This window comes from Adlercreutzia aquisgranensis (genome assembly GCF_943193145.1).
Lineage (GTDB): Bacteria > Actinomycetota > Coriobacteriia > Coriobacteriales > Eggerthellaceae > Xiamenia > Xiamenia aquisgranensis.
Genome location: NZ_CALPDA010000004.1, coordinates 115,343 through 173,013, shown reverse-complemented (window position 1 = coordinate 173,013; position 57,671 = coordinate 115,343). Strand labels below are relative to the sequence as shown.

At 64.2% G+C, this 57,671-nt stretch carries 54 protein-coding genes and 1 tRNA gene (1 of these 55 cut by a window edge); 40 read left to right on the top strand and 15 right to left on the bottom strand.

Annotated features, from left to right (window positions below; genetic code table 11):
* Positions 1-310 precede the first annotated feature (310 nt).
* The 4 genes from NFR41_RS03775 to tgt all read left to right on the top strand — a co-directional run bounded on the left by NFR41_RS03775 (position 311) and on the right by tgt (position 5,441).
* Positions 311-1,828, top strand: coding sequence for a transcription antitermination factor NusB (locus NFR41_RS03775; RefSeq protein WP_251230788.1), 1,518 nt, complete (start codon positions 311-313; stop codon positions 1,826-1,828).
* Between the two features lie 116 nt (positions 1,829-1,944).
* Positions 1,945-3,186 carry a UDP-galactopyranose mutase gene (gene glf, locus NFR41_RS03770; RefSeq protein WP_251230766.1) on the top strand — a complete coding sequence of 414 codons (1,242 nt, stop codon included), beginning with the start codon at positions 1,945-1,947 and terminating at the stop codon, positions 3,184-3,186.
* 3 nt (positions 3,187-3,189) lie between these two features.
* Complete coding sequence (locus NFR41_RS03765) at positions 3,190-4,287, top strand: glycosyltransferase family 2 protein (RefSeq protein ID WP_285833849.1); 1,098 nt, start codon at positions 3,190-3,192, stop codon at positions 4,285-4,287.
* An 8-nt stretch (positions 4,288-4,295) separates the two neighbouring features.
* Positions 4,296-5,441 carry a tRNA guanosine(34) transglycosylase Tgt gene (gene tgt / locus NFR41_RS03760; protein ID WP_251230765.1) on the top strand — a complete coding sequence of 382 codons (1,146 nt, stop codon included), beginning with the start codon at positions 4,296-4,298 and terminating at the stop codon, positions 5,439-5,441.
* Between the two features lie 68 nt (positions 5,442-5,509).
* Here tgt and NFR41_RS03755 read toward each other — a convergent pair.
* Positions 5,510-5,586, bottom strand: a tRNA-Pro gene (locus NFR41_RS03755).
* 138 nt (positions 5,587-5,724) lie between these two features.
* On the opposite strand from NFR41_RS03755, the gene NFR41_RS03750 reads away from it, so the two are divergent.
* The 12 genes from NFR41_RS03750 to dinB all read left to right on the top strand — a co-directional run bounded on the left by NFR41_RS03750 (position 5,725) and on the right by dinB (position 16,070).
* Complete coding sequence (locus tag NFR41_RS03750; protein WP_251230764.1) at positions 5,725-6,534, top strand: dihydroorotate dehydrogenase electron transfer subunit; 810 nt, start codon at positions 5,725-5,727, stop codon at positions 6,532-6,534.
* On the top strand, positions 6,489-7,445 hold the full coding sequence (locus tag NFR41_RS03745; protein WP_432762684.1) for a dihydroorotate dehydrogenase: 957 nt from the start codon (positions 6,489-6,491) through the stop codon (positions 7,443-7,445). The genes NFR41_RS03750 and NFR41_RS03745 overlap by 46 nt, the downstream gene beginning before the upstream one ends.
* Entirely contained in the window at positions 7,442-8,179 is a 738-nt protein-coding gene (gene pyrF, locus NFR41_RS03740) for an orotidine-5'-phosphate decarboxylase (protein ID WP_251230763.1), read from the top strand. Before NFR41_RS03745 ends, pyrF begins: the two co-directional genes overlap by 4 nt.
* A gap of 155 nt (positions 8,180-8,334) precedes the next feature.
* Positions 8,335-8,655, top strand: a complete 321-nt coding sequence (gene mihF / locus NFR41_RS03735) for an integration host factor, actinobacterial type (RefSeq protein ID WP_160212509.1) — start codon at positions 8,335-8,337, stop codon at positions 8,653-8,655.
* Positions 8,656-9,228: a guanylate kinase gene (gene gmk / locus NFR41_RS03730; protein WP_251230762.1), complete on the top strand. Its 573-nt coding sequence runs from the start codon at positions 8,656-8,658 to the stop codon at positions 9,226-9,228.
* A 6-nt stretch (positions 9,229-9,234) separates the two neighbouring features.
* On the top strand, positions 9,235-9,495 hold the full coding sequence (locus NFR41_RS03725) for a DNA-directed RNA polymerase subunit omega (protein WP_160212507.1): 261 nt from the start codon (positions 9,235-9,237) through the stop codon (positions 9,493-9,495).
* 12 nt (positions 9,496-9,507) lie between these two features.
* Positions 9,508-10,689, top strand: a complete 1,182-nt coding sequence (gene thiI, locus NFR41_RS03720; RefSeq protein WP_251230761.1) for a tRNA uracil 4-sulfurtransferase ThiI — start codon at positions 9,508-9,510, stop codon at positions 10,687-10,689.
* Positions 10,690-10,705: 16 nt separating this feature from the next.
* Positions 10,706-11,749, top strand: coding sequence for a 4Fe-4S dicluster domain-containing protein (locus tag NFR41_RS03715; RefSeq protein WP_160212505.1), 1,044 nt, complete (start codon positions 10,706-10,708; stop codon positions 11,747-11,749).
* Positions 11,733-12,650, top strand: coding sequence for an FAD/NAD(P)-binding protein (locus NFR41_RS03710; RefSeq protein ID WP_251230760.1), 918 nt, complete (start codon positions 11,733-11,735; stop codon positions 12,648-12,650). The genes NFR41_RS03715 and NFR41_RS03710 overlap by 17 nt, the downstream gene beginning before the upstream one ends.
* Before the next feature lies 1 nt (position 12,651).
* Complete coding sequence (locus tag NFR41_RS03705) at positions 12,652-13,449, top strand: NADH-quinone oxidoreductase subunit B family protein (protein WP_160212504.1); 798 nt, start codon at positions 12,652-12,654, stop codon at positions 13,447-13,449.
* A gap of 9 nt (positions 13,450-13,458) precedes the next feature.
* A complete protein-coding gene (locus NFR41_RS03700) occupies positions 13,459-14,751 on the top strand; it encodes a Ni/Fe hydrogenase subunit alpha (RefSeq protein WP_251230759.1) in 1,293 nt (430 codons plus the stop codon).
* A 77-nt stretch (positions 14,752-14,828) separates the two neighbouring features.
* Positions 14,829-16,070 carry a DNA polymerase IV gene (gene dinB / locus NFR41_RS03695; RefSeq protein ID WP_251230758.1) on the top strand — a complete coding sequence of 414 codons (1,242 nt, stop codon included), beginning with the start codon at positions 14,829-14,831 and terminating at the stop codon, positions 16,068-16,070.
* On the opposite strand, the gene NFR41_RS03690 is transcribed toward dinB, so the two are convergent.
* Complete coding sequence (locus NFR41_RS03690; RefSeq protein WP_251230757.1) at positions 16,067-17,878, bottom strand: elongator complex protein 3; 1,812 nt, start codon at positions 17,876-17,878, stop codon at positions 16,067-16,069. The two genes, dinB and NFR41_RS03690, sit on opposite strands and share 4 nt — an antisense overlap.
* 65 nt (positions 17,879-17,943) lie before the next feature.
* Between NFR41_RS03690 and NFR41_RS03685 the strand changes: the two genes are divergently transcribed.
* The 5 genes from NFR41_RS03685 to NFR41_RS03665 all read left to right on the top strand — a co-directional run bounded on the left by NFR41_RS03685 (position 17,944) and on the right by NFR41_RS03665 (position 27,109).
* The gene (locus NFR41_RS03685; RefSeq protein WP_251230756.1) at positions 17,944-18,732 is read left to right on the top strand and encodes a class I SAM-dependent methyltransferase; all 789 of its coding nucleotides are present in this window, start codon (positions 17,944-17,946) and stop codon (positions 18,730-18,732) included.
* A 95-nt stretch (positions 18,733-18,827) separates the two neighbouring features.
* Complete coding sequence (locus NFR41_RS03680; RefSeq protein WP_251230755.1) at positions 18,828-19,715, top strand: DegV family protein; 888 nt, start codon at positions 18,828-18,830, stop codon at positions 19,713-19,715.
* Between the two features lie 244 nt (positions 19,716-19,959).
* A complete protein-coding gene (locus NFR41_RS03675) occupies positions 19,960-22,077 on the top strand; it encodes a sodium-translocating pyrophosphatase (RefSeq protein ID WP_160212499.1) in 2,118 nt (705 codons plus the stop codon).
* Positions 22,078-22,260: 183 nt separating this feature from the next.
* Positions 22,261-24,873: a YhgE/Pip domain-containing protein gene (locus tag NFR41_RS03670; RefSeq protein WP_251230754.1), complete on the top strand. Its 2,613-nt coding sequence runs from the start codon at positions 22,261-22,263 to the stop codon at positions 24,871-24,873.
* Complete coding sequence (locus tag NFR41_RS03665; protein WP_251230753.1) at positions 24,866-27,109, top strand: YhgE/Pip domain-containing protein; 2,244 nt, start codon at positions 24,866-24,868, stop codon at positions 27,107-27,109. The genes NFR41_RS03670 and NFR41_RS03665 overlap by 8 nt, the downstream gene beginning before the upstream one ends.
* A 139-nt stretch (positions 27,110-27,248) precedes the next feature.
* On the opposite strand, the gene NFR41_RS03660 is transcribed toward NFR41_RS03665, so the two are convergent.
* Positions 27,249-28,727 carry an aminotransferase class I/II-fold pyridoxal phosphate-dependent enzyme gene (locus NFR41_RS03660; RefSeq protein WP_251230752.1) on the bottom strand — a complete coding sequence of 493 codons (1,479 nt, stop codon included), beginning with the start codon at positions 28,725-28,727 and terminating at the stop codon, positions 27,249-27,251.
* 255 nt (positions 28,728-28,982) lie between these two features.
* Between NFR41_RS03660 and gdhA the strand changes: the two genes are divergently transcribed.
* The 15 genes from gdhA to hflX all read left to right on the top strand — a co-directional run bounded on the left by gdhA (position 28,983) and on the right by hflX (position 47,870).
* Positions 28,983-30,314 (top strand): NADP-specific glutamate dehydrogenase, encoded by a 1,332-nt coding sequence (gene gdhA, locus NFR41_RS03655; protein ID WP_251230751.1) that lies wholly within the window; start codon positions 28,983-28,985, stop codon positions 30,312-30,314.
* Positions 30,315-30,495: 181 nt separating this feature from the next.
* Entirely contained in the window at positions 30,496-32,076 is a 1,581-nt protein-coding gene (gene serA / locus NFR41_RS03650) for a phosphoglycerate dehydrogenase (RefSeq protein ID WP_251230750.1), read from the top strand.
* A 51-nt stretch (positions 32,077-32,127) separates the two neighbouring features.
* On the top strand, positions 32,128-33,660 hold the full coding sequence (locus NFR41_RS03645; protein WP_251230749.1) for a 2-isopropylmalate synthase: 1,533 nt from the start codon (positions 32,128-32,130) through the stop codon (positions 33,658-33,660).
* Positions 33,661-33,793: 133 nt separating this feature from the next.
* Positions 33,794-36,610, top strand: coding sequence for a preprotein translocase subunit SecA (gene secA, locus NFR41_RS03640; protein ID WP_251230748.1), 2,817 nt, complete (start codon positions 33,794-33,796; stop codon positions 36,608-36,610).
* Between the two features lie 35 nt (positions 36,611-36,645).
* Positions 36,646-37,743, top strand: coding sequence for a peptide chain release factor 2 (gene prfB / locus NFR41_RS03635; protein WP_251230747.1), 1,098 nt, complete (start codon positions 36,646-36,648; stop codon positions 37,741-37,743).
* A 145-nt stretch (positions 37,744-37,888) separates the two neighbouring features.
* Positions 37,889-38,746 (top strand): transketolase, encoded by an 858-nt coding sequence (locus NFR41_RS03630; RefSeq protein ID WP_251230746.1) that lies wholly within the window; start codon positions 37,889-37,891, stop codon positions 38,744-38,746.
* On the top strand, positions 38,739-39,704 hold the full coding sequence (locus NFR41_RS03625; RefSeq protein WP_251230745.1) for a transketolase family protein: 966 nt from the start codon (positions 38,739-38,741) through the stop codon (positions 39,702-39,704). Before NFR41_RS03630 ends, NFR41_RS03625 begins: the two co-directional genes overlap by 8 nt.
* A gap of 85 nt (positions 39,705-39,789) precedes the next feature.
* Positions 39,790-40,605 (top strand): cell division ATP-binding protein FtsE, encoded by an 816-nt coding sequence (gene ftsE, locus NFR41_RS03620; protein WP_432762683.1) that lies wholly within the window; start codon positions 39,790-39,792, stop codon positions 40,603-40,605.
* Positions 40,598-41,506 carry a permease-like cell division protein FtsX gene (ftsX, locus tag NFR41_RS03615; protein ID WP_251230744.1) on the top strand — a complete coding sequence of 303 codons (909 nt, stop codon included), beginning with the start codon at positions 40,598-40,600 and terminating at the stop codon, positions 41,504-41,506. The genes ftsE and ftsX overlap by 8 nt, the downstream gene beginning before the upstream one ends.
* Before the next feature lie 102 nt (positions 41,507-41,608).
* Positions 41,609-42,820 (top strand): S41 family peptidase, encoded by a 1,212-nt coding sequence (locus NFR41_RS03610; RefSeq protein ID WP_251230743.1) that lies wholly within the window; start codon positions 41,609-41,611, stop codon positions 42,818-42,820.
* Between the two features lie 74 nt (positions 42,821-42,894).
* The gene (locus tag NFR41_RS03605; RefSeq protein ID WP_160212485.1) at positions 42,895-43,218 is read left to right on the top strand and encodes a stage V sporulation protein S; all 324 of its coding nucleotides are present in this window, start codon (positions 42,895-42,897) and stop codon (positions 43,216-43,218) included.
* Between the two features lie 9 nt (positions 43,219-43,227).
* Positions 43,228-44,580: a tRNA (N6-isopentenyl adenosine(37)-C2)-methylthiotransferase MiaB gene (gene miaB, locus NFR41_RS03600; RefSeq protein ID WP_160212484.1), complete on the top strand. Its 1,353-nt coding sequence runs from the start codon at positions 43,228-43,230 to the stop codon at positions 44,578-44,580.
* The gene (gene miaA, locus NFR41_RS03595) at positions 44,577-45,530 is read left to right on the top strand and encodes a tRNA (adenosine(37)-N6)-dimethylallyltransferase MiaA (RefSeq protein WP_251230742.1); all 954 of its coding nucleotides are present in this window, start codon (positions 44,577-44,579) and stop codon (positions 45,528-45,530) included. The genes miaB and miaA overlap by 4 nt, the downstream gene beginning before the upstream one ends.
* A gap of 42 nt (positions 45,531-45,572) precedes the next feature.
* The gene (gene dapF / locus NFR41_RS03590; RefSeq protein ID WP_251230741.1) at positions 45,573-46,514 is read left to right on the top strand and encodes a diaminopimelate epimerase; all 942 of its coding nucleotides are present in this window, start codon (positions 45,573-45,575) and stop codon (positions 46,512-46,514) included.
* A gap of 45 nt (positions 46,515-46,559) precedes the next feature.
* Positions 46,560-47,870, top strand: a complete 1,311-nt coding sequence (gene hflX, locus NFR41_RS03585) for a GTPase HflX (RefSeq protein WP_251230740.1) — start codon at positions 46,560-46,562, stop codon at positions 47,868-47,870.
* 68 nt (positions 47,871-47,938) lie between these two features.
* Here hflX and lexA read toward each other — a convergent pair whose 3' ends face one another.
* On the bottom strand, positions 47,939-48,589 hold the full coding sequence (gene lexA / locus NFR41_RS03580) for a transcriptional repressor LexA (protein WP_160212481.1): 651 nt from the start codon (positions 48,587-48,589) through the stop codon (positions 47,939-47,941).
* Between the two features lie 206 nt (positions 48,590-48,795).
* On the opposite strand from lexA, the gene nrdR reads away from it, so the two are divergent.
* From nrdR to NFR41_RS03565, 3 genes are all read left to right on the top strand, one after another.
* Positions 48,796-49,245, top strand: coding sequence for a transcriptional regulator NrdR (nrdR, locus tag NFR41_RS03575; RefSeq protein WP_160212480.1), 450 nt, complete (start codon positions 48,796-48,798; stop codon positions 49,243-49,245).
* Positions 49,246-49,262: 17 nt separating this feature from the next.
* Positions 49,263-49,733 (top strand): dUTP diphosphatase, encoded by a 471-nt coding sequence (gene dut / locus NFR41_RS03570; protein WP_251230739.1) that lies wholly within the window; start codon positions 49,263-49,265, stop codon positions 49,731-49,733.
* A gap of 125 nt (positions 49,734-49,858) precedes the next feature.
* Entirely contained in the window at positions 49,859-50,464 is a 606-nt protein-coding gene (locus tag NFR41_RS03565) for a hypothetical protein (protein WP_251230738.1), read from the top strand.
* Positions 50,465-50,633: 169 nt separating this feature from the next.
* Here NFR41_RS03565 and NFR41_RS03560 read toward each other — a convergent pair whose 3' ends face one another.
* The 11 genes from NFR41_RS03560 to NFR41_RS03510 all read right to left on the bottom strand — a co-directional run bounded on the left by NFR41_RS03560 (position 50,634) and on the right by NFR41_RS03510 (position 56,879).
* Positions 50,634-50,927, bottom strand: a complete 294-nt coding sequence (locus NFR41_RS03560; RefSeq protein ID WP_490393092.1) for a hypothetical protein — start codon at positions 50,925-50,927, stop codon at positions 50,634-50,636.
* Between the two features lie 52 nt (positions 50,928-50,979).
* Positions 50,980-51,192, bottom strand: a complete 213-nt coding sequence (locus NFR41_RS03555) for a Rep family protein (RefSeq protein WP_251230736.1) — start codon at positions 51,190-51,192, stop codon at positions 50,980-50,982.
* Positions 51,193-51,384: 192 nt separating this feature from the next.
* A complete protein-coding gene (locus NFR41_RS03550; RefSeq protein ID WP_251230735.1) occupies positions 51,385-51,996 on the bottom strand; it encodes a zonular occludens toxin domain-containing protein in 612 nt (203 codons plus the stop codon).
* Between the two features lie 130 nt (positions 51,997-52,126).
* Positions 52,127-52,387: a hypothetical protein gene (locus NFR41_RS03545; RefSeq protein WP_251230734.1), complete on the bottom strand. Its 261-nt coding sequence runs from the start codon at positions 52,385-52,387 to the stop codon at positions 52,127-52,129.
* Entirely contained in the window at positions 52,387-54,531 is a 2,145-nt protein-coding gene (locus NFR41_RS03540; RefSeq protein WP_251230733.1) for a hypothetical protein, read from the bottom strand. The genes NFR41_RS03545 and NFR41_RS03540 overlap by 1 nt, the downstream gene beginning before the upstream one ends.
* Positions 54,532-54,614: 83 nt before the next feature.
* Positions 54,615-54,791 carry a hypothetical protein gene (locus NFR41_RS03535; RefSeq protein WP_251230732.1) on the bottom strand — a complete coding sequence of 59 codons (177 nt, stop codon included), beginning with the start codon at positions 54,789-54,791 and terminating at the stop codon, positions 54,615-54,617.
* 170 nt (positions 54,792-54,961) lie between these two features.
* The gene (locus NFR41_RS03530; protein WP_251230731.1) at positions 54,962-55,168 is read right to left on the bottom strand and encodes a hypothetical protein; all 207 of its coding nucleotides are present in this window, start codon (positions 55,166-55,168) and stop codon (positions 54,962-54,964) included.
* A gap of 88 nt (positions 55,169-55,256) precedes the next feature.
* Entirely contained in the window at positions 55,257-55,559 is a 303-nt protein-coding gene (locus tag NFR41_RS03525) for a hypothetical protein (RefSeq protein ID WP_251230730.1), read from the bottom strand.
* On the bottom strand, positions 55,552-55,806 hold the full coding sequence (locus NFR41_RS03520; protein WP_251230729.1) for a hypothetical protein: 255 nt from the start codon (positions 55,804-55,806) through the stop codon (positions 55,552-55,554). Before NFR41_RS03520 ends, NFR41_RS03525 begins: the two co-directional genes overlap by 8 nt.
* Before the next feature lie 16 nt (positions 55,807-55,822).
* Positions 55,823-56,062, bottom strand: a complete 240-nt coding sequence (locus NFR41_RS03515; RefSeq protein ID WP_251230728.1) for a hypothetical protein — start codon at positions 56,060-56,062, stop codon at positions 55,823-55,825.
* A gap of 247 nt (positions 56,063-56,309) precedes the next feature.
* On the bottom strand, positions 56,310-56,879 hold the full coding sequence (locus tag NFR41_RS03510) for a hypothetical protein (RefSeq protein WP_160212477.1): 570 nt from the start codon (positions 56,877-56,879) through the stop codon (positions 56,310-56,312).
* 175 nt (positions 56,880-57,054) lie between these two features.
* Here NFR41_RS03510 and NFR41_RS03505 point away from each other — a divergent pair, with 175 nt between their 5' ends.
* Positions 57,055-57,671, top strand: partial view of a prenyltransferase gene (locus tag NFR41_RS03505; protein ID WP_251230727.1) — the 5' portion only. The gene runs 334 nt beyond the window's last position; the window shows 617 of its 951 coding nt (coding positions 1-617); its start codon is at positions 57,055-57,057; its stop codon lies off the right edge, out of view.

Here is a 57,671-nt window from a genome sequence, read left to right as displayed (position 1 = left end):
CGGCGAGCGGCCGCAGGGGAAAGGCGGAGCGCACGCAGGTCGGCCCGGCGCCGAGGACGCGAACCGCGGCAACCGCAAGCCCCGGCCGTTCAAAGGAGGCTCGGAAGGCAACCGCGGCTTCCGCACCCCCGACCACGATTCCGCCCGCAAACCGCGACCGGGGCAGGACCGGGGCAGGCCGCGCCTCTCGTCGGATGAAGGACGGCCCGCCGACCGGCCTTCCAAGCCGGCGGGCCGTCGCGGCGCTTCCGGCCCCGATCGGGCCCGGCGCGGCGAAACCGCGCGCACGCCGAAAGGCTACGCCGGCGAGCTGGCAGGCCGCAAGCCGCCTCGCAAGACCAAGGCGAGCCCCGCGCGCACGGCGGCCCTCGACGCGCTCAGCCAGGTCCGCGAGCGCAGGGCCTTCGCGCAGGATGTGATCTCCCACACCATCGACACCTCCCACATGAAGCCCGAAGACCGAGCCTTCGCCACAAGGCTCGTACTCGGCGTCACCAGCTCCTGGGGCATCCTCGACGAGGTCATCAACAAGTTTCTGGACGACCCTCGCGACATCAGCCCCTCGGTACGCGACGCCCTGCGCCTGTCCGCCTACGAGATCATCTTCCTGGGCAAGCACCCCCACGCCGCCGTCGACCAAGGCGTGGAGCTGGTGAAGTCCGTGGCGCCTCCTGCGGCGGGACTCTCCAACGCGGTGCTGCGCAAGATCGTGGCGGAGCGCTCCGAGTTCCCCTACGGAGACCCTTCCACCGACATAGACGCCTTGGCCCGGGCATGCGCCTTCCCCGGATGGCTTGCGCGGGTGCTCGTCAACGACCTGGGGCCCGAGGCAGCCGTCAACCTGATGAGGGCATCTAACGAGCAGGCGCCCCTGTTCGTCGCCATCAACGGCGCGAAGGGCGGCGAGGACATCGTGCGCCGCGGCTTCGAGAAGGCCGGAGAGCCGGTGGAGCCGGTCTGCATCGACGGCGTCGAGGTTCCCGGCTGCCTGCGCGTGCTCGACCCGCGCGCGCTGCTGCTCCCCGAGATGAAGCGTTTGCTGGGGACCGGGCGCATTCTGGTGTCGGATGCGGCGTCGCAGCTCGTGGCCGCCTCCATATTGCCCGACGAGAAGCCCGAATCCCTCCTCGAGATAGGGGCTGGCCGGGCCACCAAGACCATCCTCATCCAGGGGGATGCCGTCCGCAAGTACGGAAGCCAGATAGAGCAGTACGTGACCTTGGACAACAAGGAGTTCAAGACGAAGCTTCTGACCAAGCGCGTCAAGGAGTTCGGCGTCTGCGTGTCCGAAGCCTTGACAGGCGACGCCCTCGACCTGGCAGGCGCGCTGGGGGAGCGCGCCTTCGACATGGTGTTCCTCGACGCTCCCTGCTCGGGGCTGGGCACCTTGCGCCGCCATCCCGAGATTCGCTGGCGAATCGGGCCGGCTGACATCATCTCCTTCGCCCAGAACCAGCTGGCCATGCTCAAGCAGGCGAGCGCCCACGTGGCCCCGGGGGGCACGCTGGCCTACGCCACCTGCACGGTGACCAGGGCCGAGGACAACGCCGTGGTGAAGGCGTTTCTGGAATCCCCGGAAGGATCCGATTTCTCGCTGGTCCCCATAGCCGGCGCCGCCTGCATCTCCACGCAGCTCGTGCCGGAGCCGCCGAAGGAGCGCGCCGAGCGCGCGGGCAAGCGGGTCCTCACCGCGACCGGTCCTTCGCAGGATTTCGACCCGGAGATAGGCAACGCCAACCGCTTCGACGACGCCATGGCGCTCATGGGCTCCCCGGACGCCCATTTCGCGGTGCGCTTCGTCCGCGCCGAACCCGCAGGACAATCCTAGACGCCAAGGCGACGGCGGAGTCGGCGGCCTGCGCGCAAGAGCCGCCGCCCCGCCGTCCGGACGGCCCGAAACGCTTCGACGACCGGGCTTCGCGCCCAACGAGAAAGGCAACAACCATGACCGTGAACTACCGGCAGTACAGCGACGTCGACCCGGCCGACTACGACGCCCTCGTGGTCGGCGCCGGATTCGCCGGCTCCGTCGTCGCCCGGGAACTCGCCGAGCGCGGCGACAAGCGCGTGCTCGTCATCGAGAAGCGCCCCCAGATAGGCGGCAACATGTACGACGAGCTGGACGATGCGGGCGTCCTGGTGCACCGCTTCGGTCCGCACATCTTCCACTCCAACGACAAGCGCGCCTTCGACTACCTGCAGCGCTTCACGCCGTGGCGCGACTACGAGCACCGCGTGCTCGCCGACTGGTACGGCACCTACATGCCGGTGCCCTTCAACAAGACCTCGCTGCGCATCGCCTTCGGAGACGAGCGGGCCGAGGCGCTGGAGCGCAAGCTCATCGACGCCTTCGGCGACGAGCGCAAGGTCACCATCACCGAGCTGCGCGAGCAGAACGACCCCGACCTGGCCGAGGTCGCAGACTTCGTCTACCGAAACGTGTTCCTCTACTACACGCAGAAGCAGTGGGGGCTCACGCCCGAGGAGGTGGACCCCTCGGTGGTCGCCCGGGTCCCCGTGTTCCTGTCCCGCGACGACCGCTACTTCCAAGACGCCTACCAGGGCATGCCCCTGCACGGCTACACGCCGCTGTTCGAGGAGATGCTCTCCCATGGAAACATCGACGTATGCCTGGGCGTGGAAGCGGAAAGCGTCTTCGACCTGAGGTTCTCCTCCGGAGAAGAGGACGCGCCGCTTTCGGGAATCGCCCTGAAGGACGAGCTCTTCACGGGGCCCATCGTGTACACGGGACCCCTGGACGAGCTGTTCCTCGACCGCTTCGGGCGCCTTCCGTACCGCACGCTGGACTTCGTCTACGAGACCCACGACACCGAGCAGCTGCTTCCCAGCGGCACCGTCAACTTCACCGTCACCGAGGACTACACCCGCATCACGGAGTTCAAGCACCTGACCGGGCAGCAGCATCCCAAGACCACCATCATGAAGGAGTACAGCCGCGCCTACGAGGACCCCTCCACCCAGATTCCCTACTACGCCATCATCGGTCCGAAGAACGAGGAGCACTACCGCCGCTACCTCAAGCTGACCGAGCAGCTGCCCAACTTCCACCCTCTGGGAAGGCTTGCCGAGTACCGTTACTACAACATGGACGTCATCGTGGGGCGGGCCCTGGCCCTGGCCGACGAGCTGCTTCGCGCAGAGGACGCCCCAAGCGACAAGGAGTAGCCCATGGAGACCGCCGAAACCGACCGCGCGCTGATCGACGACGCCCAGGCCCCCGACCAGCGCGCGAGCCAGCCCACCATCACCTACGCCATCCCGTGCTTCAACTCGGCCGCCTACATGGACAAGTGCATCGAGTCGCTGCTGGCCACCGCTGGCGGCAAGGACGACATCGAGATCCTCATCGTCGACGACGGGTCTGCCAAGGACGATACCGCCGAGAAGGCCGACGCCTGGGAAGCGAGCCATCCCGGCATCGTGCGCGCGCTTCACAAGCCCAACGGCGGCCACGGGTCGGCGGTCAACATGGGCATGCGCAACGCCCGGGGCGTCTACTTCAAGGTGGTCGACTCCGACGACTGGCTGGACAAGGCAGCCATGGAGCCCATCATGGCCTACCTGCGCTCCCAGCGCGAGCTGCAGGACGAAACCGACATGGTCATCGGCAACTACGTCTACGAGAAGGTGCACGAGAACCAGCGCACCGTCATGCACTACCGAAACGTCTTTCCCGAGGGAAGGCGCTTCACCTGGGAGGAATGCGGCCATTTCAGCCAGAGCCAGTACCTGCTCATGCACTCGGTCATCTACCGCACGGAGATGTTGCGCGGCATCGGGCTCACGCTGCCCGAGCACTGCTTCTACGTGGACAACATCTTCGTCTACGTGCCGCTGCCCCATGTGCGCTCCCTGTACTACCTGGACGTCGACATGTACCGCTACTTCATCGGCCGCGAGGACCAGTCGGTCAACGAGAGCGTCATGATGGGTCGCATCGACCAGCAGCTGCGCGTCACCCGCACCATGATCGACGCCGTGCAGCTGCCCTCCGACGTGCCCGTGCACAAACTAGAGCGCTACATGGAGAACTACCTGTCAATGATGATGTGCATATGCTCCATCTTCCTGCGCATGATCGACACCGACGAGGCCGAGGACAAGCGCGAGGACATCTGGCTGTACCTGAAGGAGCACAATCCCGACGTGTACCGTCGCGTGCGCCGCAGCGTTCTGAACGCCAGCACGAACCTGCCCACCGAGCTGGGGCGGCGCCTGGGCATCACCGGGTACCGCCTGGCCCAGCGCATCTTCAAGTTCAACTAAGGGGCCCCATGGCACTGTTCGATTGCACGGTGGACGCCCGCAGCGGCAACGCGCGGGCGCTCACCTTCACCACGGCCCACGGCGACTTTCGCACCCCCATGTTCATGCCGGTGGGAACCTCTGCCACCGTGAAGGGCGTCACCACCGAGACGCTGCACCAGCTGGGAGCCCAGGTGGTGCTGGCCAACACCTACCACCTGTCGCTGCGGCCCGGAGCCGATCTTGTGGCCGAGGCGGGCGGCATCCACCGCTTCATGAACTACGACGGGCCCATGCTCACCGATTCCGGCGGCTTCCAGGTGTTCTCGCTGGCGGACACCGTGAAGCTCGACCAGGACGGGCTCACCTTCCGCTCTATCTACGACGGCGCCAAGATCCGATGGACCCCCGAGGAGAACATGGCCATCCAGGAGCTTATCGGCGCCGACGTCGCCATGCAGCTGGACCAGTGCACCCCGTACCCGGCCGAGCGAGCATTCGTTGCGCGCGCCGTGGACCTGTCGGCTTCCTGGGCCAAGCGCTGCCTGGCCGCCCACAAGCGGCCCGACCAGACGCTGTTCGGCATCTGCCAGGGCGGCATGGAACTGGACCTGCGCCTGCTTTCCATCGAGAAGCTGCTGTCCATCGAGCAGGAGAGCCTGGACGCCGGCGGCCGGCGCTTCGGCGGCTTCGGCATCGGCGGCTACTCGGTGGGGGAGAGCCACGAGGTCATGTTCGAGACCTTGGGCACCGTGGCACGCGCCCTTCCGGAAGATCGGCCACGCTACCTCATGGGGGTGGGCAACCCCACCACGCTCGTGCGCGCCGTCGGCGAGGGCGTGGACATGTTCGACTGCGTGCTGCCCACCCGGACCGCCCGCATGGGAACGGCGTTCTCCAGCACCGGGCGCATGAACCTGAGAAACGCCAAGTACGCCCGGGACTTCGGCCCGCTGGATGCGCAGTGCACCTGCTCCACCTGCCAAAACCACTCCCGCGCCTACCTGCGCCACCTGGTCAAGCAAAACGAGATGCTGGGGGCCATCCTGCTGTCGGTCCACAACCTGCACTTCCTTATCGACCTCATGGCCCGGGCCAGGGAAGCGGTGCTGGCCGACACCTACGACGAATTCTTGCAATCATGGATGGAAAGTCCCGCGGCCAAGGACTACTGAGGCAGCGTCGAATCCGCCGCCGGGCAATGAAAAAGGCACGTCCCTTGCGGCGTGCCTTCGTTTTCCGATGGTCGGGACGACAGGATTCGAACCTGCGACATCCTGCTCCCAAAGCAGGCGCGCTACCAGGCTGCGCCACGTCCCGACGGGCAAAGCGCCGATAAGTATAGCAGACTTCCCGCCGTTGTCTAAGTGTCCATGTCCTACCGGGCGCCATGGTACAATAATGCGCCATGGGCGGGATGCGCCGCCCGATGCGGCACACCCCGACGAAAGGACAGGAGTGACACTCTTCGACGAACGGGCGCGCCTGGTCGCCAACGCGGGCGCCGGCCCGAACCTCTTCGTGGCCACCTTCGAGGCGCCTCGGCTCGCACAATCCGTGCAGCCCGGGCAGTTCGCGCACATGCAGATCCCCGGAATGGAGTCGCATATCCTGCGTCGGCCCTTCTCGGTCTACGGGCGCAGCCTCGCGTCGCAGACCGTCGACATCCTCTACCAGGTTGTCGGTGCGGGAACGCGGCACCTGTCCGGCATCAGCCCCCGGTCCGACCTGGCAGAGGGCTTCGGCCTCATCGGCCCCGTGGGACGCGGATGGAGCCCGCCCGCTGCAACTTCCCGGGCGCTGCTCGTAGGCGGCGGCGTGGGGGCGGCGCCCTTGTTCATGCTGGCCGAGTCGCTGAAGGGGCAGGGGGTTCCCGCCACGGTGGTGCTGGGCGCCCAGACCCATGCGGCCCTGGCCTGCGAGGCAGCCTACCTGGACCTTCTGGGCGAGGACGACGTGCGCTGCGCCACCGACGACGGCTCCTACGGGCGGCCCGGCTTCTGCACCTCGCTTGCGACCGAGGCGCTCGACCAGGCGGCCGCCGAGGGACGGCCTTTCGACTACGTGGCGGTGTGCGGCCCCGAGCCGCTCATGCGCATCGTCGCCCAGGAGGCCCGCGAGCGAGGGGTGGCTTGCGAGGTGTCCATGGAGCGTCGCATGGCCTGCGGCGTGGGCGCCTGCCTGTCCTGCGTGGTGGAGACCGCGCTGGGCAAGAAGCGCTCATGCGTGGACGGACCCGTCTTCGACGGAAGCGAGGTGCTCTGGTGAGCAACGTGAACATGGCCGTCAACCTGGGCGGCCTTCCCATGAAGAATCCGGTCACCACGGCTTCGGGCACCTTCGCAGCGGGCATGGAGTACGCCGACTTCGTGAACGTTTCTGCCTTGGGCGCCGTGACCACCAAGGGCGTGTCGCTGCACGGCTGGGCCGGAAACGCAAGCCCCCGCATCGCCGAGACGCCCTCGGGCATGCTCAACTCCATCGGGCTTCAGAACCCCGGCGTCGAGCACCTGAAGACCGTGGAGCTCCCCTGGCTTCGCGACCAGGGCGCCACCGTTATCGTCAACGTCTCAGGCCACAGCGCGCAGGAGTACGCTTCCGTGATCGAGGCCCTCGAGGACGGCCCTGTGGACGCCTACGAGATAAACGTGTCGTGCCCCAACGTGGATGCCGGCGGCATGACCATCGGCACCGACCCGTCAAGCGTGGAGGCGGTGGTGTCACGCTGCCGCCAGGCGACCAAGCGGCCGCTCATCGTGAAGCTCACACCCAACGTCACCAGCGTCGTCGACATCGCCCGGGCCGCCGAGGCCGCAGGCGCCGACGCCATCTCGCTCATCAACACCCTGCTCGGCATGGCGGTGGATGCGAAAACGCGCCGCCCGAAGCTCGCCCGCGTGGTGGGGGGTCTTTCGGGACCGGCCGTCAAACCGGTGGCCCTGCGCATGGTATGGGAGTGCTACCGCGGCGTGTCGCTGCCCATCTTGGGGATGGGCGGCATCGCCACCGGCGAGGACGCCGTCGAGTTCATGCTGTGCGGCGCGACGGCCGTGGCCGTGGGGACCGCCAACTTCTTTGACCCGGCGAGCACCGCGCGCGTGATCGAGGGCATAGAGCGCTACTGCCGCGAGCAGGGCGTTGACGACGTAAACGAGCTGAGAGGAGCCCTGAAGGCATGAGCGACTTTTCCCATGAACCGGCCCGCGACCGCATCATCGTCGCCCTGGACTGCGACCGCGCCGAGGCGCTGCGGCTCGCCGAGCTTCTAAGCGGCCGCGCCAAATGGCTGAAAGTGGGCATGACCCTCTTCTACGCCGAAGGGCCCGCGATCGTCTCTCAGCTCAAAGCCCTTGGCTTCAAGGTGTTCCTCGACCTGAAGTTCAACGACATCCCGCACCAGGTGAAAGGGGCCGCCGCATCGGCCACCCGAAGCGGCGCCGACATGCTCACGATGCACGCCTCGGGCGGCGTGCCCATGATGGCGGCGGGGCAGGAAGGGGCCCGGGACGCGGCGCTGTCTGCAGAGCTTGCAGAGCCGATCACCCTTGCTATCACCGTTCTCACCTCCATGGACCAGGCCGACTTGGACGACATAGGCGTGGCGCGCCCGCTGCGCGAGCAGGTATGCGCCTTGGCCGAGCTCGCGCGCAAGGCGAAGCTCTCCGGCGTGGTCGCCTCGCCCCAGGAGGCATCGCAGCTGCGCGCCGTCCTGGGACCGGACGCCTGTATCGTGACGCCCGGCGTTCGCCCGGCCGGCGCCAGCCTGGGCGACCAGAGTCGCGTGGCCACGCCCGCCCAGGCGTTCCTGAACGGTGCCTCGCACATCGTCGTAGGCCGCCCCATTACCCAGGCCGACGACCCTGCGGCCGCCTTCGAGGCCATCGCCGAAGAGCTCGCCGGCGCCGGCCTGTGAGCCGGCTTGCCCCCTTCGGACTACCGCTGGGGAGGGAATTTGTAGAGTTTCATACATAATGCTAGGTCACATACCGATTTCAATGCTAGTATCACGGAAGCGTAAAGAAGCGCCTAAGGTGCATACCACAGTAAGAACCAGAAGGAGACACTCGAATGGCTATTCCTCAACTTAGCGCCGCCGAGCGCCAGGCCGCCCTCGAGAAGGCGAAGGCCGCCCGCATCAAGCGCGCCCAGGTGCGCGATGAGCTGAAGTCCGGCAAGCTCACCCTGGCCCAGGTCATCGAGATGAAGGACGACCCGGTTGTCGGACGCATGAAGGTGTCCACCCTGATCGAGACACTGCCCAGCTACGGCAAGGCCAAGGCCGAGAAGGTCATGAAGGAGCTTCAGATCGCCGAGAGCCGTCGTCTTCGCGGCCTGGGCGAGCGTCAGCAGGCTGCGCTTCTGGAGCGTCTGGGCAAAACGGGCAAGTAAGTGCGACGCGGCAACCTCTTCGTCATTTCGGGGCCATCGGGAGCCGGCAAGGGCACCCTGGTGGCCCTCCTTATGAAAGCCATCCCCGATGGATGGCTTTCCGTTTCCGCAACCACCCGCGCACCGCGGGCGGGGGAGACGGAAGGCGCGAGCTACCTCTTCAAGACGCGCGAGCAGTTCGACCGCATGGTCGAAGAGGGCGATCTGCTGGAATGGGCCGAGTACGGCGGAAACTGCTACGGCACGCCGAAGAGCAGCGTGCTAGCCGCCGTTCGGGCCGGCAAGCAGGTTGTCCTGGAGATCGACGTCCAGGGCGCTTTCCAGGTGAAGGAGCTGTTTCCAGACGCCCACCTGGTATTCATCGAGCCGCCCTCGGCAGAGGTGCTCAGGAGCCGTCTGGAAGGACGCGGCACCGATGCGCCCGAAGCCGTGGAGCGCCGCCTCGAGACGGCGAAGCGCGAGCTCGCCCAAGCGGACAGATACGAGTTTCGCTTGGTGAACGACGACCTCGAAGAAGCTTTGGACCAGCTGGTCTCCTATGTGAACCACTGTGCGACATCAGACAAGGACTGACAACCTATGAGTATCATCGAACCGAAGATCGACGTACTGCTCAGCGAGACCGACAACGACCGGTTTCTGCTGTGCGCCCTGGCGTCCAAGCGCGCCCACGACATCAACGACATGATGCGGGGCCAGCGCGACCGCGCCCTGCAGCTGCAGACGGCCGTGGAGATCGCCCGCGCCGCCGACCGCAAGCCGCTCTCGCTGGCGTTCAGCGAGATCGCCCGCGACGAGGTCTCGTTCGACCCCACCTCCATCGACGTCAAGAACCATTAGGGTCCTTGCGCCATGTCGCGTTTTCAACGGATCTGCTTGGCCCACTACCATGAGATCGGCCTGAAGGGCCACAACCGCGCGTCGTTCGAGAAGCGCCTCCTGAAAAACCTCGAGGTTTTGCTGGGGGCGTTTCCCGTTGTTACCATCCACCGCATCTCGGGGCGCATCTGCGTCTTTCTGCGGGAGGGAACCGACTGGGGCACGGCCCGCGAGTGCGCGCAGCTGATGGCGAAGGTCCCCGGGGTTGCCCGCGTGAGCTGCGGATACAAGTGCCCGCGCGAAATCGATGCCATGATAGAGGCAGCCCTTGACGCCATGGGGGACGCCGGGGAGTTCGCCACCTTCAAGGTGCACGCCCGGCGCAACCATACCGATTTCCCCGTGGGCTCCATGGAGATGAACCAGGTCATCGGCGCGGCCCTGTGCGAGGCTCGTCCCGATGCCGGCGTGCGCATGAAAGACCCGGACCTCACCGTGGGCGTGGAGGTGGTGCAGAACGCCGCCTACGTCTACGGCTGGTCCGAGCGGGGCATCGGGGGGCTTCCGGTGGGAAGCTCGGGCAAGGTGGTGTGCCTGCTGTCCTCGGGCATCGACTCGCCCGTGGCGCTCTGGCGCATGGCCCGGCGCGGCGCCACCTGCATCGGCGTGCACTTCTCGGGCCGACCCCAGACCAGCGACGCCAGCGAGTACCTGGTGGACGACATCGCGCGCGTGCTGCAGAAGACCGGCTGCATCTACCGAACCTACACCGTGCCCATGGGCGACATGCAGCGCCAGATCGCGCTGGATGCGCCGCCCGAGCTGCGCATCATCCTGTACCGCCGCCTCATGTTCAAGGTGGCCGAGGAACTGGCTGGGCGCCTGCGTGCGGGCGCTCTCGTGACGGGGGAGAGCCTTGGGCAGGTAGCCTCGCAGACCCTGGACAACATCCGCTGCACCGACGCCGCGGTAGCCATGCCCGTCTTTCGCCCGCTCATCGGATCTGACAAGCTCGACATCATCCAGGAGGCGCAGAATCTAGGGACGTTCGCCATTTCATCCCAGGACGCGCCGGATTGCTGCACGCTGTTCATGCCGCGCTCCCCGGAAACCCACGGCAAGCTCTCCGTCGTCGAGGAAGCGGAGGGTGCGTTCCCGATCGACCAGTGGGTGCAGCAGCTGGCCGACCAGGCCGAGATGAGGGAGTACCGCTAGAGAAGGGATTGACTGCATGCTCTACCGCGTTATCGACGCCGCCGAGCTTCCGCTGCTCGTTTCCGCCTTCATGCAGCAGTACGAGGTCGTCGCCCCGGTGAAACGGGGCCGCTCCTACGTCTTCGACGCCATCGAGCACCCCGAGGACATGGTGCTCGACTACCCCACGACCTCCGCATCGCTCAAGAAGTACTTCCTGCCGCCCAAGGAGACGCTCATGCGCTTCAACGCGCAGACCAACCGGGTGGCAGAGCACACGCTTGAGGTGCCCCCGCGGGTCATCTTCGGGGCGCACGCCTGCGACATCAACGCCATAAACCGCCTCGACCAGGTGTTTCGCGACGGAACCTACAACGATCCCTACTATTGCGCCCGCCGGGACGCCACGCTTATCGTGGGCATCTCGTGCACGCCCGCGGACAGCTGCTTCTGCCATCTGTGGGATGCTGACGAAGCACGTTTCGGCTACGACCTGTTCCTGCAGGATATCGGCGGCAGGTTCCTGGTGAGCATCTCAAGCGTCGAGGCCGCCAACATCCTTGAATCGGCCTGCAATCCCCGCGAGGCCACCGACCAGGACCGCATCGACTTCAGGCACGCCACGCGACGGCGCCAGGCGTCCTTCAACCCCGGCATTCCCGACATCCAGGACGTGGCCATGCTCATGGACGCCTTCCACAAGGACGACTTCTGGGAGGAGCTGGGCAGCCGCTGCCTGTCGTGTTCGGCCTGCGCGGCCGTATGCCCCACCTGCTTCTGCTTCGATTTGCAGGACCGCTTGAGCCCCGACGGAACGCAAGGGGAGCGCTACCGGGTGTGGGACGCCTGCACGAGCCCCCAGTTCGCCCAGGTGGCCGGGGGGCACAACTTCAGGCCCGAAGGCCGCGAGCGCGTCCGTCACCGCATGTACCACAAGCTCAACGGCTTTCTGGCGAACCACGACCGCATGCTGTGCGTCGGGTGCGGCCGGTGCGTGAAGGCCTGCAAGGCGGACATCAACCCCGTGAAGGTGCTCGAGTTCTTCAAGCAGAAGGGAGCCGACGATGCCTCTGCTGCATAGCGCGCCCGCCAAGACCGTGGAGGTGAACCCGCTGGGCGAGCGCGTGACGCCCTTGAGCGGCGCCGAGCTCATGGCCGCCAACCCCTACCGTCCCTGGCCTGCGCGCATCACCTCCATCACCGATCTGACCGCCACGGAGAAGCTCTTCGAGTTCCGCCTCATCGACGAGGCCATCCGCGAGGCCTTCCGCCACGAGCCCGGGCAGTTCGTCGAGCTGTCCATCTTCGGAGTGGGAGAGGCTCCCATCTCCATCTCGTCGAGCCCCTCCAAGCACGGTTTCATCGAGCTGTGCGTGCGGCGCACCGGCCGTTTCACCGAGGTGCTGCACACCATGCAGTGCGGCGATATCGTGGGCATCCGCGGGCCCTTCGGGCGGGGATTCCCCTTCGAGCAGATGAAGGGGCACGACATCCTCCTGGTGGCCGGCGGCCTTGGCATCGCGCCCTTGCGCAGCCTCATCAACAACGTCCACGACGAGCGCAGCGAGTTCGGCAAGGTCACCATCATCTACGGGTCGAAGAACCCCTCCGAGGTGATGTTCCGCGACCAGTTCGAGATGTGGCGCCACCGCAAGGACTTCGACCTGTACCTGACCGTCGACCACCCCGACGAGAGCTGGGATGGGGAAGTGGGCCTGGTCACGAAGCCTTTCGAGCATTTGGAGCTGGATGCGCGCCACACTTATGGCGCCGTGTGCGGGCCGCCGGTGATGTACCGGTTCGTCATCGACGAGATGCGCAAGAAGGGCATCGAGTACGACCATATCTACTGCAGCTTCGAGCGGCACATGAAGTGCGGCATGGGAAAATGCGGCCACTGCCAGATCGGCCACCAGTACTGCTGCATAGACGGTCCGGTCTTCAACTATTGGGAAGCCAAGAACATTCAGGGGTCGATGTAGCATGACGACGACGGAACTAAGCGGGATAGGCGTTCGGGGACAGGGCCGCCCGGCCCGGGTCGTCGTGGCCAGCTTCGCCAGCTGCTTCGGATGCCAGCTGCAGATCACCAACATAGAACAGCACCTCATGGACGTGCTGGGCCAGATTGACCTGGTCTACTGGCAGCTTACCGACAGCACCCCCATGCCCGAGGAGTTCGACATCGCGGTCATCGAGGGGGCCGTGACCACCGAGCAGGCCGAATCCCAGCTCAAGGAGCTGCGTTCGAAGGCCAAGGCGATCATCGCCATCGGCTCCTGCGCGGTGACCGGCGGCGTGCCCGGCATGGTTTCCCGCGACTTCTACGAACGCCCGAGCCAGGTCTACCCCAAGGTGCCCCACGCCTGCGGGAAGATGATCACACCGCGGCCCGTAAGCGCCATCGTGAACGTGGACTTCGAGACGCGCTGCTGCCCCATAGACCCCTACGACTTCGTGGTGATGCTGCAACGGGCCATCTACGGCTCGAACAAGCTGGCCACCACACGCACCCTGTGCAGCGACTGCAAGCGAAACGAGACCTCCTGCTTCTTCGAGGACGGGACGCTGTGCCTGGGGCTCGTCACGTCCGCCGGCTGCGGCGCGCGCTGCGTGAACCTGGGCCGGCCCTGCCTGGGCTGCGCCGGCCTCTCGCCCAGCGCCAACCTCGACTCCGCCCGGCAGTGCTGCGAGCGCTACGGGGTGGACGCTCGGGCCTTCGACGAGCGGCTCCAGCTGTTCAACCAGACCAACCCCGCAGTAGAGGACTCCGACCGATAGGACCGCCCCATGGCTAGAACCTCCCTCACCGTCGAGCATATAGCGCGCATCGAAGGGCACGGCAACGTGTCGCTGTCCATCGAGGACGGAGCCGTCAAGTCGGTCGAGATGAACATCGTGGAACCGGCCAGGCTCTTCGAATCCATGGCCCGGGGCCGCGTCTTCGACGACGTGCCCGCCATCGCCTCACGCATCTGCGGCATATGCTCGTCAAGCCATGTGGTCACCGACATCCTGGCCATCGAGAGCGCCCTGGGCGTCACCGTGACCGACCGCACCCATGCCCTGCGCGAGCTTCTTGTGTACGGCTCCTACTTGCAGAACCACGCAACGCACCTGTTTGTCTTCGCCGCGCCGGACTACGTGGGCGAGCCGAGCATCTTCCCGCTGTCCCAGACCGACCCCGACCTGTTCCAGGGGGCGCTCGGCATCAAGGCGCTGGGCAACGAGCTGTGCTGCGCCGTGGGCGGGCGCAGCGTGCATCCCATCACCGCTGTCGTGGGCGGCTTCACGGCGGAGCCTAAGGCCCGGCGCTTCAGCGAGCTGGCGGACAAGCTGGAGCAATCCCTGGCCTTCGCCTGCAAGACCGTGGACCTGTTCCGCACCTTCCCGGTTCCAAGCCTTGCCACCGGCGGCGAGATGCTGGCCCAGTTCCAGCCGGGAGCCTATCCGGTGTGCACGTCGCCTGTCATGGAGCTTGTCCGCGACGGCGTGCGCTTCGACGCCTCCTGCTACCAGGATTACCTCGAAGAGTACTCCCAGCCCCACAGCGCCGCCTTGTTCGCCCGGGTGCGCGCCACCGGCCTGCCCTTCATGACCGGCGCCCTGGCCCGCATCAACGCCTCGTGGGACAACCTGACCCAGACGGCCCGCGTGGCCGCCGCGAAAGCAGGGCTGCGCCCGCCCGAGTACAACCCCTTCATGAACAACGTCGCCCAGGCCGTGGAGCTTGTGGACGCGCTGGAACGGTGCGCTGCGTTGTGCCGGCGCCTGGCCGAGCCGGACGGCTTCGAAGGCTCGAGCGCGCCGGTTTCCTACCGGGTGCACGCAGGCCACGGGGTAGGCTACACCGAGGCTCCGCGAGGGGCGCTCATCCACGACCTGACCCTGGACGACCAAGGGCGCGTCACGAGCGCCTCCATCACCACGCCCACGGGCATGAACCTGGCCAACCTCGAGGCGGACATCGAGCTGCTCGCCCGTCAGCTGCTTGAGCAAGGCGTTGCCGAGGACGACCTGCGGCTGCAGGTGGAGAAGCTCATCCGCGCCTACGACCCCTGCCTTTCCTGCAGCGTCCACTAGGCTCGCCGTCTCCCATGCAAGTCTGCGGCGAACCCGCTTCAGAACCCTTGCTGCCTCCTTGGGAGGGCAAGGCCATCGTGCTCCTGGATCTGGACGCGTTCTTCGCATCGGTCGAGCAGCTGGACCATCCGGGCTGGCGCGGCAAGCCCGTTATCGTGGGGGGACGGCCCGAGGACCGCGGCGTGGTGTCCACGGCCTCCTACGAAGCTCGCGCCTTCGGCGTGCGCAGCGCCATGGCCGCCTCGGTCGCCGCCTCGCTGTGCCCGCAGGCCATCTGGACCCAGGGGCGCCATGAGCGCTACAAGGAGGTTTCTCGCCAGGTCATGGCCATACTCTACGATGAGACGCCCCTTATTCAGCAAGTGAGCATCGACGAGGCCTTCGCCGACGTGAGCCCCACCAAGACCAACCGCGAGCATCCGGTGCTTGTGGCGCAGCGCATCCAGCGCCGGGTGGAGGAGCTGGGCGTCACCTGCTCCATCGGCATCGGCACCTCGAAGGCCGTGGCCAAGATCGCCTCGGAAACCCGAAAGCCCCGGGGGCTCACCGCGGTGTACCCGGGAACCGAAGCCGCCTTCTTGGCCCCGCTGCCGGTGAAGGCGCTCTCGGGCATTGGGGCGGCTTCTGAACGGGCGCTTGCCAGCCGGGGTATTCGCACCCTGGGAGAGCTCGCCAACGCCAGCGACAGCCTCTTACAGCGTCTCCTCGGGAAGAACGGCGCCGTGATGAAGCGACGGGCCACGGGTTTGGGCGACAGCGCCATAGATGAGCGGGAACCGGTCAAATCCATCTCCAACGAGCTGTCGTTCGCCGAGGATTTGACCGAGCGCGACGATTTGGAAGCCGCAATGGCCACCATGGCCGCCAAGGTCGGCAGGCGGGCGCGCGCAGCCGGGCTGAAGGGCGTTACGCTGACGCTGCGCCTGCGTTTCGGCGACAGAACCGTCCGCAGCGTGCAGCGAAAGCTCTCCGAGCCTGCCGACGACGACCTTTCATGGAAGGTGCCGCTGGGCGAGATGCTCGACGAGCTTTGGGCGGAAGGGCTCAGCGTAAGGCTGGTAGGCGTCGGCCTGTCCGATTTCCGGGAGCCGAAGCCCGTCCAGCCAACGCTGTTCGACGGGTGCGAAGGCGAAACGGGGGCCCGCGCCGACCAGAGCCGCCGCGAGCTGCTGGCAGCAACCGATTCGGTTCGCAAGCGGTTCGGGGATGCGGCGGTGCGCTTCGGCAGCGAGATCCGCACCTTGGAGGGGAGCCACTACCACCGCCCGCCCGCCGTCGGTGCCGGAGACGAGGGACGCAGCACCGCCCCGGGCGCCTAAGGTTCCAGGGGCCGCACCTGGTACAGGCCGGCGTCGGAAAAGCCCAGCGACCGATAGTAGGCCCGCGTGCCCACAGCGCTGATTACGGCGATGGTGCCGTAACCTGCCGACGAAGCAAGGCCGCACGCGGCATCCACCAAGGCGGCTCCCAAACCGCGGTGCTGCGCGCTGGTTCCCGTACCGTGCAAGGGGGTGGAGCGGCCGTACACGTGCAGCTCGCGGATCATCGCCTGGCCCGGGCGAGCCGGAACCGGCGGTCTGCAGGCGCCGGCGACCTCGGGCGAGGGGAGGGACAGCCGCAGGAAACCTGCGATGCGGCCGCCCGCATCCACCCACTGCAGGAAGCGCTCGCGGGAGACCGCCGTTTCGTAGGCGACGTCGTCCAGCCGAAGCGTTTCCCAGTCGACGGCGCTCGAGGCCACCTCGCGCATGCGAATCTCCTCGATCTTCGCCCCGCGCATCCGCGCCTTCTCGAGCGCGCGCTGCTCCACCGCCTGCCGCAGGTTCGTCTTGCGGCTGCCCGCTTCTATGTCGTGGGCGGAGATGTCGCGGATCATGCGCGAGATGCGCAGGTAGGGCGGAGCAGCCAGCACCTCTTCGGAGAGCAGTTCCACGAGCGTATCGTCGTCGTAAGGCTGCCAGCGGCCGTCTTCGTGCCAATCGGTCAGCCGAGCGCTTCTCACCAGCACGCAGGGATAGAGCTTGACCTCGTCGGGCCGGTAACGCTCGGAACCCACCAATTCCATGAAATCGCCCATGTCTCCCGCAGGGTCGGAAAGCGGCAGGTTCGCCATGAGGTGCACGTGTATCTTGAACCCGAACAGCCGCAGCAGCTCGAAGCTGCGCTCCACGCAGCCGTCGTCGAGCGACCGTCCGCAGCCGGCGCGAATCTGCGGCCGAAGCGTCTGCACGCCCATCTGAACCTTCGTGCACCCCAACCGGCGCATCTCGACCAGGCTCTCCGGCGTCACCGCATCGGGCCTCGTTTCCATCACCAACCCAACGCAGCGGCACGCAGCCCTTTCGTTGCGCTCGAAAAGCGAGTCGATGCTTGTTTCTGATATTAAACTAGCTTCTGCTTGGTTGTAGACGCTAGTTTGATATGCGCAGGAAGAGAGCGCTTCCGAGTAGGAAAGCTCGCCATGATCGACCAGCTTCTGAGTCGATTCCTGTAAATCCTTGCAATTGCTAGTTTCATATGCACTCTCTAGCGACTCATAGGTTTTCCAGCGAGTTCGCTCCTGCTCCTCAGCGGCGGGGGACCGAAAGTCGTTCAGCGCCTGAAAGAGCCCAGCCGCGAACCACTCACGGTACGCTTGCGGGTAGTCGGTCCACGATCCGCCTAAGACGATGAGCTCGACCTTGTCGGTGGGGTGCCCCATGTCGTCGAGCACCTGCAGGCGGCGGAGCACTTGCAGGTAGGGATCGAAGCGGCATCGCAGCGCCCGCTGGCAGGCCGGCTCGTCGGAAAGATAGCTTTTGGGCATGGCGATGTCGGAGGGGCAGTACAGGCAGTCGCCGGCGCAGGGCCATGGCTTCGTCAGCACGGTGACGGTGGTCACACCCGAGGCGGTGCGGCGGGGCTTCGCCTGCAGCAGGGCGCAAAGGGCGCGATCCTCTTCCTCGCTCGGCGCCCATGCCTCCCATTGCGGGCTGCGCTGGCGTTTCTGCGCCAGGTAGTAGGGCATGAGCCGCCGCTTGGCAACGGAGCGCGAGCCGTCGCGCATCTCGCGGTTGCGGGTGCGCACCACCCGGTCCAGGAAAGCGCCATCGACCGGCTCCCCAGCGCGCATCGCATCCAGCAACATATGTATAGCCTTGTCCATAAGCGCTATTATACGAGACCGCCGACCGACGAGAGAGGAAGCGGGCTGTGGACGAGCGGACAAGGCGCATACTCGACGACCGGACGAGGGCGTTCTACCTCGCCTGCGCCGATTCGTTCTCCGAGACGCGCCAGGCCCCGTGGCCTGGATGGGAACCCGTGGCGCGGCGCCTTGCCGAGGCGACCCAAGACGGCAATCCCGTGCGGCTGCTGGACGTGGGCTGCGGGAATCTGCGCTTCGAGCGCTTCCTGCTCGACCGTAGCGTCGGCTTTCGGGCCCTCGCCCTCGACCGCTGCGAAGCGCTGGCCGTCGCAGGGCTGGCAGCCGACCCGAGGCTTTCCGGCTGCTGCCGCATCGGACCCTTCGACGCGCTTCGCGACGCCGATGTCCCGGGGGGTCGGCAGGCCTTCTCGGCGGCCGTGGCGTTCGCCCTGCTGCACCATATCCCCGGCCACGATGAGCGCATGGCGCTTCTTAAGTCCATGGCCTGCCGGCTGCAGGAGGGAGGGCTGCTGGCCCTTTCGCTGTGGGACCTCGACTCGGATGCGCGTCTGTCGCGCAAGGCCCGCCGCGACACGGACAGGGCCTGCCGGGCCCTGGGGCTGGGCCCTCTCGACGAAGGGGACTTCGTGCTGGGCTGGCAGCACCGCGACGACGCCTTCCGCTACTGCCACAGCTTCTCCGGGGAGGAGGCCGACCGCATCGTCGGGCAGCTGAGCGGCGAGCTTCGCCTGGTCGAGCGCTACCGCAGCGACGGACCTTCGGGATGCGCCAACCGCTACCTGCTTTTCAACAAACGGGCATTGTCGTCGCCCAGCACCGAACAACCGCTATAATGACATAGTTTGCGCAGAGCAGGGCTTGCCTGCAAACGTTGCTCCGCGCAAACCGCATTGTCCCGCACCACCTTCGAGAAAGGCTTCACGCCGCCATGGCCGCTAACTACAAGATCGTCACCGATTCCTGCTCGAACCTCCTGGAAGACACCATCGAACAGCACGGCTTGGAGGTCCTTCCGCTCACCTTCATGGTGGATGGCGAGGACGACGTGTACCAGAGCTACCTGAAAGGCCACACGACCGACCTCAAGCAGTTCTTCTCGATGATGCGAGAGGGGAAGGTGTTCAAGACCTCGCTGCCCACGCTCTCCCAGACCCGCGAGCTGATGGAGGGCATCCTCGACGGCGGTCAGGACATCCTCTACATCGGCTTCTCCAGCGGTCTGTCCGGCACCTACGAGGCAACGAGCCTGCTCATGAACGAGCTGGCCGAAGCCTACCCGGACCGCAGGCTCTACGCCGTGGACACCTTGGCCGCCTCGGGCGGGGAGGGCCTGCTGGTTCACTACGCCGCCCAGATGGCCGAGCAAGGGGCCACCATCGAGGAGGTTCGCGACTGGGTGGAGGAGCACAAGCTGAACCTGGCCCACTGGTTCACCGTGGACGACCTCATGTTCCTGTTCCGCGGCGGGCGCGTCTCGCGGACGAGCGCCTGGGCCGGCACACTTCTGAACATCAAGCCCATCCTGCATGTGGACGACGAGGGGCACCTTATCCCCATGGAGAAGCTGCGCGGCCGCAAGAAGGCCATCAAGGGGCTGCTCGACCATATGGAGCGAACGGCCACGAAGCCCGTGTCGGAGCAGACCGTCTTCATCACCCACGGCGACTGCATCGAGGACGCCGAATCGCTCGCAGACATGATCCGCGAGCGATTCGGGGTGAAGGACATCGTCATCAACTACATCGACCCGGTCATCGGCGCCCATTCGGGGCCGGGCACCTTGGCCCTGTTCTTCCTGGCCGATTCGCGCAACTAGCCCCCCGGCCGCATCCTGCGCCCGCCCCTTCGGCGGGCGCTTTTTCGTTCAAGGGCCTCCGTTTGCGCGTTCGCAAGGCCCCATGTCGGAACTCTGCATGAATCCGGGTTCACAAACCGGGCGAATCCACTACAATTGGGCGACTGCGGTTTTCGCGCCACGATGCCCGGCCCGAAGCCCGCAGACCGCGCGGTTCGGCAACAGGAGACGCCGCCGCTTCAGGTTTTAGGGAATGGAGGAATACGTGACTACATCCATCGCATGGTTGGCTCCCATCTGCGCCGTCATTGGCATCGCAGTGGCCGCCTACCTGGCAAACTGGGTTCTCAAGCAGAACCCGGGCCCCGACAAGATGAACAACATCTCGTTGAAGATCCAGCAGGGCGCCAAGGCCTTCCTGTTCAGCGAGTACAAGCTGCTCATCATCTTCATGGTGGTGGTGGCCGTCATCATGGCGGTGGCCCTGTCGCCCATCACGGCCCTGGCCTTCGTGACCGGCGGCGTGCTGTCCGCCGCGGCCGGCTACGTGGGCATGCACGTGGCTACCCGCGCCAACACCCGCACCGCCTACGCTGCCGAGACCAGCGTGGCCGCCGCCCTGAACGTCAGCTTCAAGTCGGGCCTCACCATGGGCCTGTGCGTGGCGTCCTTCGCGCTGCTGGGCCTGTCGCTGTGGATGATCCTGCTGGTGTTCGGCGTCGACACCTTCGACCTCATGCACGAGAACATCGGCATGGTCGAGGGCTTCGCCACCGGTGCCTCCGCCGTGGCCCTGTTCGCCCGTGTGGGCGGCGGCATCTACACCAAGGCCGCCGACGTGGGCGCCGACCTGGTGGGCAAGGTTGAGGCCGGCATCCCCGAGGACGACCCCCGCAACCCCGCCACCATCGCCGACAACGTGGGCGACAACGTGGGCGACGTGGCCGGCATGGGCGCCGACCTGTTCGAGAGCTACACCGGCTCCATCCTGGCCCCCACCATCCTGGCCACCACCTTCGCGGCCCTGGGCTACTTCGGCGGCGTCGTCGATGCCGTCTGGGCCGTGGTGATTCCCGTCACCATCGCCGCCTTCGGCATCCTGACCTCCATCATCGGCCTGTTCGCCGTGCGCACCAAGGAAGGCGCCGAGCTGCACAAGGCCCTCAACCGCGGCACCTACGTGGCCGCCGGTATCGAGATCTGCATCATCCTGGCCCTGTTCGTGGCTTGGAACTCCATGTCCGTCGACGCTCAGCCCATCTGGCTGTTCGGCTCGGTCATCTGCGGCCTCGTGGCCGGCCTTGCCATCGGTAAGATCACCGAGTACTTCTGCTCCGACAAGTACAAGCCGGTCCACAAGATCGCCGAGGCCGCCGAGACCGGCGCCGCCACGGTGGTCATCGAGGGCATCGGTACCGGCATGCTCTCCACCATCGCCCCCATCTGCCTGGTGGCGCTGGCCATCATCGGCGCCTACACCTTCGGCAACATGGCCTTCCCCAACGCCGTGATCGAGGAGGGCGGCATCGCCGTGGGTCTCTTCGGTGTGGGCCTGGCCGCTACCGGCATGCTCTCCAACACCGCCATCACCATCGGCGTTGACGCCTACGGCCCCGTGGCCGACAACGCCGGCGGCATCGCCGAGATGGCCGGCCTGCCCGAGGAGGTGCGCGAGCGCACCGACCAGCTCGACGCCGTGGGCAACACCACCGCCGCCATCGCCAAGGGCTTCGCCATCGCATCTGCCGGCCTGTCCGCCATCTCGCTGTTCGTGTCCTACCAGGCCACCATGCACCACGCCTTCGACAGCTTCGAGCTCACCCTCACCGACCCGCTGATCGTGGCCGGCATCTTCATCGGCGCCATGATGCCGTTCATGTTCGCCGCGCTGACCATGGGCGCCGTCTCCCGTGCGGCCCACGCCATGGTCGAAGAGGTTCGCCGCCAGTTCCGCGAAATCAAGGGCATCATGGAATACGAGGCCGAGCCCGAGTACGACAAGTGCGTGGCCATCTCCACCTCCAGCGCCCTGAAGGAGATGATGACCCCGGGCATTCTGGCGGTCGTCGTCCCCATCGTCATCGGCTGCTTCAACCCGGCCATGCTCGGCGGCTTCCTCGCCGGCGCCGTGGCCACCGGCATGCTCATGGCCATCTTCATGTCCAACGCCGGCGGCGCTTGGGACAACGCGAAGAAGTACATCGAGCAGGGCCATTTCGGCGGCAAGGGATCCGATGCCCACAAGGCCGCCGTCGTGGGCGACACCGTGGGCGACCCCTTCAAGGACACCTCCGGCCCGTCCATGAACATCCTCATTAACCTGATGACCATCGTGGCCCTCACGTTCAGCCCGCTGTTCATCACCGTGCAGACGCTGCTCTAGCACCGTAGTCGCTCGCACCGCCGGCAGGGCGTCCCTCGTAAGGGGCGCCCTGCTTTCGTTTTCGCATGTTTAGCGAAACGGTGAAACCTTGGTCCGCACCGCAGGGGGGCAGCCAGGCGAAAACTATACTGAAAAGCTCATCTACGGCAACGGGCAAAAGGAAGGGAAGGCGAAGGCAGCAGCATGGGTAACGTCCTGCGCATCCTCAAGCGCGACGGGCTTCGGCTGCTCAAGACCCCGCAGGCGATCGTCGTCTGCCTGGCGCTGTTGGTGCTGCCTTCGGTCTACACCTGGTACAACGTTCTAGGCTTCTGGGACCCCTACAACAACACCGCAGGCGTGCGGGTCTGCATCGCCAACGAGGACGAGGGAGGCTCCTCCGACCTCACCGGAGAGCTCGACCTGGGCGAGCAGATCGTCGAGCAGCTTCGGGAGAACCATCAGCTGGACTGGTATTTCACCGACGAGCAGGATGCCATGGCCCAGGTGGAAAGCGGCCAAGCTTACGCCGCCATCGTGATCCCGCCCACCTTCACATCCGACCTGCTCACGCTCGTCACCGGTGATTTCACCCAGCCGAAGCTTCAGTACTACGTCAACGAGAAGGCCGGGCCGGTGGCGCCGAAGATAACCGACACCGGCGTGAACACCTTGGACGAAACCATCAACTCGGCATTCGTGTCCACGGTCACCGGCGTCATAGCTACGGCCATAGACGACGCCTCCACCGAAGCGCAGCAGCATATGGACGACTCCAAGACCGGCGCGCTCGCCCGCATCGTCGACGCGTCGGACAAGCTCGCGGCCCTTCGCGAGAGCCTCTCGTCGATGACGTCCAAAACCGACGAGGCGTCCGCCGCCGCCGAGCAGTCGCGCGGCTCCCTCGAAGGAGCGCGCTCCGACATCGACGACGCCTCCAGCGCGCTTCAGACCCTGTCTTCCATCGTCTACGAGCTCAACGACGGCGCCGGCAAGCTCGTCCCCGCCATAGCCAACGCCTCCACCCAGGCGCTCGGGCAGCTCAGCGGCCTCTCTACTGATCTCGGCGAGGCCTCGGTCAAGCTCGAGGAGCTCCTTGCCCAGGCGGGCGGCCAGATAGAGTCAGGAATAGAGGAGGGCAAGGGCGTGTCGGAGACGCTCTCGCGGTCTTTGGGCGAGCTGGCATCCTTGGTCGACGAGCTTCCCGAGGGGGACGTCAAGCAGCTGCTCTCCGAGGTGGTAGCCGCCGAAACCGGGCGTATCCAGGACATCGATGCCGCCTTGGATTCCCTCGCATCCTCCCATGAGAGCGTCGAAGCGCGCCTGGAGACGCTCGAGGGCGCCACGGACGAGATGGGCAGTGCAGCCGGCACGGTCATCGATGCGGTGCAGGCGGCGGCCTCGCAGCTCAACGGGAGCGATTTCCCAGCGCTCAGCTCGAACCTCTCCCAGCTCTCCGCGCTTGCCGCCGATCTCGGCGGCGCCGTCGCGTCGGCCTCGGGCCTCGTCGACAGCACCGACTCGCTGCTCGGCCAGATACAGACGGCCCTCGGCAGCGCCCACACTTCCCTCGCTCAGACCGACGAGCTGCTGGAGGGGCTTCAGGGGGAGCTCGACGCCATCAGGACCGACGTCGAGGCGCTGCGAACGTCCAGCGCGCTTAAGGATATCCTTGGCGAGGACAGCCTGAACGCCACCGTGATATCGGACTTCATGGGGGCGCCCACGCGCCTTCAGACCGAGCAGCTCTATCCGCTGAACGCCTACGGATCGGCCATGGCGCCCCTGTTCATGAACCTCACGTTCTGGATCGGCGCCTTCATGCTGGTGGTGGTCATGCGCCAGGAGGTCGACTCGGAAGGCATTCGTAACCTCAAGCTGTACCAGCGCTACCTGGGCCGATTCCTCTTCATGGCCGTCATGGTTGTGCTGCAGGCCGTCATCTGCTGCGCGGGCCTGCTGCTCATCGGCGTGCAGCCCGTCTCCGCCCCAGCGCTCTTCCTCGCCGCCATCTGCGCATCCCTGGCCTACCTGTCCATCATCTTCTCGCTGTCGCTGACGCTGCAGCATATCGGCAAGGGCATCTGCATCCTCTTGGTGTTCGCCCAGATACCGGGTGCTACCGGGCTCTATCCCGTAGAGATGACCTCCAGCTTCTTCCAGGCTGTCTACCCGCTCATGCCCTTCACCTACGGCATCAACGCGCTGCGGGAGGCCATCTGCGGCTTCTACGGCACTCAATTCTGGGAGATGCTAGGGGTGCTGGGGGCGTTCTTCGCGCTGTTTCTGGCGCTGGGCCTCATCTTCCGACCAAAGCTTGCCAACGTGAACCTCATGGTGGCGCGGCAGGTGGGCGAGGGGGGCATCTTCAACGGGGAAGACGTGGAAGCGCCCCTGCGCCCCTACAAGTTCTCCCACATCATCCGCGCGCTCTCCGATCGCCAGGAGTACAACCGCGAGCTCACCGTGCGCTACACCCGGTTTTTACGCTGGTACCCCCGCATCATCCGCATCACCGCCGCGGCCAGCATCGCCATGCCCGTCGCGCTTTTCCTGCTGTTCGCCCTCACGCCGGCGGAGAAGGTGACGTTGCTCACCATATGGCTCGTCTGGATCGCCGTCGCCTTCGTGCTGCTTTTGGTTGTGGAGAGCCTGAAAGACGGCTTCGAGCGGCAGATGAGGCTCGACCATATGAGCGACGAGAAGCTGCGGGGGCTCTACCGAAACGCCTCCGACGACCCGAACCCGTCAGCCGAAGCCGATGGCGCCGTCGCATCCGACCCGTCCGTACGCGGAGAGGAGGGCATCCGTGGGTAACATCGCCAAGCTGTGCGCCGACGACGTGCGAAGGCTCTTCTCCAACACCGTCTGCGTCATCATCACCATGGGCCTTATCGTGCTGCCCTCGATCTTCGCCTGGTACAACATCATCGCCTGCTGGAACGTCTTCGACAACACCGGCAACCTCAAAGTGGCCGTCGCCAACAGCGACGAAGGCTACGAGAGCGACCTCATCCCCATACCCGTCAACGTAGGCGACCAGGTGGTGTCAGCCCTTCGGGCCAACGACCAGATCCACTGGGTCATCACCGACGAGGAGGATGCCGTCGACGGCGCGCGCTCGGGCCGCTACTACGCCGCCGTGGTCATCCCCGCCCAGTTCAGCCGCGATATGCTCACGTTCTACCGAAGCGACGCAGAGCACGCCAGCATCATCTATTACAGCAACGAGAAGAAAAGCGCCATCGCTCCCAAGATCACCGACAGCGGCGCTGATGCGGTATCGTACCAGGTGAATCAAGTGTTCGCCGAGACCTTGGCCGAAGTGGCCATGGGGCTTGCCAACGGGCTTTCCGACTATGCGGCCGAAAGCGACGTCTCGGGCACCATCGCTGCGCTTGCCGCCCATGCGGGCACCCTCGCCGACGACGTGGACCGCATGGCCGACGTGCTGGTGCTCTACGGGCAGCTGACCGAATCGGTGAACGGGCTCGTCAGCGGATCCGCCAACCTGCTGCAAAGCGCCACGGACAAGCTCTCGGAACTGAGGGAGGTGGCCTCCGGAGCGCCGGGGCAGGCCGAAAGCCTCTCGGGTTCCCTGCAGGGTTTGTCGGATACCCTCGGCGGCGCCGTGGGAAGCGCATCCGGCGCCTTCGGAGGGCTCGATCCGACCATCGACAAGCTCTTCGACGAGGGCGAGACGGCCGTATCGGACGCAAGCGAAGCCCTACGCGACCAAAGCAGTGCGCTGGCAAACCGAAGCGATGCGGTGGGGGAGGGCATCGAGCGGACGCAAGGCGTCAGAGACGAATTGAAGCGGCGTCTTGACGAGCTTGCATCCGAGCAGCCCGACAACCCCTTGGCGGGGCCGGGACAGCGGGCGCTGGCCGCCCTCGACTCCTACCTGGCGGCTTTGCGCTCTGCCCAGCAGCACCTCGACTCCGCCTCCGAGGCCCTGGCCCGCGCCGCCGACAAGGTAGACTCCGGCAGCACCGACCTCTCGACCGAGCGCGAGCAGGCCAAAGAGGAGCTCTCGGCTACGAAGGCAGCGTTCGGCGACGCACGCTCCACCTACGACAACGTTATCGCGCCGCAGATCCAGAGCCTTCAGGAAACAGCGCAGCGGCTCTCGTCGTCCCTGAGCGCGGGACTCGACGATCTGGGAGCAGTCTCCGCCACGTTGACCGAGGCTGCGGGGGGCGCGCAATCGTCCCTGGGCCAGGCAACGTCCTCCCTGAGCGAGACCGTCGATTCGCTGCGCGACGCGGCGCAGACGCTGCGATCAACCGCCCAGGACATCACCGACGCCTTGGCTTCGGGCGATTCAGACCGCCTGCGCGAGATCTTGCAGGGCGACACGCAAGCGCTTGCCACGGCGCTCTCGTCGCCGGTGGGCGTCGAGCGCGTACCGGTGTTTCCTGCTGACAACTTCGGGTCGGCCATGGCGCCGCTCTACACTACGCTCGCGCTGTTCATCGGAGCGCTGATCATCATGGTGGTCGTTCGGCCACAGCCTAGCTCCCAGCAAGTAGCCCAGCTGCGCAACCCCAAGCCGCGGCAGCTCTTCCTCGGCCACTTCGGCGTATGCGCCCTTCTGTCCCTGGCCCAATCCACCCTCATGGGTCTGGGGAACATGTTCTTCCTCCAGGTGCAGGTGACGCATCCCTGGCTTTTCATGGTGTGCTTCTGGGCAGCCGGGCTGGTCTTCACCTTCATCATATACTCGCTGGTGTTCTCGTTCGCCAACCTGGGCAAGGCCATCGCGGTGCTGCTGCTCATCGTGCAGGTCACCGGCTGCGGCGGCTCGTTCCCTCTGCAGATCCTGCCCGATTTCGTCCAGGCGATCTCGCCTTGGCTTCCCGCAACCCACGTGGTCGACGCCATGCGCGCCGCCATGTTCGGCGCTTACGGCAACGATTTCTGGATCCAGATAGGCAAGCTGGCGCTGTTCGTCGTGCCCTTCGCCGTGCTGGGCCTGCTGCTGCGCAAACCTACCGAGAAGTTCATGCGCTGGTACGTGCACAAGGTGGAAAGCTCGAAGCTCATATGCTAGGGACTCGCCGCAAAGGCGCCCGGTGCCCCTCGCAACCGCAGGGCACCGGGCGCCTTCTCGTTTCAAAGCCTGGAAAGGCCTGCCGTGCAAAGGGCGGCTGCCAGCTAAGCGGCCTTCCGCCTACGCCCGCCGCAAGCCCCTACTGGCGGTAGTGGGCCAGGAAGGCTTCGAGCTTTCGCACCGCAACGGAGAGGTCCTCGATGCGGGGCAGGTAGACCACGCGGAAGTGGTCGGGCTTGGCCCAGTTGAACCCGCGGCCCGGCACCACCAAGATCTTCGTTTCGTGCAGCAGGTCGAAGGCGAACCGCTCGTCGTCGGTGATGTTGAAGCGCCGCACGTCCAGCTTCGGGAAGATGTAGAAGGCGGCGCTGGGCTTGACCGCGGAGACGCCCGGGATGGCGTTCAGGGCCTCGTAGACGAAGTTGCGCTGGTCGTAGATGCGCCCGCCCGGCACGATGTAGTCGTTGACGGACTGATGGCCCCACAACGACGTCTGCACGATGGACTGGCCGGGCACGTTGGAGCACATGCGCATGTTGCACAGCATGTTCAGCCCCAGTATGTAGTCGCGGGCGCGGGCCTTGTTGCCCGAAAGCACCATCCAGCCCACACGGTAGCCGGCCACCATATGCGATTTGGACAGCCCGCTGAAGGTGACGCAGAACAGGTCGGGGGCCATGCTGGCGATGGAGATGTGCTCGCAGCCGTCCATGCACAGCCTGTCGTAGATCTCGTCCGAGAATACGGCCAGGTCGAACTCGCGGGCGATGTCGACCAGCTGCTGGAGCACCTCGCGCGGGTACACGGCGCCCGTGGGGTTGTTCGGGTTGATGATGACGAGGGCCTTGGTGCGCCGGGTGATCTTGGAGCGGATGTCGTCCATGTCCGGATACCAGCCGGCCTCCTCGTCGCAGACGTAGTGAACGGGGGTGCCGCCGGCCAGGGTCACGCAGGCGGTCCACAGCGGGTAGTCGGGGCTGGGCACCAGCACCTCGTCGCCGCTGTCGAGCAGGGCCGACATGCACAAATTGATGAGCTCGCTGACGCCGTTGCCGGTGTAGACGTCGTCGATGGTCACCGAGGGGATGCCCTTGATCTGGGAGTACTGCATGATGGCCTTGCGGGCGGAGAAGAGCCCCTTCGAAGACGAGTAGCCCTCGCAGTCCACCAGCTGGTCGGCCATGTCGAACACCACTTCGTCAGGGGCACGGAAGCCGAAGGGGGCGGGGTTGCCGATGTTGAGCTTGAGTATGCTCGCGCCGGCCCGCTCCATGCGCTCGGCCTCCTCGACCACCGGCCCGCGCACGTCGTAGAGCACGTTGTCGAGCTTCCGCGATTTCTTGATCTGGCCCATACCAGCCGTCCTTTCCTGACCTCGCCCCTCGTCCCTGCCGCCCTCGCAGGCCGCCGCTAGCACGTCGGCCTCCACGCCCAGCACCTGGGCGAGCACCTCCATCGCATCGCGGCGGGGGAGCACCTTGCCCGAGACGTATTGGCTGACCTGGCTCTTTCCTAGGGAATAACCCATGGCTGCCGCCTGCTGGATGAGCCCCGCCTGGGTAAGCCCACGTGCCTCCATGAGCTGACGCAGCGTATCGGATAATCCCGTCGATTCCATGGCTACCTCGTTTCCGAATGGTTCAATTTTGCCGAGTATGACACAAATTGAACCTATTTTGAACTCGATACATAAATTGAACCATCCGTAACCTGCAAAGCTGGACGACGGCAGGCCGTCTGTTCTCTTTGTTTCGAACCTTTTAAATCACCGTTTCCGCCGCAGGCGAATGCACGGGCCGTCCTATACTGTCAAATTGCAGATACATGCGCGTTTATGCGTTTGTAGGTTCGGTTTGCGAGAAAAGAGGTTCCCTTGAGCTACGTAGAGCGCATCATCGAGGACGTGAAGGCCAAAAACGCCGAGCAGCCCGAGTTCATCCAGGCTGTCACCGAGGTTCTGACCTCGCTCGAGCCCGTGATCGAGGCCCATCCCGAGTACGAGAAGGCGGCCCTGCTCGAGCGCATCGTCGAGCCCGAGCGCGTGATCATGTTCCGCGTGCCCTGGGTCGACGACAACGGCGACGTCCACGTCAATCGCGGCATGCGCGTGCAGTTCAACAGCGCCATCGGACCCTACAAGGGCGGCCTGCGCCTGCATCCGTCGGTGAACCTGAGCATCATCAAGTTCCTCGGTTTCGAGCAGGTGTTCAAGAACAGCCTCACCACGCTGCCCATGGGCGGCGGCAAGGGCGGCTGCGACTTCGACCCGAAGGGCAAGTCAGACAACGAGATCATGCGCTTCTGCCAGTCCTTCATGACCGAGCTGCAGCGCCACATCGGCGCCGACACCGACGTTCCGGCCGGCGACATCGGCACGGGCGCCCGCGAGATCGGCTACATGTTCGGCCAGTACAAGCGCCTGCGCAACGAATGGGTGGGCGTACTCACCGGCAAGGGGCTTTCCTACGGCGGGTCGCTGGCTCGCACCGAGGCCACCGGCTACGGTCTCATCTACTTCGTCGACGAGTACCTGTCCTGCCACGGCGACAGCTTCCAGGGCAAGGTGTGCGCCGTGTCCGGTTCCGGCAACGTCGCCACCTACGCCATCGAGAAGGCGCAGTCCCTGGGCGCCAAGGTGGTCACCTGCTCCGACTCCACCGGCTGGGTCTACGACCCGGCGGGCATCGACGTCGCCCTGCTCAAGCAGGTTAAGGAGGTGGAGCGCGCCCGCATCAGCGAGTACGCCGCCCGTCGCGAGGGCGTTGAGTACCACGAGGGACGCGGCGTATGGTCGGTGCCCGTGGACATCGCGCTTCCCTGCGCCACCCAAAACGAGCTGCACCTCGACGACGCCAAGCAGCTAGTGGCCAGCGGCTGCAAGATCGTAGCCGAGGGCGCCAACATGCCCACCACCATGGACGCCACCGAGTACCTGATGGAAAACGGCGTGGTGTTCATGCCCGGCAAGGCAGCCAACGCCGGCGGCGTGGCCACCTCCGGCCTGGAGATGAGCCAGAACTCCGAGCGCCTGAGCTGGACCTTCGAAGAGGTCGACGAGAAGCTGCACGGCATCATGCGCAACATCTACCATGCCGCCGACGACGCCGCCCGCGAGTACGGCCACGAGGGCAACTACGTCATGGGCGCCAACATCGCCGGCTTCTTGAAGGTGGCCGACGCCATGATGGCCCAGGGCATCGTGTAACAGCAACCTGCGCACACGCTCGCTACCGAGGCGCCCCCGGCACCGCAGAGAAGGTGTCGGGGGCGCCTGCTTTCGTCCTTGGTGGGTTTTTCAGGCATTTGGCCTTCGGGCTGCAGGGTTGCTATATCATGAACCCCACCTATGACAGCGGAAGCGCACGACGAGGGAGGCTGTTCACGTTATGGGCAAGAACGTACTGGTGACCGAGAAGCTCAGTAACGCCGGCATCGCGGTTCTCGAAGACGCGGGGCTTACCGTCGACGAGCGCTTGGGCATGAGCGAGGCCGAGCTCGTGAGGGCCGTCGGGGATTACGACGCCCTCATCGTGCGGTCGGCCACCCAGGTCACCCCCCGGGTGCTCGACGCCGCGAAGAAGCTCAAGGTCGTGGGCCGCGCCGGCGTGACCGCCGACAACATCGACGTAGACGCCGCCACCGAACGGGGCATCATCGTCTGCAACGCCCCCACCTCCAACATCGTGAGCACCGCCGAGCACACGCTCGCCCTCATGATGGCCGCCGCCCGCAAGATTCCCCAGGCCAACGCCTCCATGAAAGCCGGCCGATGGGAGCGCGCGCCCTACCTGGGGTGCGAGCTCTTCGGAAAGACCCTCGCCATCTTCGGCCTGGGCCGGGTAGGGGGGCTGGTGGCCGAGCGCGCTGCCGCCTTCGGCATGCGCCTTGTGGGCTACGACCCCTACTGCCGCCCCGAGCGCGCCGACGCCTTGGGGGTGGAGCTGGTGGGAACGCTCGAGGAAGTGCTTCCCCAGGCCGACTTCATCACCGTGCACATGCCCAAGACCCCCGACACCATGGGCATGTTCGGCCCCGACGAGTTCGCTGCCATGAAGGACGGCGTCATCCTGGTGAACACCGCCCGCGGCGGCATCTACGACGTGAAGTCCCTTGCCGACTTCGTCGCCGCCGGCAAGATAGGCGCCGCCGCCATCGACATGTTCGAAGACGAGCCGTGCCTGGGAAGCCCCCTGCACGAGTTCGACAACGTCATCCTGACGCCCCGCATGGGCGCCGCCACGAAGGAGGCCCAGGACCGCGCCTCCACCCAGATAGCCGAATACGTCATCGCAGCCTTGGACGGCAGCCTCGTGCCCACGGCTCTGAACATGACCCCCGTTGCGCCCGAAGCGGCCAGCAAGGTGGGGCCCTACGTTCCCGCTTGCCAGATGATGGGCAGGATTCTGGCGCAGATGGACGCCTCGCTTCCCAAGACGCTGTCGGTCACCGCCGCCGGCGCCCTGGCCGGCGCCGACATGTCCGTGCTCATGGCCGGCACGCTCTCGGGTCTCATGTCCTACAAGTCAGACAGCCTGGTGACCCCGGTCAACGCTGATGCGGTGGCCCACCGCCACGGCATCAGCACCTCCACCGCCGTCGAACACGACGCCCACGAGTACGCCTCCACGGTGCGGGTCGACGCAGACGCCATGGAGATCACCTCTATGCTCTCCGGCCCGGCATCCCAGCCGCGCATCGTGTCGCTTCTGGGGTACCGCATCGACATCGCCCCAGGACGCCAGTCGCTCATCTTCGAGTACCCCGACGCCCCGGGACGCATCGGCACCATCGGCACCGTGCTGGGGGACGCCGACATCAACATCACCACCATGCAGATAGGCACGAAACCGCTCGAGAGCTGCGCGCTCGTGTTCATGAACGTGGAAGGGCCCCTTGCCGACGAGGTGCTCGACCGCCTTCGCGCCACCATCCCCGATCTCAAGAACCTCTGGCACGTCAAGCTGTAGCACGCCGCCCGACGGCCGCCCGCAACCGCGATCCCAAGGAGAAGGATTCCCATGACCCGCAAAATCGACATCTTCGACACCACCCTGCGCGACGGCGAGCAGTCGCCCGGGGCCTCCATGAACACCGAGGAGAAGCTGGTCGTCGCCCGGCAACTGCTGCGCCTGGGCGTCGACGTCATCGAGGCGGGATTCCCCATCTCCAGCCCCGGCGACTTCGAGAGCGTGCGCCGCATCGCCGAGCTGGCCGGCGACAGCGCCACGATATGCGCCCTCACCCGCGCGGTGGACAAGGACATCGAGTCTGCCGCCGACGCGCTGCGCTACGCCAAGCGTCCGCGCATCCACACGGGCATAGGCGTTTCCCCCAGCCATATGCGCGACAAGCTGCGCATCACCGAGGAGCAGTGCATCGAGCGCGCCGTGCACGCGGTGCGCTACGCCAAGAGCTTCGTGGAGGACGTGCAGTTCTACGCCGAGGACGCGGGGCGTTCCGACTACGACTTCCTGGTCAAGGTGATCCAGGCCGTGGTTGACGCGGGCGCCACGGTGGTCAACATCCCCGACACCACCGGCTACTCGCTGCCCGAGGAGTTCGGAGCCCGCATTAAGTACCTGATGGAGGGCGTGCGCGGCATCGAGAACGTCACCGTCTCCGTTCACTGCCACAACGATTTGGGCATGGCCACGGCGTTGTCGCTGGCCGGCGTGCGCAACGGCGCCCGCCAGGTTGAGTGTACCATCAACGGCCTGGGCGAGCGCGCCGGCAACACCGCCATGGAGGAGGTGGTGATGGCCATCCGCATGCATCAGGATGAGCTTGACGCCCATACCGACATCAACACGCGCGAGTTCATCAAGGCGAGCCGCCTGGTCAGCTCCATCACCGGCATGAACGTTCAGGCCAACAAGGCCATCGTGGGCGCCAACGCCTTCGCGCACTCCTCCGGCATCCACCAGGACGGCGTGCTCAAGAAGCGCGACACCTACGAGATCATCGACCCCGCCGACGTGGGCGCCGGCGCCTCCCAGATCGTGCTCACGGCCCGCAGCGGGCACGCGGCCCTGAAGCACCGCCTGGAGGAGCTGGGCTACGAGTTCGACGCCGAGACCCTCGACCAGGTCTACGAGGCCTTCCTCAACCTTGCCGACAAGAAGAAGGAGGTCTACGACGAGGACCTGGAGAGCCTTGTGAACGAGCGCGACCGCAACGAGAGCGCCATCTACACGCTCCTGGGCGTGCAGACCAGCTGCGGCATGGACATGAAAGCCACCTCCACGGTCACCCTGCGCAACGCCGCCGACCAGGTCATCACCGCCTGCGAATGGGGAACCGGCCCGGTGGACGCCATGTACAAGGCCGTCAACAAGATCGTGCAGGTGGAAAACGACCTGACCGAGTTCAGCGTGCAGGCGGTCACCCGCGGCATCGACGCCCTGGGCGAGGTGACTATCCGCGTGACCGCGCCCGACGGCGAGGTCTACACCGGCCGCGGCGCCGACGGGGACATCACCGTCTCCTCGGCAAAGGCCTACATCAACGCGATCAACCGCCTGCTCACCGACAAGCAGGAGCATCGCCGCTAGCATTATGCGTATATAAGGATAACCGCCGCGTTCCCTGGACTGCCGGGGAACGCCTGTGCTAAGGTGCCGGGATTACCCGAACGCGCATTGCGCAACAGCGGGGTAGCGCCCCGCATGAAAGGAACGAACCGCAATGGCAGGATTTCTCTCGAAGCTTCTGACCTTAGGCGAAGGCAAGCAGATGCGCGAGTACCAGAACCGCGCCGCCTACATCGACACGCTGGAGCCCCGCATGCAGGAGCTCACCGACGAGGAGCTCTTCGCGATCACCGCAGCGTTTCGCGAGCGGCTCGACAGGGGCGAGAACTTGGACGACCTTCTGCCCGAGGCCTTCGCCGCCACCCGCGAGGCGTCCGTGCGCACCATCGGCCTTCGCCATTTCCCCGTGCAGCTCATCGGCGGCATGGTGCTTCACGAGGGCAAGATCGCCGAGATGAAGACCGGCGAGGGCAAGACGCTCGTGTCGACGCTGGCCGGCTACCTTAACGCCGTCTCCGACCAGGGCGTGCACGTGGTCACCGTCAACGACTACCTGGCACGGCGCGACAGCGAGTGGATGGGGCAGGTGTACAAGGCCCTGGGCATGAAGGTGGGCCTTATCCAGAACGGCATGAAGACCGCCCAGAAGAAGCTCGCCTACGCCGCCGACGTCACCTACGGCACCAACTCCGAGTTCGGTTTTGACTACCTGCGCGACAACATGGTCACCCGCGCCGACAGCCGCGTGCAGCGGGGGCACCACTTCGCCATCGTGGACGAGGTCGACTCCATCCTCATCGACGAGGCGCGCACGCCGCTGATCATCTCCGGCGCCGGCACCCAGGCCGCCGAGACCTACAACAAGTTCGCCCGCGTGATGCCCGGCCTCGTCCGCGACAAGGACTTCGAGATGGACGAGGCGAAGAAGACCATCACCACCACCGAGAGCGGCCTTGAGAAGGTGGAGGCAATGCTGGGCATCGACGACATCTACGCGGACCCTTCCGGGCAGCTGGCCAACCACCTGCAGCAGGCGCTGAAAGCCCAGTTCCTGTTCCACCGCGACGTCGACTACGTGGTGGCCGACGGCGAGGTGAAGATCGTGGACGAGTTCACCGGGCGCATCATGGAGGGACGGCGCTGGTCGGAGGGCCTGCACCAGGCCGTGGAGGCCAAGGAGCGCGTGAAGGTGCGCGAGGAGAACCAGACCCTTGCCACCATCACGCTGCAGAACTACTTCCGCCTCTACGACAAGCTCTCCGGCATGACCGGCACCGCCATGACCGAGGACGAGGAGTTCCGCAAGATCTACAACCTGGCCGTGGTGGCCATCCCGCCGAACAAGCCGGTCATCCGCGACGACGAGAACGACCTTGTCTACCGCACCATCGAGGCGAAGTTCGACGCCGTGGCCGACGACGTGGCGGCGCGCCACGCAAACGGCCAGCCCTGCCTCATCGGCACCGTGTCCATCGAAAGCTCCGAGAAGCTCTCGCGCTTGCTTGACAAGCGCGGCATCAGGCACGAGACCCTGAACGCCAAGAACCACGAGCGCGAGGCCCACATCATCGCCCAAGCCGGACGCGTGGGGGCCGTCACCATCGCCACCAACATGGCCGGCCGCGGCACCGACATCCTGCTGGGCGGCAACCCCGACGTGCTCGCCGACGACATCCTGCGCTCCCGCGGCTTCGACCCGGCGCTGCACGAGGGCGACGAGGTGGAGGAGGGGGGCATGGCCGCCCCCAGCGACCAGGACCGCGCAGCGGCCCTGGAGGAGTCCCGGGCCGTGTGCTCCCGGGAGCACGACCAGGTGCTGAATGCCGGCGGCCTGTGCGTCATCGGCACCGAGCGCCACGAGTCGCGCCGCATCGACAACCAGCTGCGCGGCCGTTCGGGCCGTCAGGGAGACCCCGGCTCCACGCAGTTCTACCTCTCGCTGGAAGACGACCTCATGCGCCTGTTCGGCGGCAACCGCATGGACTCCATCGCCTCCATGATGCAGAAGACCAACATGCCCGAGGACATGCCCATCCAGGCGAGCATGGTGTCCAAGGCCATCGAGGGCGCCCAGCGCCAGGTGGAGACCATGCACTTCGCCGCACGAAAGAACGTGCTCGAGTACGACGACGTCATGAACCTGCAGCGCGCCGCCATCTACGACGAGCGCAACGCCATCCTGGACGGCAAGAACATGGACGAGCGCCTGCCGCGCATCATCTCCGACGCCGTCGAGGACGTCGTCGCCGAGAACTGCGACGCCAAGTCCCCCAGCGACGACTGGAACACCCATGCGGTGGATTTGTGGGTGGCCAACATGACCGGCCGCGACGACTTCTCCTGCGAGGCGGTCGAGCACGACGACGATCCCGACGAGCTGGCCCGGTCTATCGTGGGATACCTGGAGCAGGTCTACGCCGACAAGTCCGAGCAGCTAGGCGAATCGGTCATGAAGATGCTCGAGAGCCAGGTGATGCTGCGCATCATGGACACGCGCTGGATGGCGCACCTGCAGGACATGGACTACCTGAAGGCGGGCATCGGCCTTCGCGCCTTCGGCCAGCGCGACCCTCTGGTCGAGTACAAGAACGAGGCATACAACGCCTTCCAGAGCCTTACGAGCGGCATGTACGAGGACTACCTGCGCACGCTTCTGCGCCTGCAGGTGGCTGCCAAGCAGGACGGACCGGCGCTGCAGCCGGAGCGCAGCCCGCTGGAGGGCAAGGTCTCCTACTCCTCGCCGGAGCAGAACCTCTCCCAGACCGGCGCGGTCGCCCCGCGCGGTCCTGTGACCGGCCCCAACCCCGCCATGCCCGGCGCCCCACGGCAAGCGCCGCGCCCGGCCCCTGCGGCCCGCCCCTCCACCTACGTCAAGGACAAGGACGACCCCTTCGCCAACGTGGGCCGCAACGACCTGTGCCCCTGCGGATCGGGCAAGAAGTTCAAGAAGTGTCACGGAGCCGACCGCTAGGAAGCGTTCGCACAGCAGCGAGGTAACCCCCATCCATGGAACCGAAAGACCTGATCAGGGAGATAGACAAGGCTAGCGGGCGCGTAAGCGACGCTCGCTCCTTCCTGCATATCGACGACAAGGCCGCCGAGCTCGCATCCCTCGACGAGCAGATAGCCGCGCCGGACTTCTGGAACGACCCCGCCTCCGCCCAGACGGTGTCGAAGCGCGCGTCGAACCTGCGCAGCACCATCGAGGATTACGAGCGGGCCCGCACCCTGCTCGACGACGCCCGAACCGCCCTGGAGCTAGCGGGGGAGGACACGGCGTTCGCCGACGAGGCCGAGCGGGCCTGCATGCAGCTGACCGAGCTCCTGGACGCCCTGGAGGTGGAATCCTGGTTCTCCGGCCAGTTCGACGAGGGGGACGCCATCCTCACCGTGAACCCGGGGCAGGGGGGGCTGGAAGCCCAGGACTGGACCGAGATGCTCTACCAGATGTATACGCGCTACGCCGAGGACAAGGGGTGGAAGGTCGCCGTGCTCGACCTGGTCCCCGGCGAGGGCATAGGGCTGGACAAGGCCACCATCCAGATAGAGGGCCGCTACGCCTACGGCATGCTTCGCAGCGAGATCGGCATCCATCGCCTGGTGCGCATCAGCCCCACCGACGCCAAGAAGCGACGCCAGACCACCTTCGCATCGGTGGAGGTGCTGCCCGTCATCGCCGACGACATTGAGGTGGACCTCAATCCCGCCGACGTGCGCGTGGACGTGTACCGCTCCAGCGGCCCGGGCGGCCAGTGCGTCAACACCACCGACTCGGCGGTGCGGCTCACCCACGAGCCCACCGGCATCGTCGTCACCTGCCAGAACGAGAAAAGCCAGCTGCAGAACAAGGAGGCGGCCTTCCGCGTGCTGCGCGCTAAGCTCTACGAGCTCGAGGAGCGAAAGCGCCAAGCCGAGCTGGATGAGCTGCGCGGCGAGCGCATGGACAACTCCTTCGGCAGTCAGATCCGCAACTACGTGTTGTTCCCCTACCAGCTGGTGAAGGACCTGCGCAGCGGGGTGGAGACCGGAAACGTGGACGCCGTCCTGGGAGGGGCGCTCGAGCCCTTCGTCATCGGCTACCACACCTGGCGCGTCTCCCAGTAGCCTCTTGCTCCGCGCGCCGGCGCAGCGTCGCCCCGACTCCGCGCGCCGCTCCTGCAAAGACCCTGTCGAAGTCCCAGATTCCCGCCAGGGGGAGAGGGGCTTGGGAGTACAATAGGCGCCATGGCACACGATCGGAAGGAAGCCCATGAACCCTGCGCAGCTTGAGGCGTTGGCGAACAGGATGAGACAGGACATCGTCTCCATGATCGCCGAGGCGGGAAGCGGACATCCCGGCGGATCGCTTTCCTGCATCGACATCCTTGCCGCCCTGTACTTCGGCGGAGTCATGAACCACGACCCCGCCAACCCCGACGACCCGAACCGCGACCGCTTCGTCATGGCCAAGGGCCATGCGGCGCCGGCGCTCTATGCGGCGCTGGCCCATGCCGGCTACTTCCCGACCGAGGAGCTGGCCACGCTTCGCAAGCTGGGGTCGCGCCTGCAGGGGCACCCCGACCGCAACCTGCTGCCCGGGGTGGAGGTGTCCACCGGCTCGCTGGGGCAGGGCCTCTCGATCGCCAGCGGCATGGCCTGCGGCCTGCGCCTGGACGGCAACGACGCCACGGTGTTCGCCCTGCTGGGCGACGGCGAGTGCCAGGAAGGGCAGGTGTGGGAGGCGGCCATGTTCTCCGCCCATCGCGGCCTGGACAACCTGGTCGCCATCGTCGACCGCAACGGCCTGCAGATCGACGGCGCCACCACCGAGGTATGCAATCCCGAGAGCCTCTCGGCCAAGTTCCAGGCGTTCGGCTTCAACACCGCCACTGTCGACGGCCACGACATCGCCGCCACCATCGCCTGCCTGACCATGGCCAAGCAGGCTCGCAACGGCAAGCCGTGGGCCATCGTCGCCCAAACCGTCAAGGGCAAGGGCGTATCGTTCATGGAGAACCAGGCCGGATGGCACGGCAAGGCTCCCAACGCCGAGCAAACCCAGCAAGCGCTGCAGGAGCTCTCCGAAGCGCTGTCGCGCATCGAGGAAACGGAGGGCTACCGTGGTTAAGCTCGCAAACCCAGACGAGAAGCTCGTCCGCCGCGCCACCAGGGCGGCCTACGGCGCCACGCTGGCCAAGCTGGCGGAGGAGGGCGTTCCGGTCGTCGCCGTGGACGCCGATCTGACCGGGTCGACCACCACCAAGAAGCTAGCCGACGCCGGTTTCGCCGACAGGCTGTTCAACTGCGGCATCGCCGAGCAGAACATGGTGGACGTGGCTGCCGGCCTCTCGCTCACCGGCCATGTGGCCTTCACGGGCTCCTTCGCCGTGTTCGGCACGGGGCGCGCCTACGACCAGATCCGCAACACCGTCTGCTACAGCAACCTCGACGTGAAGATTGCCCCCACCCATGCAGGCATCTCCGTCGGTCCCGACGGGGGCTCGCACCAGATGCTCGAGGACATCGCCCTCATGCGCGCGCTTCCAGGCATGCGCGTGCTCGTCCCCGCCGACTACGCCGCGGCCGAAAGCGCCATCCGCATAGCCGCCCAAACGCCGGGGCCGGTCTACGTGCGCATGGGCCGCGCCTCGGTCCCCGCCGTGTACGCCGACGGCGTGGAGTTGGAGCTCGGGCGCGCCTACGTACTGCGCGAAGGGTCCGACGCCACCGTGGTGGCCTGCGGCGTCGAGGTGGAGCAAGCCCTCTGCGCCGCCGAAATGCTTGCTGCCGAGGGCATCTCCGTCGAGGTGATCGACGCGTTCTCCGTCAAACCCCTCGACGAGCGGACGATCCTCGCCTCCGTCGCGAAGACCGGGCGCCTCATCGTGGCCGAGGAGCACAGCGCCATCGGCGGCCTGGGGTCGGCGGTGGCCGACTGCCTCTCGCGCACGGCCCCGGCCCCCGTCGAGTTCGTCGGCATGGCCGACCGGTTCGGAAAGTCCGGCGAATTTGAAGAGCTGCTGGATTATTTCGGCCTGGGAGCTGCTGCTATTGTGCAAGCTGTGAAAACGGCTCTGGCCCGCTAACGCATCTGATAAACTAGGTCGGTCTCAGTAAAACGCAAATGAAACGGAGCATTCTGTGACGAACGACATGAGCCAGGGGCCCAGCATGCGCCCATCTCGGCATGGCGGCGGCCAGCTGAGCTACGAGCAGGCGACGGCTGCAGCCCAGCTATCCCAGTCGCTTCCCGTGCTGGACGTCGACGACCTGCCGCAACAGCACAATATTCCGGTCATCACGTTCGACCATGTTACCAAGGTATATCCTGCCGCGCCCAACAAGCCGGCCCTTTCGGACATCTCCGTCGAGATCTACGGCGGAGAGTTCGTCTTTCTGGTGGGGCACTCCGGTTCCGGCAAGTCCACCTTCATCCGCATGCTCATCCGCGAGGTGAAGCCCACGTCGGGGCACCTCTACGTCGCCGACGAGGACCTCACCACCATGCGCAACTGGCGCGTGCCCTACCTGCGCCGCAACATCGGCTGCGTGTTCCAGGACTTCAAGCTGCTGCCGAACAAGACGGTCTTCGAGAACGTCGCCTTCGCGCTTGAGGTAATCGGCAAGAGCCGCCACGTCATCAAGACTCAGGTGCCCGAGGTTCTGCGACTGGTGGGCCTGCAGGACAAGCTGAACAAGCTTCCCGACCAGCTCTCCGGCGGCGAGCAGCAGCGCGTCTCCATCGCACGCGCCATCGTGAACCGCCCGCCGCTTCTGGTCTGCGACGAGCCCACGGGAAACCTGGACCCCCAGACTTCCCGTGGCATCATGGACCTGCTCGAGCGCATCAACGCGACCGGCACCACGGTGCTCGTCGCCACCCACGACCGCGAGATGGTCGACAGCATGCGCCGTCGCGTGCTCGCCCTCGACCGCGGCACGCTCACTCGCGACCAGAATAGGGGGGTGTACGGTTTCGATGCGTAGTATCGTCTACTTCTTCCGCGAATCCCTGCGCGGATTCACGCGCAACCTGTCCACGGCACTGGGATCTATCGTCACCATCTTCCTGTCGCTGCTGATTATCGGCATCTTCCTGATCGGCGGCTTGGTCGTGGACAACGTGGTCTCCGGTGTGGAGGACGAAGTGTCCATCACCGCCTTCGTGGCCGACGACGCCTCCGACTCCGACATCCAATCGCTGTCCCGCTACATTGAGGGCCTCGAGGGCGTGGCCTCCGTCGGCTTCACCACCAAGGAGGAGGCGCTGGAGAACTTCCGCCAGACCTCCAATTCCGACATCGTCGACACCCTCGACGGGCAGAACCCGCTGCCCGCATCCATCGAGGTGGAGCTGTCCGACCCGCAGCTGGTCGAGCAGGTGGCGCAGCAGATCCTGGACAACGCCACGTTCCAGACCATCTGCGACAACCCCGAAGACCCGGCCGAATCGCTCAAGTACGGCCAGCAGACCGTCGAGCGCCTGTTCGTCCTCACCAACTACGTCCGCTACATCGGCATCGCGCTGATCGTGCTTCTGATCTTCATCGCGCTGGTGTTCATCAACAACACCATCCGCCTTGCCATTCTGGCCCGCCGCAAGGAGATCGCCATCATGCGCTTGGTGGGCGCCAGCAACGGCTTCATCCGCGGACCCTTCCTCATGGAGGGCGCGCTGCATGCCGTCATCGGCGCGCTCCTGGCCATCGGCATCCTGGAGCTGCTCCGCTATCTGGTGCTGCCCAAGGTCCAGAGCGCGCTCATGTTCCTCAACTTCAACGTGAGCAACGAGTCTTTCCTGCTCATCTACCTGACGCTTGCCGTATCCGGCCTGATCATCGGCCTTATCGGCTCCGCCTTCGCCATGAGACGCTACCTGAAGGTATAGCGCAGGCACCTGCTCGCCATGGCAAAGCACAACACGACAAAGCGGAACGGGAACTCCGGCCAGCAAGGCCAGAAGGCCCGTTCCGGCCTTTTCAAGAGGGCGATGGTAGCGCTTATCGCCGCCGCTTGCGCCTTCTCCCTGGGTTTCTTCGTCCGTGGTGAAAGCCAGCTGCTTCACAGCCTGGGATTCGTCGGTGCGGGCATCACCGGCGACGACAAGCCAGCTGCCCAAACGCAGAACGCCAACAACTCGCTCGGCTCGCGCATCGCCGAGGTCGAGAAGATCTTGGACGAGGACTCGGTGGAGACCTACGAGCTCGACTCGGCCACCTCCGCGCTGCTGGAGGCGCTCGCCACCACGGCCGACGACCCCTACATGCGCTACTACACCCCCCTTCAGTACGACGAGCTCACGCGCGACGTGGCCGACACGGGGTCCTACTCGGGGGTGGGCGTGCTGTTCGCCGAGTACAACGGCCGCGCCTACGCCGTCGACGTCTTCGACGGCTCCCCGGCCCAGCAGGCCAACGTGCAGGAGGGCGACGTGGTAGTGGCCATAGACGGCAACCGCGACCACGATTGGACCATCGCCGAGGTCACCACTGCGCTGAAGCGCTCAAGCGGACAGGACGTAGTCATCACCTGGCGGCACCCCGCCTCCCTCGACGACACCACGGGACCGGAGTACACCACCACCTTGGCCTGCGAGGACCTCAGCATCCCCAACATCGACATCGAGCTCATCGACGGCGTGGGCTACATCAAGCTGCGCCAGATTACCCAGACCTCCTCCAAGCTCATGGAGAGCGCCTTCCGCAAGCTGGACGCCCAGGGCGCCATCGCCTACGTCATAGACGTGCGCGACAACCCGGGCGGCTTCCTAACCCAAGCGGTGAACATCGCCGACCTGCTTCTGCGCAGCGGAACCATCGTTCGCATCGAGACCCAGGGGGCCGATGACACCACGAAGAGCGCGACCACCAACACCACCGTCACCGACAAGCCGGTCGTGGTGCTGGTCAACGGCAACACCGCCGCATCGGCCGAGGTGCTCACCGCGGCCCTGCAGGACAACCAGCGAGCAACGGTGGTGGGGCAGAACACCTTGGGGAAGGGGTCGGTCCAGGTGACTCGCGAGCTCTCCTTCGGCGGCGCCCTGCGCTACACCGCCGCCTTCTACAAAAGCCCGCTCGACTACGCCTTCGACAAGGTGGGCATCATGCCCGACATCACGGTGAAGCTTTCCGAAACCGAGGACAACCAGCTGGCCATCGCCTTGGAGACGGCGCAGAACCTGGCCAGCAGCGAATCATGACAAGGGCGCCTAGCGCGCAGCGAAAACGAACGACGAAACGCACCGAAAACGAACAAGGAAGAGAACGACTGACCATGGACCACGAAACCGCACAGACCGACATCGCCTGCTTGAAGGTGTCCTCGAAGTCATCACCCGCCTCGGTCGCAGGGGCGATCGCCGGTCTGGTGAAGGACGGCAAGACCGTGGACATACAGTCCGTCGGGGCAGGAGCGGTGAACCAGGCCGTGAAGGCTATCGCCATATCGCGCGGCTTCCTCTCGCCGGTGGGCATCGAGGTCGCCTGTATGCCGTCGTTCGCCGACATCGTCATCGACGGGGAGTTCAGGACCGCTATCCGGTTCTCCGTGGTGCCCGTCAAGCTGGCCCAGGCAGCCCCCGTGGCCGCTCAGATGTAGGCTTTCGCTATGAGCATGTCGTTTCAGGGGCTGACCCTTTGCGTCAAGACGTTCGGCTGCCAGATGAACAAGCACGACTCGGAACGCGTGCTGGGCACCCTCGAGGCGCTGGGTGCCACGCCCGTGGACAGCTTCGAGGAAGCCGATATGGTGGTGTTTTTGACCTGCTGCGTTCGAGAAGCCGCCGATACGCGCCTGTACGGGCAGGTGGCAACCATGCGCACGCTGCCATTGCGGCCGGATTCGCCCCTCGCAAAGCGCCTGATCGCCATCGGAGGCTGCATCGGGCAGCGGGACGGCCGGAAGCTCGTGGACGCCATGCCCCACGTGGACGTGGTATTCGGCACCCATAACCTGCATGCCCTGCCTTCTTTGCTGCAGGCCGCCCTCGACACCGGTTCGTCCCAGGTCGAGGTGCGGGATGCTTCGGCGTCGTTTCCGACCGACCTTCCCACCGACCGCGAGCAGCCCTGGGCGGCGTGGCTTCCCATCACCATCGGATGCAATAACTTTTGCTCCTACTGCATCGTTCCCTACGTACGTGGGCGCGAGAAGTCTCGACCTTTGGAGGATATCGTCTCGGAAGCCGAGGGCTACGTGGCCGAAGGCGTCAAGGAGATCACGCTGCTCGGTCAGAACGTCAACTCCTACGGGCGCGACCTCTACGGCTCCCCGCGGTTCGTCGATGTGCTCGACGCCGTCGCGCACACGGGCATCGAGAGGATACGCTTCGCCACGAGCCATCCCAAGGACCTCAGCGACGAGGTCATCGAGCGTTTCGCCACGCTGCCTTCGCTCATGCCGGCCCTCCACCTTCCCGTGCAGTCCGGCTCGGATCGGATACTCAAGGCCATGAACCGGCGCTATGATGCCGCCCGCTACCTTGACCTGGTGCGCAAGCTGCGCGAGGCGAAGGGCGACATCGCTCTTTCCACCGACATCATCGTAGGTTTCCCGGGGGAGACCGAGGAGGATTTCATGGACACCTACCGCCTGGTGGAGGCCGTGGGCTACCATCAGGTGTTCACCTTCATCTACTCGAAGCGCGAAGGCACGCCTGCCGCCTCCATGCCCGACGACACGCCCCGCGAGGTAATTCAAGGGCGCTTCGACCGACTGGTGGAGCTGGTGCAGCGCCAAGCGTTCGAAGCCAACCAGACCGAGCGGGGCAGAGTGGTGCCGGTGCTGGTGGAAGGCGCGTCGAAGCGCGACTCGTCGCTGCTGTCGGGACGAAGCCCCAAGAACCAGACGGTCCATGCCCCCGTTCCCGCCGGCTGCTCCGCAGCGGACCTCCAGGGGCGCATCGTGGACGTGCGCATCGACGATGCCAAGACATGGTACCTGCAAGGAAGCCTTGCATGACACTCCTCGGGACCTCACTCGCACCCCAGGTAATCTGCGTCGTGGGACCCACGGCCTCAGGCAAGAGCGACCTGGCCCAGGGCATCGCGCTGGCGCTCGGCGGGGAAGTGGTCAGCGCCGACAGCATGCAGATCTACCGCGGCATGGACATCGGCACGGGGAAGGTGCCCGCAGGCGAGCGGGCGGTACCCCACTGGGGCCTTGACATCGTCGATCCGGGCCGACCCTATTCCGCGGCGCTTTTCCAAGACTACGCCCGCGAGCGGTTCCGGGACATCGCAGCCAGGGGGAAGCGCACCGTGCTCTGCGGCGGCACCGGATTCTACGTACGCGCGGCCATAGACGACTACCGCTTCCCGGCAGGCGAGCAGGAGAGCAACCCGATACGCGAGCGCTACCGCGCCTTGCTCGAGGAGTCGGGCCCCACTGCATTGTGGGATATGCTCAACTCCATCGACGAACGGTCCGCTGCCGTCATCGCCCCGGCCGACTCGAAACGGGTCATCCGCGCCCTCGAGCTTGCCGAAGAGGGGATATCCTATGCCCAGCAGAGGGAGAAGCTCGCCTCCATCCCCCAAAGCGTTCCCGCGCGGTTCGTCGGCATCGAGGTGGAACCCGCGCTTCTGCGTAAGCGCATCGACGCGCGCGTTGACGCCATGGTGGCCCAGGGGCTCGTCGGCGAAGTAAAGCAGCTGCTCGAGCTGGGCTTTCGGGAGGGCCTGTGCGCACCCAAGGCCATCGGGTACAAGGAGATAGTCGCCTACCTGGACGGAGAGACCATCCTGGAGACGGCTGTCGAATCCATTAAGGTCGCAACGCACCGCTACGCCAAGCGCCAGCGCACCTGGTTTCGCAAGGACGGGCGCATCCGCTGGATCAACGGCGACGACGGCGATTCGCAGCGCATGGTCGGCGAAGCGGTGGCACTGCTGCATGGAAACAACGCATAGCCGCCGACGACCAGGTCGGCTGCTTACGGAGAAAGGATACGCATGCTCATCGAATTCCAGAAGATGAACGGTCTCGGGAATGACTTCGTCATGATCGACGACAGGGGAGAGGCCTTGGAGCTGGCTCCCGACGCCGTGGCGCGCCTATGCGACCGCCACTTCGGCATCGGCGCCGACGGCGTGATCCTGGTACGCCCCTCCAAGCGCCCCGAGTGCGCCGCCTACATGCACTACATCAACTCCGACGGGACCTTGGCCCAGATGTGCGGCAACGGCGTTCGCTGCTTCGCGAAGTTCCTGGTAGATAACGGCATCGTAGACGCCGAGGCGGGCGAACTCACCGCCGACACCCTGGCAGGCCCCAAACCCATCCGCTTCACCACGGACGACCGAGGAATGCTGGCAAACGCCACAGTGGACATGGGTGCGCCCATCCTCGACCCGAGCCAAGTGCCGGTAGACGCCGCCCCCGACGCGCAAGCACCCCAGGGCGCCCCGTTCGTCTCGAAGCTCTCCATCGACTCCCCCTGGGGCACTTTCCGCTTCACCTGCGTATCCATGGGAAATCCCCATGCTGTCACGTTCATCGACGATTTCGAGACGCTTCCCGACGACGCCTTCACCGACCCCTCGCGCAAGGGCCTCGACACCTTCGACGTGCACAAGGTCGGGAGGTTCTTCGAGGGCCACGAGCGCTTCCCCGAGAAGGCCAACGTGGAGTTCGCAACCGTCGATCGCCCGGGAACGGACGAGCAGGAGGGGGCGCTTTCCATGAGGGTCTACGAGCGAGGATGCGCCGAAACCCTGGCCTGCGGCACGGGCACCTGCGCCACCAGCGTCGCAGCCTGCCTGCTTGGCCTTTCGGGCCGCAGCAACCTGGTCCATCTGCGCGGGGGCGACCTGCACATCCGCTGGAGCGAAGGCGGCAGCGTCTTCATGACCGGTCCCGCCGCCACCGCCTTCGCCGGAACCTTCGAGCACTAGCCGGCATGCCGGCAGCGATGCTGGCGCCGAGAAACGGTGGTTTCCATGTCTGAATTCGAATCCGTAATCGAACGCGGTCCTCGGACGCGCCTGGAAGAGCGGCGCGAGCGGGCGCTGCTCGTAGGCGTCGATCGCCCGGGGCTCTCCTGGCCACTGCAGGCCACCTTGGCCGAGCTCGAACGACTCGTGGATACGGCCGGGGCCGACGTGGTTGCCAGAACCACCCAGCGCCTGGACGCTCCGAACCCCAAGACCTTCATAGGCAGCGGCAAGGCGGAGGAGATCGCGCAGCTGTGCAAGGACCAGGAGATAGACCTGGCCGTGTTCGACGACGAGCTGACGCCCTCGCAGCAGTCCAACCTGGAGAAGGTCGTGGGCAAGCCGGTGAAGGTCATAGACCGCACAGCTCTCATCTTGGACATCTTCGCCCTACATGCCTCGACCAAGGAAGGACGCTTGCAGGTACGTCTCGCCCAGAACCAGTACCTGTTGCCCCGCCTGAGGGGCATGTGGGCCCACCTGGCGTCGAACCGCATGGGCGGCGGCGTCGGGTCCCGTTTCGGCGAGGGCGAAAGCCAGCTGGAGGTCGACCGCCGCATGGTGCGCAAGCGCATCACCTCCATCAAGCGGGAGCTCGCCCATCTGGCCGACGTACGGGCCGTGCAGCGCGAGGGGCGCTACGCATCGGGCATGTTCAAGGTGGCGCTGGCAGGATACACAAACGCGGGAAAGTCGAGCCTGATCAACCGACTGACCGGGTCGGACGTGCTAGCTTGGGACAAGCTGTTCGCCACGCTGGACTCCACCACCCGCAGGCTGGTGCTGCCAGAAGGTCGTCAGATCACCGTCACCGACACGGTCGGATTCATCCAGAAGCTTCCGACCACCCTGGTGGAATCCTTCAAATCCACCCTCGACGAGATTTCCGGCAGCGACCTTATCCTCCATGTCGTCGATGCCTCCTCGGAGGAGTTTCTCGACCAGATAGACGCCGTGGAGGAGGTGCTCGGCCAGATAGAAGCCCATTCCATCCCGCGTATCGTAGTGTTCAACAAGATAGACCTGCTCGACCGGCAAACGGTCGAGGCCCTTCGCGCCCGAAATCCCCACGCCCAATTCGTTTCCGCGCAGACAGGGGAGGGGATAGACGAGCTCATAGGCCATCTCTCGCGCGCAGCCGCAGCAGCCGATACCGCCATGGACGTGCTGATCCCCTACGACAAGGGCTCGCTGGTCTCGATGGTTCACGAACGGTGCCGCATCATCGGCGAGGAGCATACGGAAACAGGTACGCGCATATCGCTGTTCGCGCCAGCTGCCTACGTCTCGCAATTGGAGCCGTTCCGGATTAGCTAAGGTGCTTGCCCGGTGCACCATGTCGCACCGGGCAAGCACCAAGTACCCGGCGCTGTGGATACGAACAGCTACATACGGCGGAAAACGGCGGTCACTTTGCCGACGATATAGCAGTCGTCGACGATGATGGGATCCATGTAGCGATTCTCCGGCTGAAGCCTGATATGGTTGTCCTCGCGGAAGTACCGCTTGACCGTCGCCTCGTCCTCGATGAGGGCGACCACCACCTCGCCGTTGGAAGCCACGTTCTGCTCCTTCACCACCACGTAGTCGCCGTCCATGATGCCGATGTCGATCATCGACTTGCCATGGACCTCCAGCAGAAAGCTCGCGGAATCACCGACGATGTCGGTGGGCAGGGGGAGGTACTCGGAGATGTTGTGCTCGGCGTAAATGGGCTCGCCTGCCGCTACGTCGCCCACAAGCGGCAGGTTCATCACGGTGCTGAAGCTCTTCTCTATGACCGAAGCCGGATTGACGACGTCCTTGAGCGCGTAGGTAAGCGCGATGGAGCGGGACTTGAGCGGATCGCGGGTGATAAGCCCTTTGTCCTCAAGCGCCTTGAGGTGCACATGCACGGTAGAGGGGGAGGAAAGACCCAGGTCGATGCAGACTTCGCGAACGGTAGGGCCGTAGCCCTTCTCCCGTATGCATTTCTCGATGGAGTCGAGAACGGCCTGCTGGCGCTTCGTGACCTTCGGCGACGGTCGGTCGGCCATAACGTACCTCCCATGGGCGTTTCTCAATGAAATCGACGCTCTATCGAACAGCGTTCTATATTTGGAGACTATACAACGAACATTGGTTCTATGCAACCTATGCACAAGAAAAGTTCCCTATTTCTTTTCCGCTCTCGTGGCGCATCTCGTTGATACACAATATCTTGTATGCTAGGCTTTTCCAAACCCAACGATAAGGAGCATGTATGCGCTGTCCTGCCTGCGGAAACCCCGAATCAAAGGTTGTCGATTCGCGATCGTCGGAGGACGGAAGCGCTATTCGCCGGCGCCGCGAATGCCTTGCATGCGCCCATCGCTTCACCACCTACGAACGCCTGGGGGACACCTCGCTCATCGTCATCAAGACCGACGGATCTTCGGAGGCTTACGACCGCAACAAGCTCATGCGAGGCCTTCTGATCGCCTGTGCGAAACGGCATATCACGCCAGATCAGCTTGAGAATCTTATCGACAGCATAGAGTCTGAGCTCCGCCTGAAGAACCGCTCCGAAATCGGCTCCAAACAACTGGGGGACATGGCGCTCGTTCGCCTTGGCAAGCTCGACGAAGTCGCCTATGTGCGCTTCGCCAGCGTGTACAAGGACTTCCAAAGCGTCGAGGAGTTCCAGACGGCGCTGGATCATCTAGAGAGTTAGATAGAGGTAACTTTATTTTGGAAATCCGTCCTGACCTTACTGCGGACGCTGCGCGCAACGATGTTGCCGTACGCATCCACGTTCTCGGAGGGGGTCGGGTTCCCTCCTATACGCGCTCCGAGGATGCGGCCGTCGACCTGCGCTCAGCAAGCGCGCTCACTATCGGACCAGGCCACCGCTTGCTCGTGCCCACAGGCATACGGCTCGCAATCCCAACCGGCTTCGCCGGACTGGTGCTACCGCGAAGCGGTCTGGCAATCAACCATGGGATTACGGTTCTGAACGCTCCGGGGCTTATCGACGAGAATTATCGCGGCGAGATCAAGGTGGCTCTGCACAACACTTCCGATGCAGCCTTCTCCATTAAGCCCGGAGACCGCATCGCTCAGCTGCTCGTGATTCCCGTGCCTCGAATCCGGTTCCAGGAGGTAGAAGAACTTGACGAAACGGAGCGCGGTTGCGGCGGATTTGGCAGCAGCGGGTTGTAACGCACCGAAAACCGCTCGAAACCATGAGTTAGTACTCGTCCGAAGGCAAAACCACCCCTTAGAATGGCTCTCAGAGCCTCGTTTGCAAAACACCAGGTCAAACCCACCATTTTGAGGACTATTCCATGAGCTACGTTCAAAACACCGAAGAAAAGCCCTCCGAGGACAGCTTCCGGGAGGAAAACGCCGAAAGCGAATCGGCTCCCGATGCCCAATCGCCAAAGGCACCGTCGGATTCTCCGGCACCGGACCCCAGGAACCGTGTAGACACGCAGCACACCCCCAGCGCAGGCTCCCAAGGCGCCGAGTCTCGCACCAGCCCTTACCAGGCTCATGATACGGGGACCCAGTACGCCCAGAACCCGAACTACCGTAGCGCGGACGATCCTCTGAAGAAGTGTCGCATGCTGACTCTGGTCGCGAGCATTGCCGGCCCGGTGTCGCTGTTTATCGGCGGAACGCTACTCGATATCGCTGGACTCATCTGCGGCATCATCTCATACGTGAGCCTGAATAAATTCCTGTCGCAGCCATCGCGACAGAGCGATTATGCAAGGGCGCTGAAGCGGACGACCGTAGTGGCTATGGCGATATGCTGCGTGGCCATGGCGCTCAACATTGCAACCGTAATCGCAATCATGCCGGAGCTCATGCAGATGCTCGAGTCAGGAGAGCTCGCCAACATAAGCGCAGCGCCTACAACCAGCGCGCCCAGCAGCACCTGGGGATAGCTTACAGACAGGTCTGCGGAGCGCTATCACAATAGCTCTCCCACCTGGCCATTTGTTGTATAAGGTTTATTGATAATATATCTGGTGGAAGGGTCAAAAAACAGCGCGAGCGGTAGGCTAGGGGCAAAAACGACGGTATAACAAACATTATGTAAGGCTATTCAGACCCTCACAAAGTATGCCTGGCGTAGTCGTTAACAAAGGACTTGACCAAGTTAACATGGGCGGTCACGTAGTCCAGATACTCGGGCTTATGCTCGACCAGGAGCGCCAGGAGGGCGGAGAAGGACGTAATCTCAAGCTCGGTAATGAGCTGGTACACGTCGCCGAAATCGACGTTCATAACGTTGGAGAGGTTGACGGAAAAGCCCGCCATATCCACGACCTCGGAAAGGTCATACTGCGCCTTGTCCTCCTGGCCGATGTGGACGAGATAGCGATAGGCGCCAATCTTGTTGGGCACGGGCTTGCAGAAGAGGACACCGAAGGACGCTGGGAGGGCCTGCAAGACGGTATCAGCCCGAACAGCGTTCCCGAAACTCAAGAATACAGTGAACATGGGGCTTCTTGGGCTTCTCAACGCCTTCATCGCCAATCACCGTGTCGCGATCGTGGACGATATAAGCGCCAGGTATCATAAGCTCGTGGAGCTGCGTTCGCCAATCGGCGGGCAGGTTCTCCAAAAGCTGCACGAACCACCAGCAACGGGACTTCTTGGATACGGCCATTTTTAACTAGTCCTTTCTAGATTGTTACTTTCTGGCACACGGCACACGCCCCCTATATCAAGTAAGGGGGCGTATACCGTCGGCGGAACGGCGGGCAACCGAGCGAGAGCGCACAGCCGCCGCCGTACCCCCTCGCGGGCGCTTCGCGCGGGGGAACCCCCCGACCCCCGCGCAAATCCCCCGCGAGGGGGATTAGGAGTCGGGCAGCAGCTCGAAGCGGTTATAGCTGTCGTACAGGCGGAAATAAGCCTTGCGAGGCAGCAGCCAGGCAGTGCCAACCTTGTCACCAAGGCCGTAATAGCAGGACACGGCCACAAAGAGACGGCCACGGAAAGGCAGGGACAGCAAAAGCCCCTTCAAGCCCATGTTCCCCAACTTCCGATGCTTCACCTCGATTTCGACCAGCGAACGAATCTGACGGTCTATCATGCGGTCAAACTGCGCGACAAGAACGACCTTGAACCCGAAATGCCTATGCTGGGAGAAGAAGCTAATCCACTCCATGCGCTCCCCCTGGCTCCAAGCGCGGGAGTTGAAAACCAACTGGGCTTCGTCGATTACGAGCAAGATAGAATCCTCCCGAACGGGCTTCTTGCCCCAGAAGTCGCTAGCGAAGGCCATAAGGTCGGACGGATGCAGCCTGTCGTTGGGAACGTACCTGAAAAGCTTGTATCCCTTAGTTTTCTCGTTGATGGCGAAATTGCAGATAACGGGAAGCTTCTTGAAGCGCAGGTGGTCGCGTATGACACGCGCGGTATGAAGGGACTTGCCACTTCCAGGGGTGCCGCTGTAAAGGTAAATCACGGGAAACCTCCTAAGGACGAACCATCCTGGCCGCGCCCTGGACGGAGCCAGGGACGCGAACAGGGGTTTTACGAAGCGAAACAGCTACGACCAGGGCAAACGCAGGGAGGAAAAGTGAAGTTAATCCCCGCTAGCCCTTGGTAACCGATTGCACTACATGCATAATCAGCAAAACAGCGTTGAGGACGATAAGAAGCCCAATCCATACGGTAAGAACAGTAAGAAGGGTGTCCACTGGAATGAACCAGTTGATGGCGGAAAGCGAGCGACTGACAGGCTCGGGAAGGGCAATCGGCAAAGTAGAAACATCGATGGTCGGCAGCAGACCGAGGACGAGCATGAACAACGCAAGGATGCCGCCAAAGAGCATACCCAAAACAGAAGAGACCATTAGGCCGCACCTCCTGTGAAGTCGTAAACGAAATTCCTAGTATTCGCAAGCAACAAGATGATGAAAGCGACCGTGACAACCCAGCGGGAAATCTCGGCGAACTCACCAGCAACGGAAAAATCAAGAACAAATGGAGTGCCGCCAATATCGAACTCGAACACAGGCGGAGCGCCCTCGAAGGCGAACAAGCCCAATACCTGCTTGAATACGGCGGGGATACAGAAGGGAAAGGCGTTCTGCATGGCGCTTTGGACGGCGGCAAGCTGCGTCGCGCTCACGATGCTGTCAAAGTCGCCGAGAAAATCATCAACCAAGTCCTTGACGCCAGCCAGGAAGAGCAAATCAACGATGTCGCCAAGAAGCATGTTGGAGAGCTTGACCTGCTCCACAACGTCCGAGTTATCAACGGTCACGTCCCCAAGCTCCAAATCGCCAGTAATGACAACCTCGCGAGTATCCAGGGCGGCTATAACGTCCGAGAAGCCCTTGGAGACCAGGGACGCATCAGAGATACCGGCCTGCCAGATACGGTAGAGCAGGCCAGCGGCGGTATAGGTGTTGTCGCCGGTGACGTACTGAAGGCGGTTGCGTATTTGCTGCGCGAAGCCCGCGACGGAGACAACGGAGCCGTTATCCCCCAAAGAGAGCTTGCCGTCAACGGTCACGAGCCTGTCATAGGTCATCGACGCCAGGGAGGCGAGACCGTAGGTGACGCCGTTTCGATCGGCGCCGAGACGGCCGCGAATATGCCCGAGAATCTGGGCAGCGGACAAATCGCCGCCATCAACCGAGGTATGAAGGCGACCGTCGACCGTCCCGAGCCTGTCATAGGTCATCGATGCCAGGGAGCCGAGACCGTAGGTAACGCCGTTCCTATCGGCGCCGAGACGCCCGCGGATATGCCCGAGAATCTGGGCGGCGGAAAGAACGCCGCCATCCACGGAAGCCCTAAGGGAGCCGTAGATATCAGAGAAGCCCTTGGAGACAAGGGAACCGTTGTTGACCACGTGGCCGTCCAGAATCTCCACGTCCTCCCAGATGCCATAGGCAGAATGAGCAACGCTGTAGGACTTGCCAGAAACGGAATACTCCAAATCATCCCAAACCTCGTAAAGAAGCCGCGCAGCTCCATAGCCGTTGGAATGAAGATTAGTATCGATGGCGGCCAGGAAATCGGCAACGCTGTAGCCGTCCTTCTCCAAATCATCCCAGATGCCGTAAAGCATACGGGCGGCAGAGTAAACCGTATTACCCGAAGTATATTCCAAATCGTCCCAGAGTTCATAAAGGATATGAGCGGCAGAGCGACCCGAATAGAAAAGATAATCATTCGTGGTTGCAAGTCGAGAATAGATATTGGAAAGAGCAGTATTTAACAAGCCTAGACGCGAATAGATATTGGCGACGTTCCTAACGATGCCATCAAGCATATGAGTTTGAATGATGCTGTTATAGATAAGTTCGTAACCAGTCGAATCAACAACATCGTTATAAGCCTCAACCGTCGAGGAAAGATAGCCAATACCAAGAGCAGAAAGACCAGCCTTGACCTGCGCATCAAGACGAGGGCCAATAGCTAAAGTAGAGACGCCAGCGCCATATCCGAGAGATTCCCAAGCAGTCGAAGCAAGAAAAAAATCATCCTCTTGCTCATCACTTAAATCACCGAGCGAAGAATAAAAGGACAAAACCTCGAAAAGAGAATCACGAGAATAGGAAAAATAAGGATTAGAAGAGCTTTCAACTACTTGTTCCGAAGAATCTTCTTCATCTCCTTGGAATCCCTCCGCCTGCGCTTCTGCGCTTCCGTCTCGCCTATCCTCGAAGTCATCTTGAAGCCCAGAACCGAAAGGGCTATCACCGACAGAGACACCAGAAGCGCCAGAGCCTGCCGAACTAGAAGAGTCTGCGTTATCGGGTTCGGAAGAACTAAGAAGGTCGGGAGAATCTCCATCAGCCATTGAAGCTGACGAAATGCCATCAAAAGACACGAAGCCATCAAAAGAACCAGAAGAACCCTCAGAAACAACTTCATACAAGTCCCCTTCGTCCGCAAAAGCCCTTACGGGCACAGGATAGCACGACACCGCCAGGGCTGCGGCCAGGAGGACGCTGAAGAGCTTGCTGTTAGTCCAATCGGGCATGGAACACCACCTAGAAACGAAGAAGGGGCGCCGACCGAGTATCAGCGCCCCAGGGCAGGAGAAGCCCGCAAAGGGCGGGAATGCTAGCCGCGCGTGAAACGGCGCACGAAGCCCCACACGGCGGGAACCACGATGAAGATAGCCGCGACGCTCAAAATAGCGGGCAGGTTCGCGCCAATGGCGCTCTGCAGGTTGGAGCCAAGGCCAGTGATAGCAGTGGTCATTGCGGTAGTGATGGTTTCCATAGGGGTAACCTCCATTCTTTCCCTCCTTATCGGAGAAGGCGTTTACATACGTTAATCAAGCCGAAAACCCCGAAGCTGGCCAGGCCGCAGAACATCGACAAGAGAAACCCGACTGGAACGAAGCCGAAAAGGTTAAGGACGAAATCCAGGAACCCTTCGGGCAAGTGCTGCGTCAGAGCGTCCATCTACAGCACCAGGAAAACGAAGCAGAGGACGAACAGCAGCGACACGACACGCGACGGCAGGCGCAGGAGCAAGGGAGCATCCTTCGAGCCGTCGAACATGAGTCCGAAGTACTGGTAAAGGCACTTGAAAAGCTGGTAGACCACGAAAGCGAAGGCCACGACGGACACCAGGGAGACGACGGACAGGACAACGAGAAGAGCATCCACGGTCAAAACCTCCATCAATCGAAGAGATAGAACAAAAAGACCAAATAGAGCAAGAGAACAAAACCAGTAACAAAGAAAAGAGCCGGCACTAAGACCTCCATTTATCAGAGAACGAGAGCCAGAGATTGGCGCCGAGCAGGAGCAGAACGGAGAGCAATAGGAACGACAGAAGAACGGTCTGCATGCTCATATGCTGCATACAATCGTCGGCGAACTCGCCGAAGCCGGGCTGTAGAACCACAGCAGAGGACGAAGCTTCATCATCTGCAGCAGCAGAACCCACCGTAGGCGCATCATCCGGCGGAACCTCATAGGCGCCGTCTCCCTCCACGGAACGGGACACATCGTCGGCCACCTCCTCGGGCTTGGGAAGAAACTTGAGGTCAGCCATAGACAAGCTCGCATCCGCTGAAAGAAGGCTCGTAGGGAGCCGAGAACATGTCATCGGAGTTCGCCAGCTGGTCGATGACAAGACGGATGAACAGACGGGCGTTCGGGTTGTCCTGGTAGGTAAATACGATGTTTCCGTTGTAAGGGTTCATGGCGATGTGGAAAAGCTCACCACGGGGAACGTCCAGCACCTCGGCAACATCGGGTATCGGCTCGAACGGGAGAATGAGCAGCTTGTTAGGACGCATAGCGACCACCGCCCAGCTACTCGCAGGAATCGAACTCGAGACGGCAATACTTCTCGCCAGCGTTCACATTGAAGAAGAAAACGTGGCGCTCCTGGGCTTCGGGAAGAACCTTGCCCTTGGGAACGTTGACCTTGAAGAGCTTGCCAAGGTCGGTGTCGTAGACGCGCGCGTTGTGGAACTCGACCTTGCGCCCGTCCTCAGCCTCGAAAACACCAGAGTTCTCGTCCAGAACAAAACCGTTGCATTGCGTGAACATGGTTACACATCCTTTCAAACGTTCGGCAGACAACCTTAGCCCGCCATCGCGTCGGATTGTGCCCCCGCCCCTCATACGCAAACGGTTTTATTGATAATATATCTTATGTAAACTTGAAAAGCAGAGCCATACTATATTCGGAGATTATGCATCTTGGACCGATAAAGGGTCTCCCCTTGCTCGCGCAAAAGGAAAGGCGCGCCCTGCGAGGAGCGCGCCTTTCTGCGATGAACTGTGTAGCTGTATCTTACAGGTTGAACATCGCAATGCCGAGCTGCTGGAGGCCGGCATCGGTTACCTGCCACTCGTTGTTCTCGCAAACCAACGGAAGCGTCACGGCGCCGGTCTCGGTCGCAGGCACTTCGGAGATGGCCTGCAGCACGATCTCGCCCACCTTCTTGTTGATCTCGTCCTCGGTCATGGAGCTCACGTCGTCGCTCGTAGCAAACTCCTGCGAAGCCTCGGTGATCTTGGTGTACACGTCGGTCAGCGTCTTCACCTTCAGAGTGACAACCGCCGTGGCCTTGTTCTTGTCGCCCTCGTCGATGGTCACGGAATCGATGGAGTAATCGAAGCCGTCGAAATAGGTCTCCATGAAAGACTGCGCGGTGATGCCGTAGGTTTCCAGCTCGCCGGCGGCGTCCTGGGCCCCGATCTCGGCCATAAGCTCTCCGTCGAGGTTCTTCACCTGGTCAAGCTCGCGGGTCAGCCCTTCGCGGATGACGTCCTCCGAGCTGGGCTGGCTGCAGCCCGCCAGGGCGACGCAACCGAAGGTCAGCATCATGGCGGCAACGGCGGCAGCAAGTACCTTCTTCATGCGATTCTTTCCTTTCCTAAATCCTACCCTTCCTTCTGCAGTGCACAGGCTCACAATCCGACACTGTGCCACCAGCATACAACCATCTTCCGCAAAGCAGACGCTCAGAGAGCAAATACCATCAGATGACTTATAATGCTTCGCCGTCGCGCTAAACCAACCTGGAAGGCCACCTATGGGCACACAGACAGACGCACCTGCGGCCGCGCAAGGCTTCGCACCCCTCACCGCCTCTATGGCCCTCGACCTGGCCGCCCCCCATACCTGGCCCGCCTCGGTGCTTCCTTGCCTGGTGGCGGTCGCCGCGGCAAGCACCGTGAGCCCGCCTTCGCTCTCCACCGTCCTGGTGCTGCTTGCCATCTGCATCCTCATGCAGGCGTCGGTCAATACGTTCAACGATTACTACGACTATGTGAAGGGCTCCGATTCGGCAGAGGACAACCTGGAGGCCGATGATGCGGTGCTCGTGTACAACAACGTGAACCCATCCCACGTGAAGGGCCTTGCCGTAGGGTTTCTCGCTGCCGCCTTCATGCTGGGGTCCTACATTATCTGGCTTGCCGGATGGGTGCCGCTGGCCATCGGGGCGGTGGGCGCCGTCTTCGTCGTTGCCTACTCAGCTGGGAAGACGCCGGTGTCGTACCTGCCCGTCGGCGAGCTGGTGAGCGGCGTCGTCATGGGCGGGCTCATCCCCCTTGCCTGCTACTACGTCCTGACGGGCCGCCTGGAGCCGCTCATGCTGCTCTGGGCGGTTCCCACCATGATCGGCGTGGGGCTCATCATGATGACGAA

What these genes read in the sequence shown, in the direction of transcription:
- glf (WP_251230766.1), top strand. Translation starts at nt 1,945, where the DNA reads ATGACCGTGAACTACCGGCAGTACAGCGACGTCGACCCGGCCGACTAC.
- NFR41_RS03765 (WP_285833849.1), top strand. Translation starts at nt 3,190, where the DNA reads ATGGAGACCGCCGAAACCGACCGCGCGCTGATCGACGACGCCCAGGCC.
- tgt (WP_251230765.1), top strand. Translation starts at nt 4,296, where the DNA reads ATGGCACTGTTCGATTGCACGGTGGACGCCCGCAGCGGCAACGCGCGG.
- NFR41_RS03745 (WP_432762684.1), top strand. Translation starts at nt 6,489, where the DNA reads ATGCGTGGACGGACCCGTCTTCGACGGAAGCGAGGTGCTCTGGTGAGC.
- pyrF (WP_251230763.1), top strand. Translation starts at nt 7,442, where the DNA reads ATGAGCGACTTTTCCCATGAACCGGCCCGCGACCGCATCATCGTCGCC.
- mihF (WP_160212509.1), top strand. Translation starts at nt 8,335, where the DNA reads ATGGCTATTCCTCAACTTAGCGCCGCCGAGCGCCAGGCCGCCCTCGAG.
- NFR41_RS03725 (WP_160212507.1), top strand. Translation starts at nt 9,235, where the DNA reads ATGAGTATCATCGAACCGAAGATCGACGTACTGCTCAGCGAGACCGAC.
- thiI (WP_251230761.1), top strand. Translation starts at nt 9,508, where the DNA reads ATGTCGCGTTTTCAACGGATCTGCTTGGCCCACTACCATGAGATCGGC.
- NFR41_RS03715 (WP_160212505.1), top strand. Translation starts at nt 10,706, where the DNA reads ATGCTCTACCGCGTTATCGACGCCGCCGAGCTTCCGCTGCTCGTTTCC.
- NFR41_RS03710 (WP_251230760.1), top strand. Translation starts at nt 11,733, where the DNA reads ATGCCTCTGCTGCATAGCGCGCCCGCCAAGACCGTGGAGGTGAACCCG.
- NFR41_RS03705 (WP_160212504.1), top strand. Translation starts at nt 12,652, where the DNA reads ATGACGACGACGGAACTAAGCGGGATAGGCGTTCGGGGACAGGGCCGC.
- NFR41_RS03700 (WP_251230759.1), top strand. Translation starts at nt 13,459, where the DNA reads ATGGCTAGAACCTCCCTCACCGTCGAGCATATAGCGCGCATCGAAGGG.
- NFR41_RS03690 (WP_251230757.1), bottom strand. Translation starts at nt 17,878, where the DNA reads ATGTTGCTGGATGCGATGCGCGCTGGGGAGCCGGTCGATGGCGCTTTC.
- NFR41_RS03680 (WP_251230755.1), top strand. Translation starts at nt 18,828, where the DNA reads ATGGCCGCTAACTACAAGATCGTCACCGATTCCTGCTCGAACCTCCTG.
- NFR41_RS03670 (WP_251230754.1), top strand. Translation starts at nt 22,261, where the DNA reads ATGGGTAACGTCCTGCGCATCCTCAAGCGCGACGGGCTTCGGCTGCTC.
- NFR41_RS03660 (WP_251230752.1), bottom strand. Translation starts at nt 28,727, where the DNA reads ATGGAATCGACGGGATTATCCGATACGCTGCGTCAGCTCATGGAGGCA.
- serA (WP_251230750.1), top strand. Translation starts at nt 30,496, where the DNA reads ATGGGCAAGAACGTACTGGTGACCGAGAAGCTCAGTAACGCCGGCATC.
- NFR41_RS03645 (WP_251230749.1), top strand. Translation starts at nt 32,128, where the DNA reads ATGACCCGCAAAATCGACATCTTCGACACCACCCTGCGCGACGGCGAG.
- secA (WP_251230748.1), top strand. Translation starts at nt 33,794, where the DNA reads ATGGCAGGATTTCTCTCGAAGCTTCTGACCTTAGGCGAAGGCAAGCAG.
- prfB (WP_251230747.1), top strand. Translation starts at nt 36,646, where the DNA reads ATGGAACCGAAAGACCTGATCAGGGAGATAGACAAGGCTAGCGGGCGC.
- NFR41_RS03630 (WP_251230746.1), top strand. Translation starts at nt 37,889, where the DNA reads ATGAACCCTGCGCAGCTTGAGGCGTTGGCGAACAGGATGAGACAGGAC.
- ftsE (WP_432762683.1), top strand. Translation starts at nt 39,790, where the DNA reads ATGCGCCCATCTCGGCATGGCGGCGGCCAGCTGAGCTACGAGCAGGCG.
- ftsX (WP_251230744.1), top strand. Translation starts at nt 40,598, where the DNA reads ATGCGTAGTATCGTCTACTTCTTCCGCGAATCCCTGCGCGGATTCACG.
- NFR41_RS03610 (WP_251230743.1), top strand. Translation starts at nt 41,609, where the DNA reads ATGGTAGCGCTTATCGCCGCCGCTTGCGCCTTCTCCCTGGGTTTCTTC.
- NFR41_RS03605 (WP_160212485.1), top strand. Translation starts at nt 42,895, where the DNA reads ATGGACCACGAAACCGCACAGACCGACATCGCCTGCTTGAAGGTGTCC.
- miaB (WP_160212484.1), top strand. Translation starts at nt 43,228, where the DNA reads ATGAGCATGTCGTTTCAGGGGCTGACCCTTTGCGTCAAGACGTTCGGC.
- miaA (WP_251230742.1), top strand. Translation starts at nt 44,577, where the DNA reads ATGACACTCCTCGGGACCTCACTCGCACCCCAGGTAATCTGCGTCGTG.
- dapF (WP_251230741.1), top strand. Translation starts at nt 45,573, where the DNA reads ATGCTCATCGAATTCCAGAAGATGAACGGTCTCGGGAATGACTTCGTC.
- hflX (WP_251230740.1), top strand. Translation starts at nt 46,560, where the DNA reads ATGTCTGAATTCGAATCCGTAATCGAACGCGGTCCTCGGACGCGCCTG.
- lexA (WP_160212481.1), bottom strand. Translation starts at nt 48,589, where the DNA reads ATGGCCGACCGACCGTCGCCGAAGGTCACGAAGCGCCAGCAGGCCGTT.
- nrdR (WP_160212480.1), top strand. Translation starts at nt 48,796, where the DNA reads ATGCGCTGTCCTGCCTGCGGAAACCCCGAATCAAAGGTTGTCGATTCG.
- NFR41_RS03565 (WP_251230738.1), top strand. Translation starts at nt 49,859, where the DNA reads ATGAGCTACGTTCAAAACACCGAAGAAAAGCCCTCCGAGGACAGCTTC.
- NFR41_RS03555 (WP_251230736.1), bottom strand. Translation starts at nt 51,192, where the DNA reads ATGGCCGTATCCAAGAAGTCCCGTTGCTGGTGGTTCGTGCAGCTTTTG.
- NFR41_RS03545 (WP_251230734.1), bottom strand. Translation starts at nt 52,387, where the DNA reads ATGGTCTCTTCTGTTTTGGGTATGCTCTTTGGCGGCATCCTTGCGTTG.
- NFR41_RS03540 (WP_251230733.1), bottom strand. Translation starts at nt 54,531, where the DNA reads ATGCCCGATTGGACTAACAGCAAGCTCTTCAGCGTCCTCCTGGCCGCA.
- NFR41_RS03535 (WP_251230732.1), bottom strand. Translation starts at nt 54,791, where the DNA reads ATGGAGGTTACCCCTATGGAAACCATCACTACCGCAATGACCACTGCT.
- NFR41_RS03525 (WP_251230730.1), bottom strand. Translation starts at nt 55,559, where the DNA reads ATGGCTGACCTCAAGTTTCTTCCCAAGCCCGAGGAGGTGGCCGACGAT.
- NFR41_RS03520 (WP_251230729.1), bottom strand. Translation starts at nt 55,806, where the DNA reads ATGCGTCCTAACAAGCTGCTCATTCTCCCGTTCGAGCCGATACCCGAT.
- NFR41_RS03515 (WP_251230728.1), bottom strand. Translation starts at nt 56,062, where the DNA reads ATGTTCACGCAATGCAACGGTTTTGTTCTGGACGAGAACTCTGGTGTT.
- NFR41_RS03510 (WP_160212477.1), bottom strand. Translation starts at nt 56,879, where the DNA reads ATGAAGAAGGTACTTGCTGCCGCCGTTGCCGCCATGATGCTGACCTTC.